The sequence below is a fragment of the Plesiocystis pacifica SIR-1 genome (assembly GCF_000170895.1).
In the GTDB taxonomy this organism is placed as follows: Bacteria; Myxococcota_A; Polyangia; order Nannocystales; family Nannocystaceae; genus Plesiocystis; species Plesiocystis pacifica.
The window spans coordinates 55,707-113,377 of record NZ_ABCS01000021.1; the positions used below are offsets into that span (position 1 = coordinate 55,707).

Consider the following 57,671-nt stretch of genomic DNA (forward strand, 5'->3'; position numbering starts at 1 on the left):
CGTCGCTGGCAGCGGGCGGCGGACCGCGGCATCGCGGAGACCCTCGCGCTGTTCTCGGCCGCGGGCGAGGGCCTGGCCGCGGCCCACGACGCGGGCCTGGTCCACCGCGACTTCAAGCCCGACAACGTGCTCGTGGGCGAGGACGGGCGGGTGCGGGTGGCCGACTTTGGCCTGGCCCACGCGCGGCTGCGCGGGGAGGAGTCCGGGCTGACGCCGGTGAGCCGATCGCAGCGGATCGAGGCCCTGGAGGAGCTCGGCAGCGGGTCGGGGCCTGACTCGGGGTCAGCTTCAAGATCGGGCGAAGAGAGCGAAGGCTACGCGGGCACGCAGGCGAGCCTGTCGGCCTCCCTCGACGCCACGCAGACCAGCGAGCTCGCGGTCAAGGGCCTCGCCCAGGCGCCGGAGCTCGAGCACTTCCTCCGGCCCTCGGTGCTCGAGGCCACGCTGACCCGCGACGGCGCGCTCTTGGGCTCGCCGGCCTACATGTCGCCCGAGCAGTTCGCCGGGCGCACCGGCGACGCGCGCAGCGATCAGTTCAGCTTCTGCGTGGCGCTGTGGGAGGGCCTGTACGGGAGCCGACCCTTCTCGGGGACCAACGTGTTCAAGCTCGCCCGGGCCATCGCCTGCGACCCGCCCAAGCGACCGCGCCGCGAGGGCCCCGCGCTCGTGCCGGAGTGGCTCGAGGCCGTGCTGGTGCGCGGCATGGCCAAGGAGCCCGAGGCGCGCTGGCCCGACATGCACGCCCTGCTCGAGGCGCTCGCCGACGATCCTCGGGTCCGCCGGCGTCGCTGGCTGCAGCGCGGAGCCGCGGCCGTGGCGATCGCCGGGACGCTCGCGGGCGGGAGCGTGTGGGGGGCGCGGCAGCTGCGGACCAACGCCGAGCAGCGCTACTGGAACGAGCTGACGGGGGAGCTGCTCGCCCTCGAGCGCGAGCGCAGCCTGCGACAGGCCAACGACGACGCCGAGCGGGCCCGCGACGCGACCAAGATGAGCGTGCATCAGCGCTACGGGGCCGAGCCGACCGCCAAGGCCGCGACGCCGCGGGACCCGGCGATGGCGGCCGTGTTGCTGCGCGAGGTCGGGGCGCGCGGGCGCAGCTCGAGCGCGTGGCTGTCGGCCGCGAACGCGACCTTGGGCCTGTCGATGAGCCACGCGCGGCTCCAGGGGCACGCCGCTCCGGTGCTCGGTCTGGTGTTCGCGGGCCAGGGCCAGGGCCTCTACTCCCTGGCCAAAGACGGCGAGCTGCGGGCCTGGGACTGGGCTCGGGGCGCGGGGGAGCTGCTGCGGGCGCCGCCGACCGAGGGGGCCGGCGGGGTCGCCCTGGCGCGGAGCCCCGACGGGCGCAGCCTGGCCGTGGCCTACTCCGACGGCAGCGTGTGGTTGGTCGCGGTCGAGGACGGGGAGGCGCGCCTGGTGTCCGAGGACGCCATGGTCGCCACGGCCCTGGGCTTCGACGCGTCGGGCCGGACCCTCGCCGTGGGTCGTCGCCGTGGAGCGCTGCGCTTGTTCGACACGGCGACGGGGCTGGAGCCTGGCGCCGAGGTGTTCGACCACCAAAACGAGAGCCCGCGGGCCATCGACTTCGACGGGGCCGGGCGGATGCTCGTCGCCTCGGGCGCGGCCGCGTGGCTGTGGGAGGTCGACAACCACGCCCTGATTGCCCGCCTCGACGGCCACGAGGACGAGGTCTTCCACGCCCGCTTCCTCGACGGGGACTGGGCGCTGACGGGGGCCGACGATCGCTCCTTGCGGCTGTGGTCGGTGCGTCCGGGGGCCGAGGACGCGAGCGCGCCGCGCTGGAGCGCCGCGCTGTCGCAGCCGATCTCGGCGATGGCCGTGCGCGGGACCAGCTTCGCGGGCGCGGACGCCTCGGGTCAGCTGCTCGGCGGGCGCCTGGATCTGGCGACGGGGGCGGTCTCCTCCGTGAGCCTCGAGGGTCACGCGCAGGGCGTGTGGAGCCTGGGCCTCGGCGTCGACGGGCGCACGGTGGTCTCGGCGGGCTTCGACGGGGTGGCGAAGGTCCAGACCCTCGACGAAGGCGGGAGCGCGCGGGTGCTCCGGGGGCACCGCGAGGGCATCGTGACCGCGAGCCTCGACGCCTCGGGGCGCTGGCTGGCGACGGGCTCGTGGGACACGGACGTGCGCGTGTGGGACTTGGCGCGCGAGCCCCTGTCGCGCGAGCTGTCGGGCACCGGCGCGCCGGTGCAGGCCGTCGCGGCCGAGGGGGAAGCCCTCGCTTCGCCGCGGGTGTTGACCGCCGCGCGCGACGGCCGGGTCCGGCTGTGGGACGCGGGGAGCGGAGCGGCGCTCGGGAGCAGCGCGGGGGGAGAGGCCTTGAACGTGGCGGCGTTCAGCCCCGACGGGCGACGGGTAGCGATGGGCGATCGCTCCGGGCAGGTGCGCGCGTGGACCCCCGGCGAGGACGAAGGCGTGGTCATCGGACGGCACCGTCGAGCGGTCTGGGACCTCGCCTTCAGCCCCGACGGGTCGCGCCTGGCGACGGTCTCGGGCGACGGCTCGGGGCGGATTTGGGCGCTGGACTCCGGCGAGTCCGTGACGCCAAGCGTGGTCCTCGAAGGTCACGAGGGCCGGGTGGAGCAGGTGGCGTTCGGGGCCCAGCGCGTCTACACGGCGGGCAGCGACAACAGCGTGCGCGCATGGGAGGCGCGCACGGGGGCGCAGGCGCAGGTCTTTGAAGGCCATCGAGCGGCGGTCCGCGCCCTCGCCCTCAGCCCGGACCGTCGAAGGTTGGCGACGGCCTCGGACGATCGCGAGGCCAGGCTCTGGTCCCTCGACAAGGCCGGCGCCAGCGTGATCCTCGAGGGGCACTCCCAGGGCCTGACCGCGCTCGCCTTCGATCCTTCGGGCGCCCGGCTGGCGACGGCCTCGGCGGACCACGACGCGCGGGTGTGGTCGACGCGGACGGGCGAACTCCTGCACCTGCTGCGCGGCCATGAAGGGTCGGTGCTGGGCGTCGTGTTCGTCGATGAGCAACGGCTCCTCAGCCACGGCGACGACGCCCAGGTGCGTCTGTGGCTGCTCGGAGAGCCCGGCGAGGAGCCTGCCGTGATCGTTCTCGACGGCCACGGCGGAGCGGTGCTCGAGGTGGCGGTCACGGCTGAGGGGCGTTGGGCCGTATCGGGCGCTCTGGACGGTACGGCGCGCGTGTGGGATCTGGAGCGCCTGAGCTTCGAACCGCCCGAGTTGCTCGAGGCCCTCCACGCCGCGACCACGAGCTGTCTGTCCGTGGACTGGCGCATGCGCGAGCTCGGCGAGAACGCGGCCGAGGCCGAGGCCACCTGGGCCTACTGCGAGGCGGCCCAGGGGCGTTGAGCTGCAGACCCGTCAGCGGATCGTCACGGGTCCGCTCTGGGTGCTCGCGCCAGCGAGGTCCTCGATGGTGAAGTCGAGGACTGCCGAGTCCCAACCGGTGGCGTCGACGAGCACCTGAGTGCTCTCGATGGCGAGGTCGTTGAGGCTAGCGAGGATCGTCGCGTCAAAGCGATGGGTCGTGGGCGTGCCGACCTCGTCGAAGCTCGTCAGGCTCGCGGCGGTGATCGTGCCGGCGTAGCTCGGGTCGATGGCCATGTGCAGCGTGGCCATGGAGGTGCCGGGGCCGGTGTCGATGTTGCAGTGCGGGCAGATCGGCAGCTCGGGCTGGGGCGAGGCGAGGAAGGGGCTCGCGCTCGCGTTCTCCTCGCACACCGGATCCCCCTCGGCGCTCAGCCCTTCGGTGAAGGACTCCGAGGTGCCCGCGCCGATCACCGCGTCGAACTCCTCGAAGAAGTCCCCGAGGTTGGCGTCGGCCGCCGGGGCGACGGCCGTGCAGTCGAGCTGCGGGCACTCGGCCGGATCCTGGTCCGCGCACGCGCTGCTCAGCGCCGCGCATACGCAGATGCGCCGGACCTCGGCGTGGCCGTCGACGCCGACCGCGTCGACGCTCGCGCCCGTGGGCCAGGCGCTCGCGTAGATCAGATCGGCGACCTCGTCGGGGCGCAGCTCGGGGCGGTAAGACCAGACCAATGCGGCGGTGCCCGAGGCCACGGCCGTCGACACGGAGGTCCCGGTCAACGCGAGGCTGGTGACGCCGGGGACCTTGCCAGAGGCCGAGTTGGCGCCGAGGGCCGCGAGCGCGACCTGGGCGTCAGCGCGGGCGTTGGGCAGGGGCGCGTCGCGGCTGTCGAGGCCGCCGACGGCGTAGACCAGGGGCCGCGTGGCGGCGTCGGCGAAGATCGGCAGCTCGGGGTCGTCGGGGGCCTCGAAGCCCAGGGCCGCGCACTCGCTGGCCGTCGGCGCGGCTTCGCCCTGGAAGGTCGCGGGGATCAGCACGCCCTCGTGACCGTCGCAGCCGGGCTCGGGGTTGTTGCCCGCGGCCGCGAACACCAGCGCGCCTTCGCAGGCTGCGTAGCGCAGGGCGTCGTAGACCGCCCGCGAGGGCCCGCGCTCGAAGTCGGCCGCGTCGGCGAGCAGGCTGTCCGCGTCGCCGGCGATGGGCTCCCAGCCCAGGCTCAGGTTGATGACCAGGCGCACCGGCGGCTGGGGGGCCATCTGCTGGCGCCGCTTCCAGTTGGCGAGGGCGTCGTAGATGCCCATGGCGATGTCCGCCTGGCTGCCGAAGTGCCCGCCGTTGTCCCAGTTGGGCGCCGAGTCCCAGCTCTCGCGGGTCATGGCGAGGTGAAACTGCAGCGGCGTGATCACGCACTCGGGCGCCGAGCCGGGGCAGCGGATGCCCTCGATGAGCTCGCCCATCTGGATGCCGTGGGAGTTCACGGGGGTCAGCGCGGGGTTGCCGTTGAAGGAGTGGGAGACCGTGTCGACGAGGCCGACGTCGACGGGCTGGATCGCGGCCAGGGTCGCGCCGAGCTCGTCGGAGCCGACGCTGTCGATGTTCAGGCGAAAGGCGTCGCGCAGGGCCAGGTGGACCGCCTCGCTCTCGGTGGTGTTGGCCTGGGCCAGGCGCGCGACGCAGTCGATGGCCGCGGTGTCCTCGGTGACGCTCGCGGACGCGTCGAGGGCCGCGAGCAGCTCCTCGTAGTCGGCGTCCTCGGACGCGCCGTCGAACGCGTAGCTGCAGTAGCGGCCGAGCTCACCGGGGGCGTCACCGGGGATGGTCATCAGCCCGGGGGAGCCCTCCTCGAACAGGCGCAGGGCGGTCCAGTTGGCCGGCAGCCCGTCGATCTCGCAGTCGTCGGCGGGGTCGTCGAGGAGCGCGACGACCCGCGCGTTGGGGCAGGTCAGGGCCTCGGAGTCGGTGTCGCCGACGTCGTCGCCGGCCTCGTCATCCGTGTCGTCCGCAGGGCAGCCCGCGAGGGACAGGACACCGGCGACGGTGAGCACGGGGAGGGCGAAAGGAAAGCGCGCGTAGACGTTCATGGGACGTCGAGACGATGACACGAACTCGGGGCGGCGGCCGCCGGGTAAGCGACTTACTCACGCCCGCGAAGACGCTGCGTCGGCGTGCGTATCGAGCTGTGATTCGCGCCTGCGGATCGCCGGTTCGGAGGTTGGCTCCGATCCGAGGTCGGGATCAGAACATCCAGCCCAGGCCGACGCCCGCGTCGTAGATGCCCGTGCCGCCGAAGCTGCCCTGACCCGCGGAGTAGGCCACGGTCGCGTCGAAGGTCAGCAGCAGGTGCTGGGTCAGCGCCACCGCGACGCCGGGGCCGATGCCAAACACGGCGGCCGGTTGCCAGGTCTCGGGGCTGAGCGTGGTGATGGTCTGCTCGCCAGTGAACGCGTCGACGTCGAGCTGCTGCTCGCTCTCGCGGTGCTGGAGGAGCAAGCCGGCGGACAGCCGCAGCCACCCCCACACGTTGCCCCGGGCCCCGCCCAGGCGCAGCTCGGGCACCACGCGGACGCGGCTGCGATCGATGCGGCTGCAAAAGGGCGCGCAGCTGTCGGGCTGAGGGAAGACGAAGCCGAGGTCGACGAGGTGGTCGATGCTCAGCCCCGCGGCCACGCGAAAGTCCGAGCCGAAGCCCCAGATGTAGCCCGCGCCGCCGCCGTAGCGCACTTGCTGGCGCAGGAACTCGGCCGAGCCGATGGCGTAGCCGACCTGGCCGAATACGAAGGGTCCGCGGAACTTCGGGGGGGGCGCGGGCGCGGGGCGGGGGTCGGGCTCGGGTTCGATGTCGGGGTCGGGGTCGGGCTCGGGCTGCGCGGCGAGGGGCTCGGGCTCGGCAGGGGCGGGGAGCCGGGCCCACTCGCACGCGAGGAAGGCCGCGTCGAAGCTGGGCTCGCACTGGCGCGGGTAGAAAAAGCGCAGCTCGACCCGGCGGTTGCGGGCCTTGGCGTCCTCGTCCGAGCTGGGCTCGGCGCGGTCGCTCGCGTCCCACTCGCCCCGGGCCTCGAGGTGCAGGCGCTCGCGGGCCTCGCTGGGCAAGCGGGCGGCGAGGCGCTCGCGGACGTGCTCGGCCCGGCGCTGGGACAGCGCGCGGTTGTACTCGTCGGTGTTGTCCTCGTCGGCGTGGCCGATGATCAGCAGGTGCAGCTCGGGGTCCTGGCGCAGGGCCTCGGCGCTGGCTTCGAGCTCGCGCTCGAGGCCGCGGGCCTCGGGCAACGCGTCCGCGTCGACGGCGAACTGCAGGGGCTCGGCGGCGGGTACCGCCACGCAGGCCACGAGCCCGCCGAGCACGAGCGCGAGGCAGGCGAGGCGAGGGCGGGCGAGCACGGCAGTCATCCGAGGGTCAACGGTAACGCAGATCGCAGCTGACACCCGCGCCGCGCGAGCGTGGAGGGCTCAGGGGCTGTAAACGAATCGATGCCCCCGCTTGCGGGGGCGACCCCATGCCCTCTCCAAGGCACGAACCCCATTGCCCCACGAACACAGCGGAGGAGCGGGCAGCGACGAAGCGTCCCCGGTTCGGAGACCTCTGCGGGGGCAAAGCCGACGCCCCCGCTTGCGGGGGCGACCCGATGCCCTCTCCCAGGCACGAACCCCATTGCCCCACGAACACAGCGGAGGAGCGGTCAGCGACGAAGCGTCCCCGGTTCGGAGACCTCTGCGGGGGCAAAGTCGACGCCCCCGCTTGCGGGGGCGACCCCATGCCCTCTCCAAGGCACGAACCCCATTGCCCCACGAACACAGCGGAGGAGCGGGCAGCGACGAAGCGTCCCCGGTTTCGAGACCTCTGCGGGGGCAAAGCCGATGCCCCCGCTTGCGGGGGCGACCCGATGCCCTCTCCCAGGCACGAACCCCATTGCCCCACGAACACAGCGGAGGAGCGGTCAGCGACGAAGCGTCCCCGGTTCGGAGACCTCTGCGGGGGCAAAGCCGACGCCCCCGCTTGCGGGGGCGACCCGATGCCCTCTCCCAGGCACGAAGCCCATTGCCCCACGAACACAGCGGAGGAGCGGGGAGCGACGAAGCGTCCCCGGTTTCGAGACCTCTGCGGGGGCAAAGCAGAGGCTCAGCGGGCTTCGGCGGCCTGCTGCCGGGCGGTCCGCAGCGCGTCCTCGTCGATGCTGCCGTCGGCGTGGAAGGCCTCGAGCTGGTCGCTGATCGCCCGCAGGTAGTTGCGCTTTTCGTGGAAGGGCAAGAAGGCGCTCTTGAACCCGTTGAGGATGCACTGCTTGATGTCCCCGAGGGTCAGCCCGACCTGGGTGTGCGCCAGCCACAGCTCCTTGGACACGGTCGTGTCGGTGATCAGCCGGTTGTCGGTGTTGACCGTGACCCGGGCGCCGAGGTTCAGGTACAGGCGCATGGGGTGGGTGTCGAGGGCCTCGATGGCGTTGGTCTGCACGTTGGACGAGGGGCAGCACTCGAGCGGGATGCGGTGATCGACGACGTAGTGCAGCAGGTCGCCGTCCTCGCGCAGGCGGCAGCCGTGGCCGATGCGGTGCGCCCCGCAGTCGTGCAGGGCCTGGGCGATGGACGCGGGCCCGTAGGCCTCGCCGGCGTGGATGGTCACGTTGATGTTGTTGCGCCGGACCAGCGAGAAGGCCTCGTGGTGGTCCTTGGCCGGGTAGTCGTACTCGGCCCCCGCCAGGTCAAAGCCGACGACGCCGCGGCCCTTGTAGGCGACGACGAGCTCGGCCATCTCCAGGCTGCTCTGCGGCGAGATGTTGCGGATGCCGCACAGGATCAGCTTGGACTCGATGCCGTGGTCGGTCTCGGCGTCGTGCAGCCCGCGGAGCACGGTCTCGACCACCTCGGTCAGGCGCAGGCCCTGCTCGGTGTGCAGCAGCGGCGCGTAGCGGACCTCCATGTAGCGCACGCCCTCGGCGGCCGCGTCCTCGGCGAGCTCGTAGGCGACGCGCTGGAGGGCCTCGCGGGTCTGCATGACCTTCAAGGTCACGGCGAAGGCCTCGAGGTACTTGACCAGGCTGCCGGTGTTCTCGCCGGCGTGGATGGCCTTGCGCAGCCCAGGCACGTCGGTGGCTGGCAGCTCGATGCCCTGGCTCTCGGCGAGCTCGAGGATGGTCTCGGTGCGCAGGGAGCCGTCGAGGTGGACGTGCAGATCGGTCTTGGGCAGACGCTCGAAAAAAGAAAGGGGAAGGTCAGACACCTTCCCCTCTTTCTACCAAGAGGCCAGCCCCCGCGCCACGTCGGGGCTCCCCAAAGCAGCAGCCATGGGACAGTTTGGGCGGGCTGCGGGGCCGGGATCACACGCGCACGCGGGCCTGGAAGCGACCCTCGCGGTGGGCGTGACGTTCGAGCAGGCCGTCGAGCTCGGCGAGGTAGTCGTCGACTTGAGCGGGGGAGCGGCCGACGTAGCGGCTGGCGTCGAGGGCTCCGGCGTCGACGTGGGGGCCCAGCTCGGGGTCCTCTTGCATCCGCGCCATCAGGTCGTTGCCGCGCCCGGCCTTGAGCTCGCCGGCGGCGGCGATGCTCAGCTGGCGGATGGTCTCGTGCAGGGCCTGGCGGTCGCCCCCGGCCTCGACGGCGCGCATCAGCACGTTCTCCGTGGCCATGAAGGGCAGCTCGTCGGCCATGTTCTTGGCCAGCATCGCCGGGTTGACGACGATGCCCGCGGTCACGTCGACGACCAGGTTCAAGATGGCGTCGGTGGCCAGGAAGGCCTCGGTGATGACCAGGCGCCGGTTGGCGCTGTCGTCGAGGGTCCGCTCGAGCCACTGGTTGCCGTGGGTCTCCCGGGGGCTGGTCGCGAGGGAGTGGACGAAGCGGGCGAGGGCGTTGATTCGCTCGCTCCGCATGGGGTTGCGCTTGTAGGCCATGGCCGAGGAGCCGATCTGCTTTTTGCCGAAGGGCTCCTCGAGCTCGCGCTCGTGGGCGAGCAGGCGCATGTCGCTGGCGAACTTGGCCGCCGAGCCGGCGACGTCGGCGAGGGCCGAGACCACCCAGGTGTCGATCTTGCGGGTGTAGGTCTGGCCCGAGACGGCGATCGAGCGGTCGAAGCCCATGGCCTCGCAGACCCGGCGGTCGAGCTCGCGGATGGCCGCGTTGGGGTCGTCGTGGCTGGTGAACAGCTGCAGGAAGGAGGCCTGGGTGCCCGTGGTGCCCTTGACCCCGCGCATCGGCAGTCGGGCGACGAGCTGCTCGAGGGTCTCGAGGTCGAAGGCGAGGTCCTGGGCCCACAGGCAGGCGCGCTTGCCCACGGTGGTCAGCTGCGCGGGCTGGAAGTGGGTGTAGGCCTGGATGGGCTCGGCCCGCCAGGTCTGGGCGAAGCTGCGCAGCTGGGTCAGGCAGGTGTAGAGCCGGTCCATGAGCAGCTCGAGGCCCTCGCGGATCATCACCAGCTCGGCGTTGTCGGTCACGAAGCAGCTGGTCGCGCCGAGGTGGATGATCTTCGCGGCCTCGGGCCCGGCGACGTCGCCGAAGTGGTGGACGTGGGCCATGACATCGTGGCGCAAGCTGGCCTCGATCTCGGCGACGCGCTCGAAGTCGATGGTCTCGCGGGCGGCGACGAGGGCCTCGATCTGGGCCTGGCTCACGGGCAGGCCCAGGGCGGACTCGGCCCGGGCCAGGGCGATCCACAGGTCGCGCCACAGCAGGGCCCGGCGGCGGTCCGAGAAGTTGGCCAGCATGGCCTTGGTCGCGTAGCGGCTCGACAGCGGGCTCTCGTACTTGGGCGTGGCGCTCATGAGCGCGGAGGATATCGACGCCTGCATCGACCACAAGTCCGTGCGGATCGCGGGCCGCGAGAGCACGTATGCTGGGCGCGATGAGCCAACCCTTCGCTCCGGCGCCCCGCTCCCTCGGCCGCGACGCCCTCGTCGACGAGCTCAGTCGCTACCTGCGCCCGCCGGGCCAGGGCATCCACGCCGTGTCCACGGGCCGGGCCGAGCTCGCGCGCCAGACGGCGGCCTACCTCGGGCCGTCCTGGAACCCCGAGGAGCCCTGGCGAGCGCACCTGGCCCGCGCCCTCGACAGCCTGGGGGCGGAGTCGACCCCCGTGGCGATGTGGGCGATCCCCAGCGACACCGGGGCGGGGATCGTGCGCGGGGCGGCGCGCGGCCCCGAGGCGATCCGGGCTGGCCTGGGCCAGGCGCCCGTCGTCGATCTCGGCGACGTCTTCTCCATCCCCCAGCTCCTCGACGAGGCCATGCTCGCCGAGTCCCAGCGTCACCGCTGCCAGGACGCCCTGTGGCCCGACTTGCCCGAGGCGAGGCGGCGCCAGCTCATGGTCTCGCCCATGGGCATGGCCGCGCGGGCGCGGGCGCTGCTGCTCGAGGCCGTCCCGGGTCTGCGCTTGATGACCCTGGGCGGCGATCACACCGTCAGCGGCCCGGTGCTCGCGCCGCTGTTGGAAGCCGAGAGCGCCGAGAGCCGCCTCGATCTCGGCATCGTCCACTTCGACGCGCACACCGACCTGCTGCCCAGCCGCCTGGGCATCGATCTGTGTTTCGCCACCTGGGCCTACCACGCCAACGTCGCGCTGGGTGGGGGCGAGCGGATGATCCAGCTCGGGATCCGCGCATCGGGCCGGGGCCGCTCGCACTGGGAGGCCGATCTCGACGTCCGCCAGCTGTGGGGCGACGAGTGCGAGGGCGTCCCGGGGGGGGAGCTCGCCGCGCGCGTCGTCGAGCACCTGCGCGCGCGCGGTGTCACGCGAGTCTACCTGTCCAATGACATCGACGGGACCGACGCGCACTGGGCCGCGGCCTGTGGCACCCCAGAGCCCGGCGGGCTCCGCCCCGAGCAGGTCGAAGCGGTGATTCGCGGGGTAGGCGCGAGCTTTGACGTGATCGGCGCGGATCTGGTCGAGCTCGCTCCGGGGCTGTCTCTGGATGTCGAGGCGTCCCGGCGGAGCGTCGAGACAGCAGTGCGCTATACACGCGAGAGCCTCGCCGCCCTGGCGGGGGAATCTTCTCCAAAATCTTCGGAATGAGCCGCGGGGATCCCCGGTAATGAACCACCACATGGAAACCACCGCCCGGAGGGAGTTCGAGCAAACCGCTCTTCCCTTGCTCGACAGTCTGTACGGCGCCGCGATGCGCCTCACCCGTGACCCCGCCGAGGCCGAGGACCTCGTTCAAGACTCGATGGTCCGGGCCTACCGCTTCTGGGACACCTTCAAACAGGGCACGAACATCAAAGCGTGGATGTTCACCATCCTGCGCAACACCTTCATCAACGGCTACCACCGCCGAGGCCGCAAGCGGAGCTTCCAAAACGATGTCTCCGCCCAGGTGCGGAGCCTCGGCCCGGGGGTCGCCGTGGCCCACTCGACCAGCCAGCCTCCCGGGCCGGAAGAGGCCGTGGCGAGCCGGGTGACCTCCGCGAGAATCCGCGAGGCGCTCGACTCCCTGCCTCCGGACTACCGCCTCGCGGTGACCCTCGCCGACCTCGAGGGCCTCTCCTACAAGGAGATCGCCGAGGTCATGGACTGCCCCATCGGCACGGTCATGAGCCGCATCTACCGCGGCCGAAAGCTCTTGCACAAGCTGCTCTACGACCACGCGGTCGAGATCGGCATGGTCGAAGCACCAAAAGACGACACCAAGTCGCCCAAATCCAAGGGGGGCGCCGTCGAGCTCGCGAGTTGGCGCGAGCGGAGGAAACAAGCATGAATGGATTGAAGACCGTCGAAGGCACGGCCACGGACGTGGCTACAGGCACGGGAAGGTGTGAGCGATGACCCTCGAGCCAGGCGCCCCCGAGCGCGCAGAGTTCATCCCCTCGCTGCAGCCCTTCGTCGACGGTGAGCTCGACGAGCGGGAGCACGAGCGGGTCGCGGCCGAGATCGCGGCCAACCCCGAGTACCAGGCCTTCGTGAAGGAGCAGCAGGAGGTCCGCGCGCTCTTGCGCAGCCTCGACCGCGAGCCCGTGCCCGAGGGGCTCGCGGCCCGGGTTCAGGCCGGCCTCGACACGGTCGACGCCGAGCGCAGCCGCGAAGGTGGCGCGCTCGCGCCGATCGTGGGTCGCATCAAGGCCTTCGGTCGTGGCACCATGTTGATGGTCCCGGCCGCGGCGGCTGCCGTCGCCCTGTTCTTCGGCGTCCGCTCGGGCGCCCTCGACGAGCTCATGGTTGTGGGCGGGGACGAAGCCCACGTCGACGGCGGCATGGCCAACTCGCTGCGCGTCCCGACGCACCGCGCCAAGTCGGACGACGAGCCGGCGCCGACGAAGGCGGGCGAGGCCCAGCCGGCTCCCTCACCCGAAGCGGCCGAGCCCGAGAAAGAAGCGCCAGAGCCCGACGAGCGCGGACTGGCCGAGGTCGAGGAGCAGGGCTTCGCCATTCAGGTCGCGCGCTCGTCCTCGCTGCCGCCCGGGACCGCCCTGGTCAGCGACGACCCCTCGGGGACCACGGCCTTGGTTCGGTACCGGGCCGGTGAGCGGATCGTCGCCGACAGCCAGAGCCTCGCGCGCTCCGTTCAAGCTCGGGGCACGCGACAGGTGTTTAGGGGCGAGGCCTACTACCTCGGCCGCGACGCCGAGGGTCGTGCGCGCGTCGAGTTCGTGCACGGTGCCGTCCTCCACAGCCTGACCTTCGAGGCTGGGGAGCTGCGCCCTGGGGCGCCAGTGAGCGCGGACGACCCAGACGCGGAGAGCCTGCTGAGCCTCGGCGTTGCGCTGCGCGAGGGTCTGGGAGGCTGAGCCTTCCAGGCCCCGCTCGGGGGCCTGAACTTTCGAGCCTGGTGGACGCAGGCACAGCCCCGTCACGATCGGTCCATGATCGGCCCACGATCAGTCGGGGACGCGAGATCCTACTGGAGAACTGCACGGCGAGCGGATAATCTCGGCTCCCGTGTTCGCAGCGCTGATTATTGACGCCGACGCCGACGCCCGAAGTGTGATCGAGGGTTCGCTGACTCCCTTTGGTGTGGAGTTCACGAACTCGCAAGAGCCCAGCGAGGCCATGAACATGGCCCGCGCCGCCACGCCGGACATCATCTTCCTGCGGGTCGAGCTGCCCGGCGCCTCGGGCTTTTCGGTGTGCAACAAGCTGCGTCGCAACGCCGAGACCAAGGACATCCCGCTGATCATGTACGCCTCGGAGGTCACCGAGGACGTGTTCGCGCAGCACGGGAAGCTCAAGACTCGCGCGGACGAGTACATGCGCCTGCCGGTCAACGCGAGCGCGCTGCTCGAGACCGTGCGCACCCTCTTGCCCCTGCCGTCCGAGCCCATCAACGGGGGCGGGGCTGGGGCTGCGTCCGAGGGCGCCGTCGACTGGGCGGCCGAGGCAGCCGAAGAGGCGGCCGAGGAGGCCGACTTCGACGGGGACTTTGGCGAGATCGAGATGGCGGAAGAAGAGCCGGAGCCGGGCGCCGAGCCCCTCGCGGACATCGACGCGGCCTTCGACGCGTTGACCTTCGAGGACGACGACGACGACGACTTCCAGATCGAGCCGGAGGACGAGGTGGTGCCGGCGGAGGCCGAGGCAGAGGCCGCAGCCGAGGACGACGCCGCCGTCGCGGCGGAGGCCGCCGAGGCTGCTCCCGCCCCCGCTGAAGATCACGCCGAGGAGCTCGTGTCGGAGTTCGACCTCGACGACGAGTTCGACATCGACGAGGACGAGCCCGAGGTCGCCATGGAGGTCGAGGAGCCGGAGCCCGAGGCCGCCATGGAGGTCGAGGAGCCGGAGCCGGAGCCCGAGCTGGAGGTCGAGGAGCCGGAGCCCGAGCTCGCGCTGGAGGTCGAGGAGCCGGAGCCGGAGCTGGAACCCGAGCCGGAGCTGGGACCCGAGCCCGAGCTGGAACCCGAGCCCGAGCCAGAACCCGAGATTTCCGTCGATCTCGAGCCCGTGGCGGAGGTGTCCGTGTCCGAGGTCGCCGACGCGCCGGAGCCCGTCGAGCGCGAGAGCTCGGGGGCCAAGCGCTCGGCCCGACGCGAGGTCCTGCGTCTCAAGTCGGAGCTGAACAAGAAAGAGCGCGAGCTGCTGGCGCTGCGCGACGAGCTGGAGTCCAAGGAGCGGGCCATCCTCGACGCCAAGCACCGCGCGCGCGCGCTCCAGGCCGAGGTCGGCGAGGCCGAGGCCAAGACCCTCGAGCTCGAAGAGCAAGTCATCGTCGCCCAGGAGGAGGCCGAGGCCGCCTCGCGCAACGCCGAGAGCGCGCGCAAGCGGGAAGAGGGCCTCAAAGGTCGCCTCGACGCCGCGCTCAAAAAGTCCAAGGAGCTCGAGGCCAAGCTCGACGAGGCCGACGAGAAGTTGGCCAGCAGCGGCGAGCAGGCGACCCAGATCGAGGGCCTCGAGGCCCGGATTGGCGAGCTCGAGGGCGAGCTGAGCGCGGCCAAGGGCGCGGCCGAGAGCGCCGAAGGAGCGCGCGAAGCCCTGGCTGCCGAGCTGGCCGAGGCCAACAGCGGCGGCGCCGAGCTTGGCGAGAAGCTCGAGGCGGCGGAGGCCAAGGCTGCAGAGCTCGAGGCCAAGGCCGCAGAGCTCGAGGCCAAGGCCGCAGAGCTCGAGGCCAAGATCGCCGAGTCCGAGGAGGCCAAGACCAAGGCCGAGGGCGAGCTCGGGGAGAAGCTCGAGGCGGCGGAGGCCAAGGTGGCGGAGCTCGAGACCAAGCTCAGCGAGCAGGCCGAAGAGCACACCGACGAGATTGCCTTTTACGAGCAGCGCGCCGACGGGATGCGCTCGCAGCTCGAGGCCGCCAAGACCGAGGCCGACAAGACCGGCGAGGAGGCCAAGGCCGAGCGCGAGAAGCTCGAGGGCGAGATCGCGGCGAAGGGCGAGGCCATCGAGACGCTCGAGGGCGAGGTCGCGGCGAAGGGCGAGACGATCGAAGCGCTCGAGGGCGAGATCGCGGCGAAGGGCGAGACGATCGAAGCGCTCGAGGGCGCGGTCGCGTCGAAGGGCGAGACCATCGAGACGCTCGAGGGTGAGGTCGCGGCGAAGGGCGAGAAGATCCAAGCGCTCGAGGGCGAGCTGGCCGAGGTCACGGGCAAGGCGGACGCCTTCCGCACCGAGACCGAGGAGCGCCTCGCCGAGCTCGAGACCAAGCAGGGCGAGCTCGAGTCGCAGCTGTCGGCTCGGGCGGACGCGGCGCGGCGGGCCCAGCAGGCCCTCGCGGTCGCGCTCAAGGTCCTCGATTAGTCGGATGTGCTGCTCCTGGCCGCTCCCCGCGGCCAGCGAGGGCCGGCTCACGCTGCGCTCGAGAGGCCCCTGAACCGCGCACAGCGGGCTTGGGGGCCTTTTGGCGCGCTGAGCTTGCGCCTCGCCCCAAGTGATCGCACAACTCCGGCCGCTGACCGGAGCTCGTGGCTGGACGCGAGGTGTAGGGGTCAGTTTCGCGTGTCCCATGAGCGACGTCGTTTTCGGCGAAACCTCCAACCTCAAGCCGAGCCAGGCCCGCACCCTCGCGCGCCTGGGTGAGCGGCGGGTGTCTGCCGACGCGGTCGTCAGCGCGCCGCTGGCCCGCGACCTGCTCGCCCTGTCCCACGAGCTCAACCGGCGCATCGGTCTGTTCCTCGATCGCCGAGGCCGGGTCAACCGGGTGATCCTCGGCGACGCGCACAGCCTCGAGCTCCCCGAGTTCGAGCGTGTGCGCGGCGCGGACGGCCGCCTTCGGGGCATCCGCCTGGTGCTCACCCACCTCGTCCCCGACCCCCTCGATCGCGAGGAGCTCGCCGACCTCGCCAAGCTGCGCCTCGACATGGTCGCGGCGCTGCACGACAGCCCGGGCGGGATGCACGTCGACATCGCTTGCCTCGAGCCCGCGCGCGAAAAGGGCAAGGGCTTTGCGATCCGCCGCATCGACCGGGCCCCGGTCGCGCTCTTGTCCCCGGACGCAGGCGGCCGCAACCGCGAGGCGCACCCGCGCCCGGACCTGCCCTCGGACTTCACCGCCTTCATCCGCGAGCTCGAGGGCCTGCTGGTCGCGGCGACGGCCCAGACCAAGGCCGCGGGCACCGGGACCCGGGCCATGGTCCTCCAGGTGCACACCGATCAGATGAACCGCGAGGGCGGCATCGAGGCCCGCCAGGCCGAGCTGCGCGAGCTGTGTCGGACCGCCGGGGTCGACCTGGTCGAGCTGGTCTGCCAGCGCCGCCGCTACCCCGACCCGCGCACCTTCCTGGGCTCGGGCAAGCTGCGCGAGGTGTTGATCAGCGCCCTCGAGCAGGACGTCGAGCTGTTGATCTGCGACCCGGAGCTGAGCGCCTCGCAGGCCCGGGTGATCGCCGACTCGACGGACCTGGGCGTCATCGATCGGACCATGCTGATCCTCGATATCTTCGCCCAGCACGCGCGCAGCAGCGACGGCAAGCTGCAGGTCGAGCTCGCGCAGCTTCGCTACCGCCTGCCGCGGATGATCGGCAAGGGCACGATGATGTCGCGCCTCGGCGGCGGCATCGGCGGGCGCGGCCCGGGTGAGAGCAAGCTCGAGGTCGATCGCCGCCGGGCTCAAAAGCGCATCAACGAGCTCGAGAAGCGGCTCCAGAAGCTCCAGCGCCAACGCGACCAGCGACGCGCCAGGCGGCGGCGCAGCGACGTGCCCGTGGTCGCGATCGTCGGCTACACCAACGCCGGGAAGAGCACGCTGCTCAACACCGTGACCGAGTCCGAGGTCATCGCCGAGAACAAGCTGTTCGCAACGCTGGACCCCACCGTCCGCCGGGTCCGCTTCCCCGACGAGCGCGAGGTCGTCATGCTCGACACCGTGGGCTTCATCCGCGAGCTGCCGCCCGCGCTGATGCAGGCCTTCTCGGCCACCCTCGAGGAGGTCGCCGAGGCCGACCTGCTGCTGCACGTCGTCGACGCCACGGACCCGGACAACACCCAGCAGATCCGCACCGTGGAGAAGATCCTCGGGGACCTCGGGGCCGGCGGGGTCGAGCGCTTCATGGTCTACAACAAGTGCGACCTGCTGCCGCCGGAGCTGATCTTGCCGCCGGAGGAGCAAAAGCAGGGCAGCTTCCAGATCAGCGCCCAGGACCGCCGGAGCACCCGCGGCTTGATGCTCGCCATCGAAGAGCGGCTGTGGCAGCGCGGCAAGGTCGACTCGCCCCGGCCCGACTACGCGGTGGACGGGTCCGAGCCGGTCGAGGACTAAAGGCTAGCAGGACATCGGAGAAGTCCTCACGACACCTCGCTTGGTCTTTTCGCCGAGCTCTTTGTCGCCAAAACTTGCGGTGGGATCCACCACAGCGGCGCTTTGGCTCCGCGATCTCGACGAAAATCCACGGCGCGAGGAGCCGCGATGACTTCTCCGATGCCCTACCGAGAAAGGCAGCCGCCCACGGGTTCAACGCCAGCTGAGTCCGTGGACGACGCTTTCGTGGATCATGGGTCCCGGCGCGGCCGGGGTGGGCGACTGCTAGAGTCGGTCGAGGGCCGCGGCGGCGAGGGCTTCGATGACCCGCGGGTCGTCGCCCAGGGCCCCCGGCGCGAGCTCGATGCGCAGCGCGGGGAAGCGGGCCTGGGCGGCCTCGACGGTCGCCGGGATGTCGCGCTTGACGTGCTTGCCTCCGGGCGAGAGCAGGGCCGCGATCACCCGCACCCGGGTCGAGCCGGCCTCGGCCAGGGTGGCGATGGCGTCGTCGAGGTGCGGCTCGTGGGCGAGATAGGCCAGGGCCACGCGCTCGCAGCCCAGGCGCTCGGCGAGCTGCGTGGCCAGGGCCTCGAGGGGGCGGCGCCAGTCTGGGTCTGGAGAGCCGTGGGCGACGAGGGCCAGTCCGGCGGGGGCGTCGGCGGGGTCGGTCACCGAGACGCTCTAGCAGATTGGCAGAGAGACGGCAGAAATCAGCGTTGGGAGGCCACACAGCGCCCCGTGTCGAGGGGGCGGGGCGTGCCTCGAGCTCCGTTCGCACCTTCGAATGCCGCGAGAATGGAAACCCGACTACCCTGGCCCGCGTGAACGAGCCGCTCGATGTCGCGGTCGTGGGCGCTGGCTTTTGCGGCCTCGCCACCGCCGCGGCCCTGAAGACCTACGCCACCCCAAGCTTCGCCGTGTTCGAGGCCGGCGGAGGCCCAGGCCACTTTTGGACCGGCAACTACGACCGGATTCACCTGCACTCTCCCTGGCACGACCTGCCCGCAGACGGAGGTTTGGGCGCCAGCTTTCCGATGTTCAAGGCGCGCGCGGAGGTCCTGCGCTACCTCGGGGCCTACGCCGAGCACCACGCGCTGACGCCCCACATCTGGACCCAGACCCCCGTCACGCAGCTGAGTCGAGACGGAAGCGAGCGCCACCCCTGGCGGATCGTCAGCGCCAAGGGCGAGCACCTCGCGCGCCACCTCGTCGTCGCCACGGGTGCGCTGCGCGTGCCCTGGGAGCCCGAGCTCGCCGGTCGCAAAGACTTCACCGGCGTCGTGACCCACAGCCGGGCCTACCGCAACGCCAAGCCCTACGCGGGCAAGCGGGCGGTGGTCGTGGGCAGCGGGAACTCGGCGGCCGAGATCGCCCTGGACCTCGCCCAAGGAGGCGCGAGCTCGGTGACCTTGCTGGTCAAGGGCCCGCGTCACTTCATGAAGCTCGGCGCGATGACGCGGATGATCCAGTTCGCCAAGCTGTTCGGCATGGCGGGCCCCAAGCAGGTCCGCCGCGCCCACCCGATCACCTGGGGCTCGGACGCGTACTGGGACAAGTTGCGCGCCTTCGACAAGATGACGCGCCTGTTCAGTCAGGATCTGCGCGCCTTCGGGATCCACCCGCCCGAGCGCGGGCCGAGCGAAGAGGGGATGGTCGCGGGGCGCATCGGGGTCATGGACGTCGGGGCGATCGCGGCGATCCGCAGCGGCGCGATCGAGGTCCGGCGCGGCCACGTCGCGGGCTTCACCGCAGACGGCGTCGGCCTGGACAGCGGCGGCGAGCTCCCGGCGGACCTCGCCGTGCTCGCCACGGGCTTTCGCCACGGGCTCGGAGCCTTCCTCCCCGAGGTCGACGCCCTCCTCGAGCCCCGGCTGGAGTGGCCCGAGCCCATGCCCGCCACCGACCACCGCTGCCGCTCGACGATCCACTCGGATCTGTGGTTCGCGGGCTGGGAGCTCGGGCTGCTGGGCGGCCTGCACTGGGGCCTGTGGGGCTGGGAGGTCGGCGAGAAGATCGCCACGGAGCTCGGGACCTTCCGCGCGTCGATGCGGCCACCAGACATCGGCGCCGAGCCCTGGCGTTGAGCGGTCAGAGGGTCGGCCAAAACGAATTTGGCCAACCCTCTGTCTGTTTTAGCCGTGGGGGCAGAGCAGGGCTCAGCGAGCGGTCCGCAGGTCCACGCCGAGCACGTCCGCGTGGGCCCGGATGTCGTCGAGCAGGTCGGCGCTGGGCTCGTTCTCGACGGCGATGGTCGCCGACGCGGCGCCCTCGGCCCCCTTGAACACCACGTTGTGCATGTCCTGGACGTTGAGCTGGTGCTTGCGCAGGGCGTCGAGGATGCTGGCCAGCACGCCCACGCGGTCGTGGTGGCGGACGACGAGGGTGTGGCGGGCGGGGCCGTGGTCGTCGAGGTTGACGGTGTTGGGCACGACGCCGCGATCGGCGAAGCTAGTCACGATGCGGATGGCCTCGGCGGCGATGGCCTCGGCGGCTTGCTGGGTCGAGGCGCCGATGTGCGGGGTGCCGTAGACGCCCTCGAGCTTGCGCAGCTCGAGGTTGAACTCGGCCTTGCCGCCGCTGGGCTCGTCCTCGTAGACGTCGAGGCCGGCGCGGATGCGGCCAGCGGCCACGGCTTCGCTGAGGGCCCGGTCGTCGACGACGCCCCCGCGCGCGGTGTGGACGAGCACGGCGCCCTCGGGCATGAGCGCGAGCTGAGGCGCGCCGATGAGGTGGCGGGTGCTCTCGCGGTAGGGCACGTGCACGCTGACCACGTCGCTGTCGCCGAGCAGGGCGTCGAGGCTGGGCGCGACCTCGACGTCGTAGGCGTCGGCGCGCTCGGCCGTGAGCGTGGGCGAGTAGGCCCGGACCTGCATGCCGAAGGCGAGGGCCCGGGTGGCGACCTCGCGGGCGATGGACCCGAAGCCGACCAGGCCCAGGCGGCGACCGTAGAGGCCGCGGCCGGTGCCGTACTTCTTTTTGTTCCACACGCCCGCGCGCAGGTCGGCGTTGGCGTCGGGGATGCGCCGGTCGAGGGCGAGCATCAGGCCCATGGTCAGCTCGGCGACGGCGATGGCGTTCTTGCCCGGGCAGTTGGCCACGAAGATGCCCAGGCGGCTGGCGGCCTCGAGGTCGATGGTGTTGACGCCCGCGCCCGCGCGGATGACGAGGGCCAGGCCCTCGGCGGCCTCGAAGGAGGTGGCCGTGACCTTGGTCGAGCGCACGATCAGGATCTCGGGGCGCTTGGCGGCCAGGGTCTCGGGGAGATCGCCGGCGCTGAGGCTGGGCTCGGACAGGACCTCGTGGCCGAGCTCGCTGAGCCGCTCGATGCCGCGGGGGTGGAACTTGTCGGCGATCAAAATACGCATCGCCCGAGGGGTAACACGGGCAGGGGGCCCGTGGCGGCGGCGATGGCTCTCGGCTCGGGCGGGAATGAGTGCGCGGGCTCTCGCGTCGCGCAGGTGGTGCTCGACTTGCGTCGCGGAGGTTACGGACTCACTGGGCTCACCGGGCTCACCGAGCTCGGCAGGGCGACCCCTTGGCAAGGCGGGGTCAGGCCCGGTATGCCTCATGGGATGGGCGGGCGGACCTCGGCGCGGTTGGGATTGGTGTTGGGCTTGGCCGTGTTGGCGAGCGGGTGCTCGTCGACCCGCGAAGCGCCGGCCGCGTCGACCCTCGACGAGAACGGCTCGGCGCGCGCTCCCGAAGCGGCCGCCGCCGGAGCAGGGGAGGGTGCTGCACTGGAGGACGCGGGCCCAGGCCTGGCCGCGTTCATGGCGAGCTTCGAGCGCGAGGCCGAGCCTCCCCCCGCGCCGCCGACGGCCGAGGACGCCGGCACCTGCCCCGCGCGCGGCAAGCTCGACCGCGACGTGGGCATCTTGATGTCTCCGCGTCGGCCCGCGGTCGGCCGGCCCTCCGAGGTGTTGACGGCGACCCTCGACGGCGGCTCGGCCCTGGCCGTGCGCGTCGAGGTGGACGGCCAGCCCGTCGAGCTCGAGACCGAGGCCGTGCACCGCCTCGGCATGCCCGTGTCGACGCGGGTGCGCTTCGTCCCGCCGAGCACGGGCCGGGTGCAGGTCATCGTCGGTCGGGACGGCGAGGGCCTGCGCTGCCTGAGCTACAACGTGCGCAGCTCGCCCTACGAGGACAAGGAAGACTTCGATTTTTCCCAGGTGTGGGGCAACGATCGGGCGTGGACGGCCTCGGAGGAGGCGCTCTACAGCGCCTGGGTGCGCGAGCTCTTTCACGGCGATCCGGACCAGGACCTGGCCTGGAAGGCGCTGAGCGAGGTCACCTCCGATCCCCAGCGCAACGTGCTCCACGACTTCTTTGGCCGGGGCGAGGACGACCCCAAGGTGGGCATGGAGCTGGTCCCGGACTGCGCCGACACGCCCTATTTTCTGCGGGCCTACTACGCCTACAAGCGCGGGCTGCCCTTCGGCTTTCGCAAGTGCTCGCGCGGCCGGGGCAAGCCGCCGGTCTGCTTTGACCTGCGCACCAACCTCGACCCCGCCGATCGCCGGGTCTACTGGTACACGGAGGACGAGCTCAGCGCCCACGCCGAGGCCGAGGCCGCGGGCGAGGTCGTCGATCCCCTCCACGACAAGGCGACGGTCCCGGAGACCAACGAGATCGTCGAGTACTTCTTCCGGCGCAGCATCGGCTGGGGGGTGCACACCGGCAACGGCCGCTGCGCCTACGGCGACTCGAGCTCGGATCTGTACCCGGTGAAGCTCGACGCCCGGGGGCTGCGGCCGGGCACGGTCTACGCCGATCCTTATGGCCACATCCTGGTGCTCGCCGAGCTCGTCGCGCCCCGGGGTAGCCGCCCGGGCATCCTGTTCGCCGTCGACGGCCAGCCCGACGGCTCGATCACCCGCAAGCGCTTTTGGGAGGGCAACTTCCTGTGGAACCAGGACGACGAGAGCCTGGGCGGGAGCGGCTTCAAGGCCTTCCGTCCGCTGACCGTGGTCGGCGAGCCGGGCAGCGAGACCCTGGTCCAGATCACCGACGAGACCATCGCGCAGATGCGCAGCTACGGCGACGTCTCGGACATGCAGCGCGAGCTCAGCCCGCTCGAGTTTTACGACCTCATGGAGCGGCTGATCACCCCGGGCGAGCGCAGCCCCTTCGAGGCCCAGGCCGAGCTGGTCGCGGCCCTGGCCGAGGCCGTGCGGGTCCGGGTGACCTCGGTCGCCAACGGCGTGGCCTGGCACGAGGACAACCCCGAGGACCTGGTCGAGATGCCCTGGGGCCACGCGGTGTTCGAGACCTCGGGGCCGTGGGAAAACTACTCGACCCCGGCCCGGGACCTGCGCTTGCTCATCGCCATGGACGTGGTGCTCGGCTTCAAGGACAAGGTCGAGCGCAACCCGGCCGCGTTCGGGCTCGACCCCGAGGGCGACCCCGAGCGCTTCGCGCAGGCTCTGCGCTACCTCGAGGAGCAGCGCGCGGATCTCCTCGCCGATCCAAAGTACGACATCACCTACGTCCGCTCCGACGGCAGCGAGTGGACCCTCGGCCTCGACGAGGTCGTGGCCCGGGCGGGAGCCTTCGAGCAGGCCTACAACCCCAACGACTGTCCCGAGGTGCGCTGGGGTGCGCCGGCGGACAGCGAGGAGGCCCAGACCTGCGACCGCCGGGCGCCGGACGGCCAGGCGATCAAGATGCGCTACTACCGGACCTGGTTCACCGATCGGCGACGTCCGGCCCGGGGCGACGAGGGGCCGGACATCCCCGAGCTCGCCGAGGAGCAGGCGGCCTGGCGCGAGGCCAAAAAGTGAGCGCGCGGCCCCAAAACGCGTCGTAGACCGATCGGACTCGATCGCGCTCGGGCCCACCTGGGCGACACCCGGATGCTTGGGGGAGGCAGGGCGAGGCCGGCCCGCGGTCCCACGGACCCTCCGCCGATGCGCTCGTTGTCCCCGCTGCCATGGATTCGTCCTGGTCGTTCGTCCACGGACTCTCGTGCGCGTCCGCGCATGTCCGCGGCCCTGCGGGATCGCGCGCCCTCGCTTCGCTTTGGGTCGCGATGCCGGGGCGCATCTGGGGCTTTGTAGTGTAGACTGCAGTCATGTCGATCCAGGGCGCCGGCGATCCGAGCGAACGCCGTGACAACCAGCGCTTCGACCTCGAGGTCGTGGTGCAAGTCGATCGTGACGGGACCGTCTCGGTCTGGCCGAGCGAAGACGTCAGCGCCGGGGGGATGCGCCTGCGCATCGATGATGACAGCGCCCTCCCGAAGATCGGTGAGCGCTTTCCGCTGAGCTTCAAGCTTCCGCTGCTGGCCGAGCCGGTCAAGGCCGAGGGCGAGGTCCGCTGGGTGGATCGAGGCTCGCCGAACGTGTGCGGGATTCAGTTCACGACGGGCCTGCGCGCCCGCGAGGTCTGGGCGATCAACCGCCTGCACACTCGTCGGTGAGCTCCCCGGTGCTCAGCGCGGCGCTCGCCTTTGGGCTTTGCGTCGGCCCCTCGCCGACGGCTTGGGTCCACTTTGAAGCCAACCCCGAAGTCGGGCCGACCCCGGCCGGGCAGCACTGGCGGGAGGGGCAATTCGTCGACGTGCAGGCCCCCGATGCGCCGCCGTCTCCCGAAGCCGAAGCCGAGCCCGTAGCAGAAGCAGAAGCAGTCCCCTCGCCGGAAGCCGCGACGAGCCCCGAAGCGGTCCCCGAGCCGCCGGCTCCCTCCCTCGCGACCGCGCAGCTGTCCGCGTCTTCGGCCGAGACCGTCTACGTGTCCGTGGGGCTGGCCCCCGAGCTCTACGGGACCCAGGAAGACCTCGCGCTCCTCGACACCCTCGAGGCCGGCGTCCGGGCCTCGCCCGCGCCGCGGGCCGACCTCCGCCGGCTTCGGGTGGGCTCGTCCCCGGCCAAGGTCGTGTGCGGCGAGGGCCGGGACGACCTGGTGATCACCATCGGCAGCTTGCCCAACCGGGCCGAGCCCGTGCTGTTCACCCGTGATTGCCTGCTCGACCGCGAGCTAGGCGTGCGGGCGATGGCGGCCGCGAGCGACCCGGACCTCCTCGGCGTGCTGTGGGCCGAGCACCTCGACGCGATCGCGGCGGGGGCCAAGCCGCGGCGGCGCGTGCCGATGTCGCCGAAGGTGCGGACCGGGCTGATCGCCGGCGCGGCCGTGGTCGTGGTCGGGGCGGCCGTGGGCCTGCTGATCGCGGGCGTGGCCAGCTCGGACTCGGTGCTGATCCGCGTCTCGCCCGAGTGAGGGGCGAGGGCCCCGGCGCTCCCTTCAGCCCGGCGGCGGCTGCCGAGGCACGGGCATCGCGCCGGGCATCTGGCGGATGTAGACGTCGTGCTTGGGGAAGGGAATCTCGATGCGCGCGGCGTTGAGGGCCTTGTAGACCCGCGTGGTCAGGTCGTCGATGACCTGCTCGCGCATCGCCGGCTCGTTGATCCACACCCACAGCTCGAAGTGCAGGCCCGAGTCGCCCATGGCCATGAAGCGGGCGGCGGGGGCCGGGTGGGCGAGGATGTGGGGGGCGTCCTCGGTCACGCTGAGGAGGACCTCGCGGGCCTTGTCGACGTCGCTGCCGTAGGCGACGGAGGCGAGGATGCGGACGCGCTGGCGCGGGTAGGGGCCGCCGCTCTCGTTGATGAGCTGGGCGTTGCCGATGACCGCGTTGGGCACGTTGATCTCGACGTCGTCGGGGGTCAGGATCCGCGTGCTGCGGATGCCGATGCGCGTGACCTCGCCGCGCAGCTCGTTGTCGAGGACGATCCAGTCCTTCACCTTGTAGCTGCCGTCGGCGATGATGAAGATGCCGGAGAAGAGGTTGGCGAGGGTGTCCTTGGCCGCGAAGCCGACCGCGACGCCGATGATGCCGGCCGAGGCTAGCCACGCGGTCAGATCGATCTTCCAGGCCAGGAACACGAAGTAGAGCGCCGCCCCGGTGACCATCGTCTTGAGGAAGATGTCGAAGACGGGGAGGGTCGTCGGCTGGAGCACCGAGCGCGGCCGGGACCGGGCGCTGAGGCTCTGGAGTAGGACGTTGCCCACGCGGACCACGGCCATGGACCAGATGATGATCACGATGGTCTCGAGGGCCGCGTCGATGGGGTGGGCGAAGTTCTCGGCCAGCGGGAGCTTCTTGGCCGCTTGATCCAGGCCGAAGAAGACGATGCTCAAGAACACCGGGCGGCGCAGGATTTCGACGATCGCGTCGTCGACGTCGGTCTTGGTCCGAGCGGCGGCGGCGACGAGGGTCCGCGCGATGACGAGCTCGACCAACCACGCCGCGAGGATGGAGCCTGCGAGCAGGCCGACCGCGAGGAGGTAGGGGTTCTCAAACAGCTGTTTGAGTGTCTCGACGAACTCCGCCACCACCCGCATGACACCGATTACGGCGCCGAGATGCAATTCGCGGCGAGTGAGCGGCGCCGGTGTGCCGCGGATCCAGCGCAGTTGGGCCTCCGAGGGAGTACGAGGTGGGCGCCAGACGCGATCGAGCGGGGAAGGTTACGGCATCGGCTGCCTGATCGGGGAGCGGCTCCGGTGCTAGGATCCGGGGGTCTGGCGCCTTGCCATGGGGGGCGCCGTGGCCAAGCTGCGCCGTCATGAGCCCTCTTTCGACGACCCCCGCGAGTTCGACTGCGCTGCGCCCCGAGGCGCGCGGTGGACCTCGCCGCGGGTCCTCGCGGTCGTGGCTCTCGGTGCGACTGCTGGGCTTCGTCGCCGCGCTCGCCGTGAGCCTCGCGGTCTTGCTGGGGGCGCCGGGTCAGGCCCGGGCCGAGCAGGGCACGATGCAGGGCTGGGCGCTCCAGGACGCGACCTCGCAGATCGTCGTGGGTCGCGCGGTGATCCGCTTCGAGCCGTGGGCCGCCGAGGAGGCCCACGAGCTCGCGGACGAGCTGCCGGGCTGGTGGGCGGAGATCGAGCGCGAGCTCGGCCGCGACCTCGACGACGGCATGACCATCCACCTCGTCAGCCACGCGGGCCAGGTCGCCCGGGCCACGGGCATGCCCAACTGGGTCTCGGGCGTCGCCCATCCTCCGCGCGGCGAGATCGCCATCGCCCTCCACAACCCCGACGGCTCGCCGAGCGATCTGGGCACCCTGCTGCGCCACGAGCTCGTCCACGTCGCGCTCTACCGGGCGACGGGCGGCGCCGAGCTGCCGCGCTGGTTCCACGAGGGCGTGGCCGAGAGCGTCGCCAACGAGGTCAGCCTGATGCGCGCCGAGGCCCTCGCGGGCGCGGTGTTTGGCCCCGGCGTGCCGCCGCTGTCGCGCATGGAGGCCGCCTTCCACGGCGACCACGCCCAGGCCGCGGTGGCCTACGCGGCGGCCCGCGACTTCACGACCTGGCTGCGCTACCACGACGTCGAGGGCGCGCAGTTCCGCCAGCTGCTGAGCCAGCTGCGCAACGGCCGGAGCTTCGAGCAGTCCTTCATGGACGCCTACGAGGTGCCCCTCGAGGAGCTCGACGCGCAGTGGCGCTCGGGGCTGTTCGGTCGCTTCGTGTGGTTCCCGCTGCTGGGCTCGGGGAGCCTGCCCTTCCTGCTCGTCGGCCCCGTCGTCGGCTTCGCCTGGGTCCGCCGCAAGCGTCAGCTGGCCGCGGCCTGGGCCCGCATGGAGGCCGAGGAAGAGGCCGAGCGCGCCGCTCGGATCGAGCGCGCCGAGTACATGCTCGGCAGCTGGACCTGAGCTGGACCTGGGCCCCGCCATCGCCGACACTGCGTGGCCATGGCCCCGACCCTCGAGCGGCTCGAAGCCCGCGAGCGCAACGAGCAGGCCGAGCTCGGCCGGGTGGTCCGGGTGCGCTGGGAGCTGCTCGGGCTCGAGATCGACGGTGCGAGCCAGGCCGCGAGGCAGGCCGCCAAGCTGGCCGTGCAGCGGGTGATCGCGGCGTCCATGGCCGAGCAGCCCCTGGGCTCTCCGGCCTTCCGCGGGACCGTCGTGCTGATCCACGGCCTGGCCCAAAACCACCGCACCTGGCACAGCTCGGCGCGCTCGCTCCCAGCGCATCTGGCGGACCACGGCTACGAGGTGCTCAACCTCGACATGCGCGGCCACGGCCTGTCGCGGCGCCTGGGCGCCCCGCCGGCCCGGCGCGTCGACGACTACGTCGACGATCTGTGCCGCCTGGTCGGGGCCCTGCCGCGCCCGCCCTTCGTCGCCGGCCACTCCCTCGGGGCCGTGGTCGGCCTGCGCTCGGCCCCCCGAGTCGAGCTCGCCGGCTTCGTCCACTGGGCCGGGCTCTACACCTTCGCCCGGGACAACCCGACGCTGCGCGCCGCGGCGCGGGTCGGCCTGGTCCTCGATCGCGGCGTCCCGGACAGCGTGGCCGTGAACTGGCGCCACGCGGGCAAGCTCATCGCGCGCCTGGGCCCGGTGTCCGACGCCGTCAACGCCGTGGCGCCCATCCAGGGCTGGGGCCGCCGCTCCTTCGAGGTGCCGCTGCTGCGCGAGCGGGTCAGCCGGGGCTTCGACGTCACGGGCTGGCCGGTGATGAGCGAGATGAGCCGCTGGGCCCTGGGCGAGCCCATCGACGACGGCTCCTTCGCGGCCCTCGAGGCCCTCCCGCTGCTGGTCTTCTCCGGCGAGTCCGACCGCCTCGCCACGCCCGAGGACGGCCTCGCCTGCTACCGAGCTTCGCGCAGCCAAGATCGCCGCTACGTGCTGTTCTCCGCCGAATCTCACGGCTTTTCCGCAGGTCACCTGGACATCGTGCTCGGCGAGCGGGCGCCGCGGGTGGTGTGGTCCGAGCTGCTCGCGTGGCTCGACGCCCGGAGTACGCAGTAGAGTGCAGCCGGTGCGAGGCGTCGTCGCAGCGGGGAACATCCACACGGCCCAGGCGGGCGCCTCCATCCTGGCCGAAGGGGGCAACGCCGTCGACGCGGCCCTGGCTGGCGCCATCGCGTGCTTCGCCACGGAGCCGCTGCTCGCTTCGGCCGGCGGCGCGGGCATCATGGTGGTGCGCCCGGCCGGAGGCGAGCCCGTGGCCATCGACTTCTTCTCGGCTGTACCGGGTCTGGGTCTGGGCGAGCAGCAGCCCGCGCTCGACTTCCAGGGCATCGAGGTCGACTTCGGCGCGGCGGTGCAGAGCTTCCACGTCGGGCGTGGGGCGGCCACGGTCCCGCGCATGTTCGAGGGCGTGGCCCTGGCGGCCGAGCGCTTCGGCTCGCTGAGCCTCGCGCAGATCGTCGCGCCCGCCGTCGGCTTCGCGGCCGAGGGCATCGTCCTCGACCCCCTCACGGCCCGGACCTTCTCGCTGCTGTGGCCGATCCTGTCCCGCGATCCCGGGTGCCTGCGCGAGATCGCCGAGGGCCTGCCCACCGATCGGCCGCCGCGTCCGGGAGAGCGCGTGTTCAACCGGGCCCTGGCCCGGACCCTCGAGGACTTCGGGGTCAGCGGTCGGGTACCCGAGCGGCTGCGCCAGGGTCTGCTCGACGAGTTTGGTCCCGAGCGCGGCGGGCTGATCACCCCGGCCGACCTCGACGGCGAGGGCGCCGCGATCACGGCGGCCCACGAGTTTTCCCTGGGCCCGTGGCGGGTGTGGACCTCCCCTCGCTTTGGCGGCCGGCGCCTCGAGGTCATCGCCAGCGGACTGCTCGCCGAAGACCGCCAGCTCGACGAGCCGGGCCGGGTCTTGCTCCAGGCCCTCGCGTCGCAGGCCGGCCACCTGGCCGTCGGTCCCCTGGACGCGCCGGGCAGCACCACCCACGTGTCCGTCGTCGATGCCCACGGCTCCGCGGCCTCGATCACCCTGACCTCCGGCGAGGGCTGCGGCCACGTCGTCACCGGCACGGGGGTCCACCTCAACAACTTCCTCGGCGAGGAAGACCTCAACCCGGGCGGCTTCCATCGCCACGCGCCGGGGGACGCCCTGCCCACGATGATCGCCCCGACCCTGGCCATCGACCCCAGCGGCCGGGTGCTGGCCCTCGGCAGCGGCGGATCCAACCGCATCCGCAGCGCCGTCGGCCTGGTCCTGCACCGCGTGGCGACCGAGGGCATGGCCATCGACGCGGCCGTGAACGCGCCGCGGGTCCACGCCGAGGCCCACGACGTGTGGGTCGAGCTCGAGTCCCGCCGCGACGGCGCGAGGGTGCGTCGCCAGCTCGAGGGTCGCTTCGAGCGGGTCCACGCCTTCGACGTGCGCGACTTCTTCTTTGGTGGGGTCCACGTGGCGGAGCTTCGAGCCGACGGCAGTTTCCACGGCGCCGGCGACTCCCGGCGTGGTGGTGTGGCGATTTGCGTGTAGTGGATTCGCTAGCCTTCGGGCGTCCGTTGTCTTGACGAGCCGGTCGACACCCGGCGGCGACGGCACAAAATCAAAAAAGTTCTGATCGTTCGCCTGCCTTCGGGACACTAGAGAATTGGTGATTCATGCGAGTTGCCAGCTCGGTCCTGGGTCGACCTCGCGCGCCCGCTCTTCGTCTCTGACCATCGGCAGGGCGAGGGAGCGGCGCGTGTACGGGTCGCTGGAGCTTCGGGGGGAGGAAAGCGATCGTGTCGACCCAGGTCCGGGCTTCGTTTGTCGACGAGTCAAAAAAGAATCCGCAGGTGCCCACGGAATCCGGGCGTCGCGGACATTCATGGATTGTTGGGGGGTTCGGGCTCCCTGCATGCGCGAAGCGGCGGGCTGGGGGGCTCGCCGGCCCTGAAGCCTCGAGGAGAATCATCGTGAACCGCAAGTGGATGCGTAGTGGAGTGAGTCTGGGCCTGTGTGCCCTCGTGCCGACCTTGATGTCGGGTTGTGTCATCGTCGTTGGCGGCGAGCCGGGGCCGGACGACGAGTTCGGCGACGAGTTCGGTGACTTTGGCTCGGAGTCGGCCACGGCGACCTCCGACAGCGGCACGGAGGGTCCCTGGGAGACCGACGACGGTACCGAGGTGACGACCTTCGGAGACGTGGACACCTGGGGCGACGTCGACACCGTCGGGGACGTCGACACCTTTGGCGACACTTGGGGCGAGACCTTCGGCGAGACGGAGGACGCGGGAACCTGGGGCGAGACCTTCGGGGACACCTTTGGCGAGACCTTCGGAGAGACCTACGGGGACACCTTCGGAGAGACCTTCGGAGACACCTTCGGAGAGACGACCTTCGGGGACACGTTCGGGGAGACCTTCGGTGATACCTGGGGCGAGACCTTCGGGGACACCTTTGGTGAGACCTTCGGGGACACCTTCGGCGAGACGACCTTCGGGGACACGTTCGGGGAGACCTTCGGAGACACCTACGGGGACACCTTTGGCGAGACCTTCGGCGAGACGGACACGGACACCGACACGGGCGGCCAGTGCGATCCCGACTTCATCGTCGACACGCGCCGCAGCCTGATCGAGACCTCGCCGGAAGCCATGGAGGGCGTGTCCATGGGCATGCTGCTCAGCTTCGCCGCGTCGACGGTGGACCTGGTCGCCGATCCTGGTTTCACCCACGCCCGGCTGATGGACAGCTTCAACACCCAAGAGGGCGCCTTCCTCGAGGGCGGCTCGCACTGCGACGACGAGCTCGTCGACGGGCAGCCGGGGCTCAACGGCTACCCCATGCAGTGCCCGCGCATCGAGGGCGCCCACGCGCCGGACTTCAGCGGCTGGTTCCCCATCGCCTTCGTCAACCGCTTCGACCTCGCGGCGGCCGACGGCAGCGACTGCGGCGAGCAGCGGGTGATCATGGCCAACAACAACCTGGGCCGGGCCTTCGTCATCTTCGAGGCGAGGATCCCCAACCCGGACCCGGAGTGCGGCATCGCGGCCTGCGCCCCGGTGGCTGAGTTCTGGGCCAACCAGAGCACCATCGACGACCCCGTCGAGCGCGGTGAGCAGCTGCGCCAGGCCTTCGCCTCGGGCCACCCCGAGCTGACCGCCGCGGGCTTCGAGCCCTTCATCTCCGGCGCCAACATGACCTTCGGCTCGGGTCAGATCCGGACCAACAGCTTCGACGATCTCCCCTGGACCCTGCGCCAGTTCGAGTTCGTGACCGAGGGCGATCGCCTCGGCGTGGTCCAGGTGCCGGTCTCGGACAACTCCTTCGCGCCGGTGTGGAACGACCAGTCGGGGCACCCCGCGGGCCTGGCCTGCCGGGCGAGCATCCTCGCCAACCTCGACGGCCTGGTGACCGACAACACCGCGCGCATGGGCCTGAGCCTGGCGCCGATCTGCGGGACGGCGGAGAGCGCCGACGACGGCGGGGCCAGCTACGCGAGCGCGCTGCTGTCGGGCAGCGGCGCCTTCGAGGCCGACATCGCCGACAAGCTCGCCGAGCTCGGCAGCGACCTGAGCCCCGTCGACATCGCCAACCGGGCGGCCTTCGCCAGCAACTGCATGGGCTGCCACGAGTCCGCGACCGGCCTCGACCTCGGCCACGGCGTCCAGGCGCCGTTCAGCATGGGCTTCGTCCACGTCGAGGAGAGCTTCCTCGAGGAGTGCGACGGCGGGCCTTGCTTCGCCATCTCCCAGGCCCTGCGCGACGACTTCCTGCCCGACCGCCAGGAGGTGTTCCAGGACTTCATGGCCCAGTTCGCGTGCGAGGCGGTCTGCGAGCAGTCCAACCCCGAGGCCATTGACGCGCTGTTCGAGGGCCCCGCGACCCAGGGCCTACCCGACGCGTTCACGCCCATGGCCGAGCTGCTCGAGTGGGAGCAGGCCTTCGAGGCCGGGCTGGCGCAGAAGACCATCGCGGGCCGGCCCCGCTCGGTGCACTGATCGCGGCCATCCACCAACGGAAAATCGCCCCCATCGCGGGGGCGATTTTTTTCGTTTGGCGGCGGTCGTCGAGGGGCTCAGGCGGCCGCGCTGACGGGCTGGGTCGCGCTGGTGGAGGCCTCGCTGGCCTCGGTGCGCGCGGGCAAGAGCAGGTAGGAGGCCGCGGCCAGTCCCAGGGCTGCGACCGCGGGGACGGCCGTGCCGATGGGCTCACCGGCGAGCACGTGGGACGCGAAGGCGCCGGTGAACGCGAAGGTGATCCCGGCGTAGGCCCACTCCTTGACCTTGGCGAACCCTGGCGCGAGCAGCGCGATCGCGCCTGCGAGGTACCAGCTGCCGAGGATGGTCAGCAGGTAGGTCGGGTAGCCGAGGGCTTTCATGCTCTCGACGAGGGGCTCGGCGCCGCTGAGCTTCATGGCGGCGTTGGCGAGGAGGAAGAACGCGAGGAGGCCCGTGGAGGCCCAGTATCCGAGTTTTTTCCAGTTCATGACTCTCTGCTCCTGGTGGTCCCTGGTGGTTCGAAGACAGCATGGGCGCGAAACCACCTGTCGTAAATGCGGGAAAATGAGATACACCTGCCAATAAATGGATCAGATGGGCGCCCCCGAAACCAGCGAGCTCCAGGCCTTCGTCGCGGTCGTCGAGGGCGGCTCGATCTCGGGGGCCTCGCGGGAGCTGAGCGTGCCTCGGGCGACGGTGAGTCGTCGCCTCGCCCTGCTCGAGGAGCGCCTGGGCGTTCGCTTGCTTCACCGAACGACCCGCAAGATGCGACTGACCGACGCGGGCGTGGAGTTCTACCGGCACGCCCGCGAGATCGTGCTGGCCGTCGACGCCGCCCGAGCGGCCGTGCGCCAGGGAGACGGGGAGCCCCGAGGCCTGCTGCGCGTGTCCGTGCCGCCGACGGACGTACGCTTTCGAGAGGTGCTGTGCGCCTTCGCCGAGCGCTACCCCGAGGTCGAGATCGAGCTGATCGTCTCCACGCGCCACGAAGACCTGATCGCCCGGGGCATCGACGTGGCCTGGCGGGCCGCGGCGGACCTCGACCCGGGTCTCATCGCCCGCGGCATGCGGACCCTCGAGCTGATCGCGGTGGCCTCCCCGGCTTACCTCGAAGCCCACGGCTGCCCGCGCACCGTCGACGAGCTCGACGCGCACGCGTGCTTGCTCGGCTTCGAGGGCGGCGAGCGCCCCGAGACCCACTGGCCGCTGCGCGATGGCGGCCGGGTCCGGGTGCGCGGGCGCCTGGTGACCAACGAGCTCATGCTGGTCCGCGACGCCGTCCTCCGAGGCCTGGGCATCGCGATGCTCCCCGCGCTGACGATTCAACAGGCCCTCGACGACGGCCGCCTCGTGCCCGTGCTCCCCGAGCTCGTCGGCGGACAGGCCAAGATCGCGCTGGTCTTCCCGGACCGCAAGCTACTCGAGCCGGCGGTCCGGGCCTTCATCGAGTTCATGGCCGAGCGCTTTGACGAGCTGCTCGACGACAGCGCGCGCCCGGGCACGTGACGGAGCCGACACGGGGCGCGGGGCACCGTCGGCTCGATTGGGGAGTTTGGGTAGGGCTTAGCGGCCGCGGCCGGGCAGGGGGGGGAGCTTACCGATCAGGCCCTGGAACTTGTCTTTGAGGGCCGCGCCGCCGAGGTAGAACACCATCTCGCGCAGGGTCTCGTTGGTGCGCATCGCCTCGTGGAACTGGGGGTCGCGGATCAGCTCCTCGGGGTTCGCGTTGGCGCCGGCGATGCCGGTGAGTCCGAACTCCTTCATGACCTCGAGGGTGCGGTCGGTCTCGAAGCTCATGCCGAGCTCCTCCGTCGCGCCGCCGAGCATCGCCATCAGGCCGTCGGAGCGGCTGTCGACGAAGGTCTCGAAGCCGTCCTGGGTCGAGGTCTCGATGTAGTGGACGGTCTTGTCGGTGAGGTTCCAAAAGCCGTGGCTGCTGCTCCGGGGCTTGAGCACGTTGTCGCCCGCGCCGGCGGTAAAGCGCAGGCCCCCGGCGCCGCCGACTTCGAAGTGCAGCTCGCCGTCGATGATGTACATGTGCTGATCCTCGTTTTGGTGGCTGTGGAAGCCGAGGATCTCGCCCGGGCGAACCTCGCCGAGCATCACCGAGAAGTGGCCGGAGAGCCTGGCCGTGCGCGCGATGATCTTCATGTCGGCGGAGGTCTCCTCGTGGTCGGCGGGGCGGATGAGAAGGTCTTGAACGCTGTAGTCGATGCTGCTCATGATGGTTGGTCCTCGTTGGAAAAGAGTCTGATCCGCGAGGGCCACGGGGACACGGACAGGTCGCGCCGCAGAGCGGACACTTCACGCCGGCCCATAAAAGGCTTCTCGCCCCGCTCGGGACCGCGCGTGCAGTCCCAAGGGGGCGAGCCCTTTGGAAGCTTGGGAGCGCTCAGCCGGGGCAGGGGCCCTCGGCGACGCACTCGCCGGTGCCCGCGTCGACCATGCAGTCGAGCTGGGCCTCGGGCGTGGGCTCGTCGAGGCAGCCTTGGAAGTAGTCGGCGTCGCGCAGGACCTCCCAGCGCTCGCTCTCGTCGGCGCACTTGTCATCGAAGATGACGGTGCTGCGGATGACCGTGCCGTTGCTCAGGACCTCGAGGTTGTGGCGGCGGCTGTACTGCTGGCCGGGCTCGATGCGGACGGTGTAGAAGCCGACCTCGGCGTCGCGCAGGGCCTCCATGATGCAGGTCGCGGCGTCGGGGTTGACGAAGCTGATCTCCTCCACGCCCTCCTCGCCAAAGTCGTTGAGCGAGGGGTCGTCGACCTCGAGGCCGTCGCAGGGCGTGGGCGAGTCGCAGGTGAAGGGCTCGAAGGGGTTGTCGTAGCACCAGCTCACGAACTCGTGGCACTCGGCCCCGGAGGTGGTCTCGGTCTCGGTCTCGGTCTCGGTCTCGGCCGCGGTGGTGCTGGTGCCGGTGTCGGTCTCGGTGGTGTCGGTGCCGGTGTCCGTGGTCGTGTCCTCGGTGCCGGTGTCGGTGCCAGTGTCCGTGCCAGTGTCCGTGGTGGTGTCCTCGGTGCCGGTGTCTTCGGTGCCGGCGGCCTCCTCCGCCCCGCCGTCGTCGGTGCACGCGGCGCTCGCCAGCAGGATGGAGGTGCTCAGGATCAGCGTCAGGGGAAGTCGCATGCCCAAGGGGTGCCACGCGCGGGCGTTTCGATCACGGCCAAAGTCGCGCCTGCGTGCCTGGGGTAGCATCCTCGCCATGTCCTCCGAAGCCGCGCCGACCGAGGGTCGGATCACCACCGAGGTCCACGACCGGATCCTCCGCATCACCATCGACCGCCCCGCGAAATACAACGGCTTCACACCCAAGATGCTCTCGGAGTTGACCGAGGCCTACACCCGCCTCGAGCGCGAGCCCGAGCTGTGGTGCGGGCTCTTGGTCGCCGCGGGCAAGCACTTCACGGCCGGGCTGCAGCTCTCGGCCTTCGACATCACCGAGCCCCTCGCGGGCCCGGGCAGCGAGCAGGCCGGGCTCATCGACCCCCTCGATCTCAACGTGCCCCGGCGGACCAAGCCGGTGGTCGCGGCCGTCCACGGCATCTGCTTCACCATCGGCATCGAGCTGATGCTCGCCGCCGACGTGGTCGTGGCCGAGCGCGGCGTTCGCTTTGGCCAGCTCGAGGTCCAGCGCGGGCTGATGGCCTTCGGCGGCGCGACGATCCGCATGGTCGAGCGCGCGGGCTGGGGCAACGCCATGCGCTACCTGCTCACCGGCGACGAGTTCGACGGCGACACGGCGCTGCGCCTTGGCTTCGTGCAAGAGCTCGTCGACCCCCAGCCGGACGCCGAGCTCGGGGCAGCGGCCCGAGCCCGGGGCCTGGCCCTCGCCGAGCGCATCTGCGCCCAGGCGCCACTGGCCGTTCGGGCGTCGCGACGCTCGGCACAGATCGCCGCCGAGCAGGGCCACGAGGCGGCCGTCGCTGCTTTCCCCGAGCAGCTCGCGCGCCTGGCCGCGAGCGAGGACTTCGCCGAGGGCGTGCGCTCCTTCGAGGAGCGCCGCGCGGGCAAGTACTCGGGTCGCTGAAAACGAGCGCCGCGGGCTTCCGAGGCGCAGCTCGGGCGCCGATCAGGGAGGTTCACCGGGGGCTGAGCCTTGCTATGGTGGGGGAGCCATGAAGGTTCAGATTCTCTACTGCGTGCGCTGAAACTACTTGCCCCAAGCCACCGGTCTGGTGGCCGAGCTGCAAGCAAAGTACGGCGCCGAGGTCCAAGCCGAGCTGGTCGAGGGAGACCGCGGCGCCTTCGAAGTCACCTTCAACGGGGAGCTCGTGTACAGCAAGCTCCGCGAGGGGCGCTTCCCGCTCTACGCCGAGGTCCCGAAGCTGATCAACCAGCGTCGATGACCGCGACGGTCTTCACGTAGCGACGGGGCAGGTCCTCGCGGTAGTCCCCGATGGGCTTGGGCCACCGCTGCGCTCGGGCGTGGAGGGTCACCTGGACCTTCGCGCCGTCGTAGAGCTGCGCGCGGTTGGGCACGTCCGCGGGGCAGGACACGAACAGCACCAGGTGCGGCGCGGGGCTGCTCGGGTCGAAGTGGTCGAGGAGCTCGACCTCCACGGCCCCGACGGAGTGGATCACCCCGCACGCGGCCCAGCCCGCGCGGTCGTGGAGGTCGACGATGCGCGCGTCGAAGCGCTCGAGGGTCGAGGCGTCGAAGGGCGCCGGCGGGGGAGGCTCCGGGGTGGGGGAGGGCGCCTCCTCGGGCGCGGGTGCGTCCTCGACGAGAGGCTCGGGCTCTCGGGGCTCGGCCGGCTTGGCTCGAGCCTCGACCGGCTCTGGGCCGGGCTCAGCGGCGCACGAGAGGGAGACCGCGAGGGCGACGGCAGCGTGTCCGAGCTTCATCGAGACCGCTGACATCGCTCTTGGCGAGGGGTTCCTAGCCCGCGAGGACTTCGCCGAGCAGGCGGGTGCCCTCGCGGATGTCCTCGAGGCTGCACGCGAAGCTCAGGCGCAGGTGCCCGGGCGCCCCGAAGGCCGTGCCCGGAACGGTGGCCAGGCCCTTGTCGTCGAGCAGCACCCGGGCCAGCTCGAAGTCGTCGGCGAAGCGCTCGCCCTCGCCGATGAACTTGGAGAAGTCGGGGAACACGTAGAAGGCGCCCTCGGGCTCGACGAGCTCGGCCCCGGCGGCGCGCAGACCCTCGATCATCGCGGCCCGGCGCTCGCGGAAGATCTCGCGCATGTCGGCCACGGCGGCGACGGAGCTGGGCTCGGTCAGGGCCGTGAGCGCGGCCCACTGCGCCGGCGTGCTCGCGCCCGAGGTGCTCTGACCCTGGACGGCGGTCACGGCCTTGGCGACGGGCAGCGGGGCGATCAAAAAGCCGATCCGCCAGCCGGTCATGGCGTGGCTCTTGGACACGCCGTCGACGAGCACGATCTGGTCCTCGATGTTGGGGATGCCCTTGCAGGCCCGGACCACCGAGGCGTGGCCGCTGTCGACGTAGACGAGCTTGCGGTAGATGTCGTCGGCGAGGATCCACGCTTGCGGGGCGCGCTCGGCCAGGACCTGACCCAGGGCGCGCAGCTCGGCCTCGGAGTACATCACGCCCGCGGGGTTGCTGGGGCTGTTGAGGACCAGGAACTTGGTCTTGGGCCCGACGGCCTCGGCGAGCTGCTCGGGGAGCAGCTTGAAGCCCTGGCTGCGCGGGCACGAGACGATCTTGGGGGTGCCGCCGCCGAGGCCGACCATCTCCGGGTAGGAGACCCAGTAGGGCGTGGGGATCACGACCTCGTCCCCGGCCTCGAGGGTGACGAGGAAGAGGTTGGCGAGGCTGTGCTTGGCCCCGCACGAGACGATGACCTGGGCCTTGTCGTAGGAGGTCCCGTGGTACTCGCTGAGCTCCCTGGCCACGGCCTCGCGCAGGCCGGGGATGCCGGGGACGGGGGCGTAGCCCACGGGGGCGTCGGCGAAGCGCTCGGTCACGGCCTTGGCGATGGCCGCCGGCGGGGCGAAGTCGGGCTGCCCGGCGCTGAAGTTGAACACCTTGCGGCCCTCGGCTCGGAGCTCACCGGCGCGGGCAGAGATGGACAGGGTGGCGGACGGCTTGATGGCGCGGGCGCGGGCGTTGACGGTGAGGGGGTGAGTCATGATGGCTCTCGCAATGAGAAGAATTCGAGGGCGGTCTGCCCGTGGTCGCGGACGGCCTCGCTGACGAGGCGGCGCGGGATGGCCAGCTCGGGTCGCTGGCCGCGGCGCTTTTGATACTCGATGACCACGGTGGCCGAGGGGGCGAGCCAGGCGCCCGCGAGCAGGCGGTCGAGGACCTCGCCGTAGAGGTTGAGCTCGGCGTAGGGCGGGTCGACCAATACCAGATCGAAGGGCGTCGCGGACGGGCCTTGGCGGTCGAGGAAGCGGCGGGCGTCGTCACGCACGACCCGGGTGGCGGACTTTAGATCGAGGGCTTCGAGTTGGCGGTCGAGGAAGCGCGCGAGGCCGCTTTGCTGCTCGACCAAGGTGGCGTGGCTGGCCCCCCGGCTGAGGGCCTCGATGGCCAGGGCCCCGGAGCCGGCGAACAGGTCGAGGACGTGGGCGCCGACGACCTCATGCTGGAGACGGTCGAAGATCGCTCCGCGGACGCGCCCCGAGCTCGGCCGTACCCCGGTCACGGACCGGGGTAAGGGCAGGAGCTTGCGGCCGCCGAGGCGTCCCGAGACGACGCGCTGCATCGCCGATGTGTACCCGAACTGAGTCGTGGATGTGGGGCAGGGAGCGCTAGCGAGAGGCCGAACCTCGCCGCGAGACGGGCCTTTGCGGGAGGGCAGTCGGGGGATCTTTGGCGCGAGAAACTAACATTGCGATTGTGAAAGGATGTTCATGGAGTGACGCCAGCTCCGCCAGAGCCCGAAAAAGCTCTGAGATGCCAACTAAATCACGTTTGAGAAGATTTTATAGCGTGAGCAGGCGTCGCCAGTCTTGGGGTCTGGACTCTGGTTTAGTGAGATATGCGTGATTTGAAATACAAAAAGGGCCGATGTATATCGGCGCCATGACTGCTTCGCGCCCCCCGAAAGCGATCGCCCCGCGCCGCGCTCGAGTCGCAGCCACGAGCCTCGCGGCCCTGCTGCTCGTCGGTGGCTGCGCCTACTTCCAAGACACGCAGAGTCAGATGGAGGAGGCCGAGACGGCGCTGGCTGAGGGTGACGAGTCCCGGGCCGAGCAGCTCTACCGCGAGGTCATGCGCAACAAAAAGAGCCGCGACAGCGAGGACGCTCGCCGGGCGCTGGTCTCGTTGTTGCTCCAGCGCGCGGCTCGGATGATGGAGACCGACTCCGACTCGGCCATGCCGATCTACCGCGACGTCATCTCGCTCAAGCCCGACTCCGACGAGGCGCGCATCGCCTACGCCCGCGCCCTGATGAAGGTCGAGCGCTACACCGAGGCCGTCGACGTGCTCATGGAGGACAAGGGCTGCCGCGGCTGCAAGAGCCTGATCTCGGTCATCTACATCGAGAGCGGCAACACCAACGTCCGCGACGGCAACTACTCCGAGGCCCTCGAGGATTACGATCTGGCGCTCTCGGTCAACCGCGATCCGCTGACCGTGCTCGCCAAGGTCGACACCTACACCGTCGGCGAGTACGGCACGGCGACCGACGCCTACAACTTCCTCGACCAGGCCCTGCGCCTGATGCCGGCGGACCAGATCGGCGTCCAGCAGGTGTGGTGGGACAAGCGGCAGCAGGTCATCTACGCGGCGGCGCTGCGCGGCGAGCACGACAAGCTCACCGGCATCCTCGAGCTCCCCGACCCGCGCGCGCGCGTCGAGGACGGTCAAAAGAAGATCGACATCCTCAACCTGCGCATGTACGCGGCCTCGCTGCAGATCTACGTCAAGGCCTACGACCTGGGCACGGCGCGGGGCATGCAGACCTTCAAGGACGCCGAGGGGCAGCTGTCCGGCGAGCCCCTCGAGGCCCTGCGCAAGACCCTGTTGGGCCTGTACATGCAGCGCATCGCGGCGCACGTCGCCGACGGCGACACCAAGCAGGCCATCGCCATGAGCGAGCAGGCCCTCGAGCTCGACCCCACCGATCGCACCCTCAACCTCCAGCACGTCATCGCCACGGCCATGCGCAACAGCGGCAGCGGCCGCAAGCTGCTCGCCGACTGGGAGGCCGACCCCGAGTACAACCGCATGCGCGCCCTGGTCGAGACGGCCTACGCCCTCAAGATGATGGGCATCGGCCAGTTCGCCTCGGCCCGCGCCGCGACCGAGAAGGCCGAGCGCTACGCCCCCGAGCTGCTCGAGACCCACCTCGCCCGCGCCGAGCTCCAGGCCGAGACCCGCTTCGAGGGCCTGCGCAAGAGCTGGGCCGAGACCTTCCGGGAGATGGACCAGTTCAACTACCCCAAGGCGCGCATCAACCACTACGGCCACGCCCTGGCCGAGCTGCGGGTGGTGCAGTCGCTGTACACCCAAGAGGCCGCGCGGGACTACCTGCGCGGGCCCCAGGTCGCCAGCCGGATCCAGGCCCTCGACGAGCGCATCAAGGCCTTCTACCCCTTCGAGGCCCAGCTCGGCACGCCGGGCGAGGCGGTCATCGTGCTGACCCGCGTCGACTCGCCGGCGACCAAGGTCTCGGTCAAGGGTCCGCGCCAGGTCCACGAGGTCGAGGTGCCCGAGAACGGCCAGGTCGAGCTGAAGCTCAAGATGCCCGGGCTGGCGCTGGTGGGCACGGCGGCGGGCGGTGAGAAGGCCGTGTTCGCCGAGCCTGGGGTGAAGATCTTCATCCCGATCTGAACGGGGCCGCTCCGAGCGACCCCCGCTGATGGATGTGACCGCGTCGCCACGGGCGGGCTCGTCGAGGAGATCCTGTCCGTCAGGCGAGCCGAGTCATTTCGCTACAACTGTACGCACTTACCGCGCCAGCGTGGACTGACCCGCCGCCGTGGGTACGCTCTCTTTCCCGGCTATCTCCGTATGGGTGTCGCTGTGGAGCCGGTTGGACTTCTGCGGCCGTTGCGTGACCGAAGCACTGCGATGATTGGGCGAAGGGGCCGGCACGTGTACTAGACTTGCCGAGTGAGCTCGCGGAGAACGACGGTCAAGGGGACCCACGTCATGATGACCTCTGATTGGATCGAAGAGAAGCTCGGCGCGGGAAAGTTCAAGGCCTTGGCGGAGCAAGTCGAAGCCGGGTGGACGTTTCCGCTCTTGCCGAGCACCGCCTATGACATCTACCCCCTCAACGCCATCTTGGACCTTGCGACCAAAGAGGTTGGCGTGACGGTCACGTCCGCGGTCACCGTAATCGCCCGTCGCAACGCCGAGAAAGATCTGACCACGATCTACCGCGCCTTCATGCGGGCCGCGGGGCCTCGGGCGCTGCTCCAGGCGACGCCGCACTTGTGGCGCAACTACGTCGCCTTCGCTGAGGCCAAGAAGATCACGAACGTGCCCGGCCACCTCGTCGCCGAGTGCCGCATGATCCCCGCGGATGTCTTTGACTGGGCCATGGGCTGCTGGCATGGCTTCTTGCCTGCGGCCATCGAGCTCGCCGGGGGCACCAACGCGCGCTCCAAGATCATCGACCGCGGCGACGAAGACCAGGCGGGCTACCGCTGGCTCCGCGCCGAGTACCACTACGAGTGGAAGGCCTAGCAGTCGCCCACCCCGGCCGCTCCGGGACCCATGATCCACGAAAGCATCGTCCACGGACTCAGCTGGCGTTGAACCCGTGGGCGGCTGTCTTTCTCGGTAGGACATCGGAGAAGTCCTCACGACACCTCGCTTGGTCTTTTCGCCGAGCTCTTTGTCGTCAAAACTTGCGGTGGGATCCACCACAGCGGCGTTTTGGCTCCGCGATCTCGACGAAAATCCACGGCGCGAGGAGCCGCGATGACTTCTCCGATGCCCTGCTAGACCAACTCGCGGTCGCCCACCTCGGCGTCCTCGAGCGCGTGGCCCTGTGCGGGCCTCAGTTGACCATGCGCATCAACGACGCGCGGGCCCAGGTTCCGCTCGACTGAACCTTGGGCTGGGGTTGGACGGCGTCTAGGGGTCGATAGCGGCCGGTCTCTTGGGCCCAATCGAGGTGTCCGCGAATCCACGAGCGGAGCACGTCGACGAAGCGCTGGACGTCCTCGTCCCACTCGCCGAAGTCGGGCAGGTGCTCGGCGAGCTCGAGGAACACGTCGATCTCGTCGTCGTGCATCTGCGCCGCGCGACGAGCCGCGCCCTGGATCGAGAGGCATTCGTGTTCCATCAGCACGACCACGAGGTTGTGGCGCTCGCCGCTAGCGACCTCCTTCTCGTAGGTGCACAGGTCGTTGGCCCATCCGACGCAGTTGCTGGTCGCGGTCATCAGCCGGCGAATCGTGTCGTGCTTGTAGACCGACTCGGGCAGCTGGATGCCGTCGGTGAGCACGGCGAGGTGAAACTGCGGGTACAGCCCGATGGTCCGCTCGCGCATCTTCACGTAGGTGTGGAGATCCGGCGAGAGGTGCATGGCCTCGTTGGTGGTCTCCCAGCAGTAGCCAATGCACAGGGTCCGCAGGTGGTTGGCAAAGCGGGCGAGCCAGGCGGGTGAGCTCGCGTCGAGCATGCGGTTGCGCAAGTCGATGAGCCCGTGGGCGAGGGGCTCGCGCTCGAGGCCCTCGGGGAGATGGCCGCTCTCGAAGGCCTCGAGCAGGCCGTTCGTCAGCGCGCCGACCTCGACCGGGCACAGGATGTTGTCGGTGCGATCGTCGAGCAAGCAGAACAGATGGGTCCAGTCGGAGGCGATCTGGAGAGAGTGCTGATCGGCTTGGTGGAACGCGCGCGCCTCGAGGTAGCCGATCTTCGAGCGGGCGACGCCGGCCAGCTGCTTCGGCCCTTGGATCAACCCGAAACGGAGGCACCACTCGAGCGATGTGCGCTGGACCTCATCGACGTGGGGGTTGATCGCGCTCTCGAAGGGGCAAAAAAGGGCAATCGAGCCGGCCAGTTCATCGGCAGTCGGGCCCTCCCATGTGGTCTTGTCTCCTGCCATCTCCATCGGCTTCACACAGAGGCGTTTCAGCCTCACTGGAATCTTTGTGGCAGAATGGGACGAACAACGCAAGCGCGCTTCCAGTATCAGTGAAATTCAAGGACTGTTACAGATTGGTGTCAAGCTCTTCTGCACCTCGTTTTTTGGATGAGGGAGCCCGTATGTTTGGGATTTGAGCGTTGGTCCTCGAATATCTCGAAAATTAAACTGCTCGCCTGTCTAGTTCAGATGTCCTGCTTTTCTAGGGAGGGCTGAATTTCAGCGTACATCATCAGTTTCAGCCAGATCGAAATTCCCAGTGGCCGGAGAGTGTTGAGTACACCAACAATAGAAGGGGTAATTGGGCCCACCGGCTCAAGGGCTGGGGTGAACTGGGACAGGCTGTTCCAGAGCGCAACATCCGCGAGCTCCAGCTCTCCGAAAGCTCGGAAACGACCGTTTGGATCGAGTGTTAACTCACGCTGATGACGGCTTGCTTGGCCCTTTGACAGCGATTGTCGGGTGCTGCCTGGAAGACGCGGCCCTCGCTGCTGCGGTGGAACACCGACCGCGAGCTGGGCGTGGCCGTCGATCGCGTCGACGAGCTGCTCGCGGGTCACGAGCGGGAACTGGCACTCTGGGCTGTACCATTGCTGGCGAGGGCGCAGGTGTCCACGCCGACGACGACTGAACTCGAGCTACCGCTGACGACCCTGGACGATGCATCCAGGGGCCAGACGGTGCGCGCACGGGTGCCGCGGACGACGAGGCTGAAGGTCGGGATGCGCTCGGGCGCCTATGAGCTGTGCGAGCGCATCGGCGAGGGTGGCATGGGGGAGGTGTTCGGGGCGCGGCATCTGAAGACCGGGGCGAGGGTCGCGCTCAAGACCCTGTCGGTCGTAGCGGCCCCTCGGCTGGTCCGTTTCAAGCGCGAGTATCGGGCCCTCGAGGCGCTCTCGCACCCGAACCTGGTCGAGCTCGGGGAGCTGGTCATCGGTCAGGACGGGCATCACTACTTCACGATGGAGCTCGTCGACGGGGAGCCCTTCGTCGCTTGGGTTCGACGGGGCGCTCGGCTCCATAGACCGAGCGAGCGGGCTCGCCTCGAGCGGGCGCTCGGCCAGCTCCTGGAGGGGGTGGCCTACCTCCACGCCAACGCGGTGGTGCACCGCGACCTCAAGCCGGCGAACGTGCTGGTGACGGAGGCAGCGCGCGTGGTGATCCTCGACTTTGGCCTCGTCGCCGAGCAGGTCGAAGACGGAGGCGGGCTGACCCGAGAGGGGCAGCCCATCGGTACGCCGCGCTACATGTCGCCCGAGCAGGCCAAGGGCCTGAGCGTGGGGCCAGCCGCGGATATCTACGCCGTGGGCGTCATGCTGTTTCAGTGCCTCACGGGGCGCCTGCCCTACGAGGGGACCGGGATGGCGGTGATGCTCGACAAGCAGTTCGAGCCCCCGCCGGAGCTCGAGGATTGCGCTCCCCTCGCGCCGCGGGCCCTCCGCGCGCTGTGTCAGCGAATGTTGGCGCGGGACCCCGCCGAACGACCGAGCGCGCGCGAGGCCCTGGATGGGCTGCGCGGGGGTTCGAGGAGCCACGCCGTACCCAAGAGCGTGTTTGTGGGCCGGGGGCAGGAGCTGTCGCGCATCGGCGCGGTGGTTGCCGAGCGCCGGGCCGCCGAGCCGGGCGTTGCGATCGTGCGCGTGGCGGGCCCTAGCGGCGGGGGCAAGTCTCACCTGTGTCGGGAGTTTCGCAGGCGCCAGCGCGCGTCCGGGGTGCTCGTGTTTCACGGCAGGTGTCGCCAGCAAGAGACCGTCCCCTACAAGGGGCTCGACGCCATCGTCGACGCGCTCTCGGTCTACCTTCGCCGCCTCGACACCTTCGAGCGCGACCGCTTGTGCCCCCGTGAACACGTCGCGCTCGTCGGGCTGTTCCCCGTGCTCGACGAGCTGTGGGCGAGGGGCGAGGAGCCGTCGCGGCTCGAGCCGGTCGTGCGCAGACGTTTGGGCTTCGCGGGCTTGCGCGAGCTCTTGCTGGGGCTGAGCCGTCGGGCGCAGCTCGTGGTGCACATCGACGACTTCCAGTGGGCCGACCGCGACACGGTGGAGGTGCTCGAGGGGTTGTGTGTCGCAGACGCGCAGCCCAACTTGATGCTGTTGATCTCCCATCGCAGCGGAGCGGACGAGCTCGCGCGCTCGGAGGCGCTTCGCGGCCTGTTCGCCTCCGAGGGCCTGAGCCGGGCCCTCACGCTCGCCATCGATCTCTCGCCGCTATCCTTCGAGGAGACCCTCAGCATGGCCCGGAGTCTGCTCGGCGCGGGCCAGTCGAGCGCGGCGGACGGGCGCGCGCAGACCATCGCCGTGCGCTCGCAAGGCAACCCCTTCCTCGTCACCCAGCTCGTCGCGGAGGACTCCGACGAGGAGCTCTCGGGCGTCGATCCGGACGTCTTGGTCGCGCGTCGCCTGGCCCGCCTCGAGCCCGAGAGCCTCGAGCTGCTCACCCTGGTCGCGGTCTTTGGCGCGCCGTTGCCGTTGTCGCTGGCGCGGACGCTGGGAGCGGAGAGTTGGGGAGGGAGGCTGCGCGGGCTCATCGAGGCTCTGTCTGCCGCGCAGATGGTCGTGCGGGCGCGAGCCGGCGGTGAGTTGCTGTTGGAGACCGCGCATGATCGAGTGCGCGAGGTCGTGCTCGAGGGTCTGGACGATCGTGCGAGCTTGCACTGGCGCGTTGGCCAGACGATGCGCGCCGAGCGGAGAGCCGAGGCGTTGACCGGGACCGAGCTGTTCGCCGTGGCGGATCAGCTCGAGGCTGGCCTCGACTCCGTGCTCGATCGGATGACGGACGCGGAGCGCAGCGAGCTCGCCAGCCTCCAACATCGAGCAGGGGAGCAGAGCCTCGCGTCGGGGGCCTGGTCGTCTGCTCGACGCTTTTTGCGGTGCGCGCGTCGCTTGCTGAGCCCAAAGATCGCCGAGGCCGAGGCCGGGGCAGCGGCCGACGAGCGCAGCGTCGCCGTGTGTCTGGCGCTGGCGCGGGCGGAGTACGCCCAGGACGCCGAGGCCGGGATCGCCATCGCCGACGCCATGTTGGGCTGGGAGCTCGCGCCCGGGGATCTGGCGCGGGTGATCAAGTGGGCCGCCGCGGCGACGGTGTTCGATCTGTCGGGAGAGCGGGGACTCCCGCGGGTGTTCCGCGGAGCCCGGCGAGTGGGCCTACGGGTGCCTGCCGAGCCCTCGTTCGTGCGGGCCATGGCCAGCCTCGCCCTCGGCGGGGTGGCGGTGCTCCGGAGCCGCATGTGGGAGGTCGAGGTCTTGCCGCAGTCCGAGGACCCGCAGGCCCGGGCCCAGGCCGACGTGCTCGGGGCGCTCCTGGCCATCTCCGCGTTCGCGTCGGCGCCGGCGCTGCAGGCCTGGTCGCTGGGCCGCCTGGCCCGGGCGGCGGCCAAGCATTGCACCGCCGACAACCGTGCGCTGTTATGCGCGATGGGCATGTACATCACCGCCGCGAGCGATTCTCGGCGCACGCCGCTGTGGTCTGCGCGGCTCCTGCGGCTGACGGACGCGCTGCAGCCTTCGAGCCTCGTCGCGCAGCTGAGTCTGGTGTTTCGCTACAGCCACCGCTTGGGCCTCAGTCCCCTGTCCCGGGTTCTGCCCGAGGTGCTCGAGGAGCACGCGAAGCTGATTCGGGTCGCGCCGCAGCCCGTCGTCGAGGTCGGGACCTTGGGGGCGATCGCGGCGCCCCTCGAGCTGTTCATCACTCCAGCGCAGCTGCGCGCGATCATGGAGCGCGCGCGCCCGCCTACGGGGCAGTGGGTCGTCGAGCGCTCTCGCATCCTCGAGTCGATGTGGGAGGCGGGCGAGCGCGTGCTCGAGGACGGGGCGCCGATCCGTACGGGAGAGGAGCTGACCGGGCTGCCACAGATGGTCCGCATCGGCGTCACCGCGCGGGCGCTCGTCTTTCATGTGGCCTTCGCCCAGTACGCCGACGCGCGGCGGGTGCTGGACCGCCTCCCGCGTCGTTTTCATCGCGTCCTGATCATCAGCGCGATGACGCCGCTGTGTGCGTTGGCCGGCGTCATCGCGGAGATCGAAGCGTCGGGTGGGCGGCTGGGGGCGGGCGGGAGCGCCGTGCTGCGGCGCTATCGGAGAGCCTCGCGGGGCTACGGGAGGCTCTGCCCCACGGCCAACGGGGGCTTTTGTCACATGCTCGTCGAGGCCGAGATCGCCGCGGCCCGCGGGCGCCATCAGCAGGCCAATCAGCTCTACGAGCGCGCGCGTGAGGGCAGCGCCGCCGAGGAGATGCACTTTGTCGCCGGTCTGGCGGCGCATCGCCACGCCCGCAATGCGCTGCGTTGCGGACAATCGCTCACCGCACGGGCAGCCTTCGACGCCGCGGTGGCCAGCTACACCGCGCACGGGGCCGTGGCGGTCGTCCAGGTCATCGAGGCCGAGCGTGCAGCGGCGGGGTTCTAGCAGTCGCCCACCCCGGCCACGCCGGGACCCATGATCCAGGAAAGCGTCGTCCACGGACTCAGCTGGCGTTGAACCCGTGGGCGGCTGCCTTTCTCGGTAGGCCGAGCGAGCCCTGGGGGCCCGAGCTCAGGGCAGCCTCAGGGGGTCGGCCAAAACGAGTTTGGCCAACCCTCTGTCTACTTGAGCCGTCGTGGACGACGCCACGCCCTCCCTGCCCCACGTCCACGACTCAGGGCAAACAGTTGACGAGGATCGACTCCCCGCGCCCGGTCGCCAGGTTGATCGGCACGATCACCGTCGCCACCGGCAAGAAGCCGCTGCACGCCTCGGGGAAGGGCCCGAGGTGGACGTCCTGGCCGCCGAGCAGGCCGGGCTCGATCACGCTCATCGAGTAGTTGATGGTCGAGTCGATGGCGCCCTCGGCATCCTCGACGCAGCTCTCCATGGCGTCGACGTTCTCGAACACCGACTTGTCCTGGGACACGCCGCAGGAGTCGAGCACGTTGTCGACGACGCCCTGCCACTGGTCGCCGAAGATCAGGAACAGGTTGTAGGCCGGGTCGGAGTTGAAGCCGGAGCCGTAGGCCCAGGTGTCGTAGCCGGGCACGGCGAAGGAGACGCTCGAGCTGGCCTGGAACAGGTCGACGATGGGGCCGTTGGCGTTGGGCGGCCAAAAGTAGTCGATGGCCTCGGCGAGGATCAGGTTGTTGATGCTCTTGTCGAGGTCGGCGATGACGTCGCCGTACCACTTGTTGATCAGCTGGACGCGCAGGTTGCTCTGGCCGAACATGCCGATGCTCAGGCTGAGCAGGCCGAACTCGGGCTGGTCTTCGCCGGGCTGGCCGGGGGCCTGGAGCTGCTGGCCGCCCGGGAGGGGCGCGGCGGCGAAGATCTCGGCGCCCTCGACCTGGGTGCGGGCGACGACGTAGCCGTTGGCCGCGTCGACGGCGGGGACGAGGTGGTCGCGGATCAGCGCGGCGAAGCTCTGGCGCTGGGCCAGCCAGCCGTGGGCCGAGGGATCGAGGGCGGCCATGTCGTCGAGGGCGACGCTGAGGGCCTCGCCGGAGGCGGTGAGCTGGTCGAGGTCGGCCTGGGTGGGCTCTTGGTCGGGGTCGAAGCCGGCGTAGGTGGCCGCGAAGTCGTCGAGGGCGAGGTTGACGGCCGCGATCGCGTCGCCGAGGGCGTCGTCGTCGGCGACGGGGTCGATGCCCAGGCCCATGAGCGCGCCGGCCGTGGGGTAGCCGTTGGGCACGGGCTGGAGCAGGTCGGCGAAGTCGGGGGCGGCGGCGGGCTCGAGCTGCGGGCCGACGGCCTCGAGCTCGGCGATGGCGTCGACGAGCAGCTGGTCGTCCTGGTCGTTGGCCGCGAGCACGGCGGTCAGGGCCGCAGCGCTCGCGCCCAGGCCGCTGCCGGCGGCGGCGATGCGCGGGTCGAGGGCGTCGTTGAGCACGGCGATCTCCTGCTCGGCCGAGAGCAGCTCGCCGTCGACGGTGGCCGAGCAGCTCAGGGTCCAGGTCCCGAACTCGGCGAAGCTCCAGCCCTCGGCCTCGACGGTGGCGCCCTCCAAGGGCGTGATCTCGAGGCTGACATCGGGCTGGTCGAGGGCCGGGAGGCCGTCCTCGAAGAGCACGCAGTCGCTGGTCAGCAGGCCGCCGTTGTTGGCCTCGAGGACGACCGTGGAGCTCGGCAGGAGGGCGAGGCCGGTCGTCGCCGTGCTGCCGGTCTCGGAGCTGGTGCCCTCGGTGGTGTCGTCGGCGTCGTCGGTGCTCGAGTCAGCGTCGTCGGTGGAGCCGTCGGTGGTGTCGTCGGCGTCGTCGGTGCTCGAGTCGGCGTCGTCGGTGGAGCCGTCGGCGTCGTCGGTGGACCCGTCCGAGGATCCCTCGCCCGTCGAGCCCGAGCTGTCCCCGTCGGCGTCGTCTCCGGTGTCGCCGAGCTCGTCGTCGCCGGACGAGTCGTCACCGCAGCCGGTGGGGAGCGCCAGCGCGAGGGCCACGAGGGTGGGGGAGAGCCAAGTCAGTCGGGCGAGCCGAGTCATGTCGCGACAGTTGCACGCATTTGCCGCGGTGGATGTAGGCCAGCCAACGTCGCGGGCGACGCGGTGCGTGAGCCCTTCATGGGGGCCGACCAGCGGTTTGGGTCGGCGCGAAGCCCCACCCGAGCCCGTACGGGTGTACAGCATGGCGCTCATTTTTTCCGGATGGGGGGGCTCCTCGCCGGCCATTGAAGCCTTGGCCTGGGGGCGAGTCGACCTACACTCCTCCTAGCGCTCGGCCGGACGCCGCCATGAGTCTGATCTGTCCCTACTGCCAGGAGCGCGACCTCGAGACGGTCGCGACCATCCCCTACGTCCGCGGCCTCGTCGTCACCCACAGCGTCGGCGTCAAAAAGTTCATGGGTTGCCGCCGCTGCGTGCGGCGGAACATCTACCGCGAGGTCGGCCGCTCGACCGTGGCCGGGTGGTTCTCCCCGCGCGCGGCCCTGCTGAACCCGGTGATGATCACCTACAGCGCGGTCCGAGGCGCGCTCGTGCGCGCCAACCCCCAGGCCGTGCGTCGCTCCCTCGAGCAGGCCGGCATCCCCGACGAGGGCGTGCAGGTCGACCCCCTGCGCGTCGCCTACGGCCTGTGCGCGGCGATGATCACCGCCGACGGCAAGGTCGAGGATGAGGAGGTCTCCGTCGCCCTCGAGATCGGCCGGCAGCTGTTCACGGACTTCAAGGACGAGGAGTTCTTCAAGGTGCTCAAGTCCCACAAGGACCTCCCGGGCGTGGCCGAGCTCGCCTACTTGTTGGCGGAGATCCTCGAGCAAAACGAGAAGGCGCTGGTCTACCAGTACCTCGCCGAGATCGCCGCGTCCGACGGCGAGGTCGCGGACTCCGAGCAGGCGATGCTCGAGCAGGTCCGCGCGAACCTGGGCATCACCGACATGGCCGCGCTGTCGATGGCGCGGCGCAAGCTGTCCGTCTAGCGCGGCCGGCTAGCGCAGCCCGACGCGGCGGCGGAGGATCCACTCGCCGCCCAGGGCCGCGATGGCCAGCAGCAGCGCCGCCCAGCCGTCCCACAGCGGGATGTCGCGGCGGCCGTCGGCGGGGCGGTCGAGGGCGTCGAGGGCCGTGAGCGGGAGCCGGTCGGGGAGGGCGTCGCCGGCCACGAGCTCGATGAACTCGCCGCCGCTGCGATCGGCGAGGGCCTCGAGCAGCGCCGTGCCGCGGTCGGCGTCGACGTGGGCGAGCTCGGGCCCGCTGCCGCCGACGAGGAAGACCCGGCGCGCGGCCTGGCCGAGCTCGGGGGCGGCGTGTTCGGGGTCTTCCTCGGCGAGCTCGGCTGCTTCGGCTGCTTCGGCTGCTTCGCCTGCTTCGCCTGCTTCGGCTTCGGCTTCGGCTTCGGCCTGGAGGGACTCCGCGCGCCAGGCCTTGGCTTGGTAGGCGCCGGCGGGCAGGTCTTCGACGGGGACGTGGGCGCGGCCGATGCCGTCGGTGGTCACGCGCCCCTCGGCGACCGGAGCCGGCTTGGCGCCTGGCTCCGAGTCGGGGCCCGGCGCGCCGCCGTCGAGGCGGGTGACCCGGTACTCGACCTCGACCCCGGGCTCGGCGGCGTAGCTGGCCGAGAGGGTGCGCACCGACATGTCCACGGTCTCGCCGACGGCGTGCTCGACCCCGTCGAGCTCGAGGATCAGCCGCTCGGCCGAGGCGTCGCGCAGCAGCCAGCGCACGGCCCCGAGCCACAGCAGGTCGTAGGGGCGCGCGCCGTCGATGAGCGGGAGCTCGGGGGCGAAGCCCAGGCGCCAGGTCGCCCCGGTGGCGAGGGTCACCACGCGGCCGCGCTCGGGCTCGGACACGGCGAGCAGCGGGGTCGGCCGGCCGTCGGCGGTCTGGCGCTCGGGGTGGACGAGCAGGGCCGTGGCCCCGACCTCGGCGGCGTTGCGCGGGTAGTCGGCGGGGTTGAAGCTGTCGAGGGCCGGGAGCTCGCGCCAGTCGGTCCGGCCGCTCTCGGCCAGCCACGCGGTGATCGGGTGGCGGCGCCCGGCCTCGGTCAGCGCGGGCGAGAAGGGCTCGCGCTCGAGGCCGGTGGGGCGGCTGAGGTCGACGGGCAGCAGCTCGCGCAGCGCGGGCTCGGTGTAGTCGCCCGTGGCCATGCCCATGTCGCCGCCGATGATCACCAGCGAGCCGCCCTCGCGCACGTAGTCGGCGACGTTGCTCAGGTAGGTGTCGTGGGAGACGGCGTCGAAGTTGTGCAGGATGATGAGGTCGAAGCTGCCCAGCTGCTCGCGGAACAGCTCCTCGGTGGGGAAGGCGATCAGGCTCAGGGGCGCGGTCCCGTCGTCGCGCACGGTGTCCTCCCAGTCGCGGAGGATGTAGTAGCTGAGCAGCTCGACGTTGGGGTCGCGCTTGAGCAGGGTCCTCAGCGCGCGCACGTCCCAGTCGGGGCGGCCAGCGACGTGCAGCACCCGGACCTTGTCGCGCAGGATCTTGATCACGAAGCTGCGCTCGTTGTTGGCCAGGGTCGCCTCCTCGAGCTTGGACTCGAGCCGGGCTCGGATGGCGTAGACGAACTGCCCGGTGCGGTCGGGGGCGACCTCGAAGCGGATCGTCGCGGGGGCGCCGTCGGACTCGAGGCGCACGCGCTGGCTGTCGACGACCTCGCCGTCGCGGACCAGCTCGAACACGGCGACCTGGTCGACGAGGCCGTGGGCGACGTAGTCGGCGGCGAACTCGGTGACGTTCTCGACGAAGGCGAACTCGCCGACGTGGAGCTCGGCGATGGCCAGGTCGCGCAGGGTCGGGGCGCCCACGGCGACGGCGCTGACCGGGACCCCGAGGGCGTCGACGAGGGCGTCGAGGTGCTCGCGCTCGGCACGACCGGCGGGCATGGGCGGGATCACGAGGCCGTCGGAGATCACCAGCACGCCGGCCAGGGGCGCGCCCTCGCTCTGGCCTCCAGCCGTGGCCTCGGCGAGCTCGGCCAGGGCGGCGCCGAGGGCCGAGGCCGAGCCCGAGGGCGCGAGCGCGAGGGCGTCGGCGTCGGCGTGGGTCAGGGGCAGGGTGTCGCTGGCGAAGGCTCGGACCTCGACGTCGAGGCTCCCGCTGCGGGCCTCGCCGTCGGAGCCCTGGCGCCAGGCCGCCCGCGCGTCGGCGCCCTCGGACCACGCGCGCTCGAGCCGGGACCAGCGGCGCTCGCTGTCCTCGCCCGGGTCCGCGCGCGCGGGCGAGTCGGCCAGGTCGAGGCTCGCCGACTGATCGACGAGCACGACCAGGCGGCGGGCGTCCCCGGTCCAGGTCTCCACGCGCACGCCCAGCTCGAGCACGATGGCCACGAGGGCGAGGAGCCCGAGCAGGCGCAGGCCGACCAGGGCCGCGAGGGCGCCGAGGCCCGGCGAGGTCCCGGCGCGCAGGCGCTGGCGGAGGGTCCAGACCATCTCGACCACCGCCGCGCCCACGCAGGCGACGAGCAGGATCCACCCGAGCGTGCTGGGCTCGTGCCCGGCGATCAGCGACCAGCTGCGATCCATGCCTCGCTCACTTCCACCGACGGCTGCGCAGCAGCGTCTCGACGTGGGCGCGGTCGGCCTTGTAGTCCGTGCAGGTCGCGTAGAGCAGGATGTTGACGCCCAGGCGCATGGCCCACTCGCGCTGGACCTCGCCCCCGGGGGAGCACGGCCAGCGGTAGCGGGCGTTTTGGTCCCGGGCCAGGGCGCCGCCCAGATCGTTGGGGATGACCAGGATCTTGATGCGGCCCTCGTCGAGGACCCCGAGCAGGTGGTCCTTGGCGCGGGTCCGGCCCATGGGCGCGTCGATGATGTAGAAGCTGCGGTAGAGGACGTGGCCGGCGGGGATGGGGACGAGCTTGCTCCCGGGCAGGGTCCGTTCGACGAGGGCCTCGACGTCGCGGGCGAAGCCGCGGTCGGCCCCGCCGTCGGCGTCGTCGAACACGATCATCCCGCCCAGATCGACGAAGCGGCGCAGCACGGCCTCGGGCTCGGCCGTGTCTGCGTCCCCGCCCTCGCCCTCGCCGATGTTGGGCAGGGAGCCGCGGCCGGCGATGTAGAGGAAGGGCGTGGCGAACAGCTCGGGCGCCCCGAGGGCGACGCTGGTCGGCTCGCGCAGGGGGACCAGGCGGGTGCGCAGGCGCAGCTCCTGGCCGAGCTCGCGCAGGGCCCCGGGCCGGGGCTCCCAGTCGCCCGCGTAGCGCAGCTGGGGCAGGTCGATCTCGAGCTGTTGGCCCGGACCGCCCCCGCGACCCGGGCCGCGGCCGAAGATGTCGAAGGCCTCGGGGTCGACGAGGCCTTCGAGCTCCGGGGGCAGGGACTCGGGCGGCGCGGCGAGGGCCCGCCCCGAGCAGGTCAAGGCCCCACCCAGTGCTCCGCCGAGCAGGCGCAGGGCCGCGCGGCGCGAGGGCGCAGAGCGAGGCGTGGACGCCTCGCCGTCGGGGCGGGCGTCGGGGTCTTGGACGGGTCCTCGCATCCTGGGCGACCTTCACTGTATCCTGCCTCGCGTCCCCGCCCCAGGCGTCCACCCAGATGGCGGGGCTGTGCCCCGCGCCGACCGCCCCCAGATGGCCTCCTCCGTCCTGACCATCGAGAACCTGCGCAAGGAGTTTGTCCGCGGACTGCTGCGCAAGCGCACGGTCGCCGTCGACGGCATCAGCTTCGAGGTCGAGGCCGGCGAGGTGTTCGGCTTCCTCGGCCCCAACGGCGCCGGCAAGACGACGACCATGAAGATGCTCATGGGCCTCATCCTGCCCACCAGCGGCGCGGTCAGCATCCTCGGGGCGCCCGTGGGCGACCTGGCCGCCAAGCGGCGCATCGGCTACCTGCCCGAGAACCCCTACTTCTACGACTACCTCACGGCCACGGAATTCCTGCACATGGTCGGGAGCCTCTACGGCCTCGATCGCAGCCTGCGCGCGCGTCGAGCGGGCGAGCTGCTCGAGCGCGTGGGCCTGTCCATGGCCAAGAACCGGTCGATGCGCAGCTACTCCAAGGGCATGCTCCAGCGCGTGGGCCTGGCCCAGGCGTTGATGGGCGATCCGGAGCTGGTGGTCCTCGACGAGCCGATGAGCGGCCTCGACCCCATCGGCCGCCGAGAGGTCCGCGAGCTCATGCTCGAGCTGCGCGAGCGCGGCAAGACCGTGTTCTTCTCGACCCACATCCTCGCCGACGCGAACATGCTCTGCGACCGGGTCGGGATCATCGTCAAGGGCACCCTGCGCGACGTGGGCCAGCTCGGGGAGCTGCTCAGCCCCAAGGTCCACCGCGTCGACGTGCTGTGGACGGGCCCCGAGTCCCTGCGCGAGCAGCTGCGCAAGGACTTCGCCGGGGGCCTCGACGAAGGCGCGGCCGAAGCGGCAGAAGACGCCGAGGCCGAGCGGCACCGCTCGCGCTCCGAGGGCGAGCACTTCGTCGCCCACAGCCAGGGCGAGGTCGATCGCTTCCTCGCGGCCGTGGTCGCCGGGGGCGGCGCGGTCGTGCAGGTCACGCCCCAGCGCGAGACCCTCGAGGAGCTGTTCGTCCGCGACGCGGGCGTCAAGGCCGAGGAGCAACGCAGCTGATGGAGGTCATCGTGGGCAGCGTCGAGCGCATGTGGGCCATCGCCCTGAACACCTTCCGGGAGGCGGTGCGCAACAAGGTCCTGGCCATCCTCGTGCTCTTCGCCGTGGCGCTGATGGCCTTCTCCCTGGTCCTCGGCCAGCTCTCCCTCCACGAGGAGATCCGCATCATCAAGGATCTGGGCCTCGCGGGGATCAGCATCTTCGGGGTGATCATCGCGCTGTTCTTGGGGGTGAACCTGCTGAGCAAGGAGCTCGACCGCAAGACGGTCTACGCGATCATCCCCAAGCCCCTGCACAGGTGGGAGTTCCTGCTCGGCAAGTACCTGGGCATGGTCGTGACCATGACCGCCCTGGTCGCGCTGATGAGCCTGGTGTTGATGGCCTTCCTGGCGGTTCAGGGGGGCCGCCACGGCGTGACCATGGTCCGCGCCGAGATCCTCATCTGGCTCGAGCTGCTCTTGCTCATGGCCGTGGCCATGCTGTTCTCGAGCTTCAGCTCGCCCTGGCTGTCGGCGATGATGGCCGCGGGCTTGTGGGTCATCGGCCGCAACAGCGCGGAGCTCGAGGCCTTCGCGGGCAGCCCGAAGCTGGAGGACAGCTTCGGGGGCGACCTGCTCGGCTTCATCCTCGAGGTCGTCCCAGACTTTCGGATGTTCTACGTGTCCGGCGCCAACTTCGACGAGGCGGTGGTCAGCGTCCACGAGAGCTTCGTGAGCTGGGGCTACGTGGCCAGCGCGGGGGCCTACTGCCTGGCCTACGCGGCTTTTGCCTGGCGGTGGCGATCTTCGCCTTCGCCGCGCGACTTCACCTGAGCCCGGCGTGACGGACGAGCTCGACGCAGGGACCGGCGCTTCGCCGAGCTGGACGCGCAAGATAGCGATCGTGGGCGTGGTCGTCGCGGCCCTGGCCGTGCCGGTGTGCGCGCGGGCGGCCATCGACGGTCGGGCCGCGCTCGAGGCCGCCGAGCTCGCGCGGGCCGAGGACGATCCCGAGCGCGAGATCGAGCTCTTGGGTCGAGCCGCCCGTTGGTCCGTGCCCGTCTCGCGCCACGACGAACGCGCCCGGGCGCGTTTGCGCGAGCTGGCCATCGAGGCCGCCGCGGCCAGCCCGGGCGAGCCCTCCGCGGAGGCCCTGGCGGCCTGGCGAGAGCTCCGGCGGGCCTCGCTGGCCACGCGGGGCTGGACGGGTGTCCAAGGTGTCCAAGATCCCGAGGGGCTCGCCGAGGCCAACGCGGGCATCCTCGCGCAGCTCGAGGCGCAGGCCGAGGCCGACCCCTACGCCCCAGACTTCGACCGCGCGCGCGCGCAGGCCGAGCTAGCGAGCGATCCGCTGGGTCCCGCGATCGGCTGGGTGCACCTGTCTGGCCTCGCCTTCGTCGGGTGGATGGTCGCCTGTGTCGGCTTGGTGACCCGGGCCTGGAGCCCCGACGGACGCATCGACCGGGGACCGGCGCTGCGCTGGGCTCTGTTCGCGATCTTTTGCGGCGCCAGCTGGTTATTGACGGCATGACGTAGAACCGTCTCCAGTGAACTTTCGTCATAGATGAGCGCCAGCGCGCGCGTGATTCGAACCTTCGTCCATGGAATGGAACGTCGGGTGGACTACGAGACTTGCGTACAGGGCGGCCTGCGCAGCCTCAAACGGCGTCTATTGGTGGTTGCAGCCAAGGTCGACCCGCTGACGGTCATTTCAGAGTGTCAAGTGGTCGAGGCCAGAATTGCTGCAATACATCTGTAAGCACTTGAGTTTTGTGGGCTCTAGTGCGATGTACGAGCAATGGCATTGGTCATGGCGCGTCGAAGCTTCTTCTCGAACCTGGGTTGTGTGAGTCTGGCGATCGCCGCGGCGGCGCTCGTGGCTGACACGGCGCACGCGGGCGGCCCCGAGGGCATGCGGCTCGCCCCCGTCGACGCGAACGCATGGACGGACGCCGGCGACATCGATCCCGGCGTCGAGCAGGACCCCGCGATCTACGGCGGCACCTCGGCCAACTACTGCGGCTGGCCCACGGCGGTCTACCTCGACATGGGCTTCACCGCCTGCACGGGCACGCTGGTCCACCCGGACATCGTGATCACCGCGGCCCACTGCCCGAGCTCGACCTCGGGCCTGGCGACGACGATCCGCTTCGGCGAGGGCCAGGCCGGCGGCGAGCGGGCCGTGCAGGCGACCTGCTACTCCAACCCCGCCTGGAACGGCGCGGTCGGGCCCGCGGACTACGGCTACTGCCGCCTCAACCAGCCCGTCACCGACATCCCCATCGTCCCGCCCGCCTACGGCTGCGACGTCACCGCGCTCACCCCCGGGCGCGAGGTGACCATCGTCGGCTTTGGCCAGTCCAACAACGGCGGCAGCGGGACCAAGCGCCAGGTCACCACGACGATCACGGCGATCGGCGACCAGGCGCAGATCGGCGGCAACGGCCTCGACTCGTGCCAGGGCGACTCCGGCGGCCCGGTCTACGTCAAGCTCGACAGCGCCTTCGGGGGCGACGACACCTGGCGCGTGTTCGGCATCACCTCGGGCGGCGGAGCCTGTGGCACCGGTGGCATCTACGCCCTGATGCACGAGGCCATCCCGTGGATCGAGCAGCACTCGGGCGTCGACATCACGCCTTGCCAGGACGTCCAGGGCAACTGGCTGCCCACGCCGGAGTGCGGGGGCATGCCCTACGATC

The 57,671-nt window shown here is 70.9% G+C and carries 43 protein-coding genes (2 of these 43 cut by a window edge); 25 read left to right on the forward strand and 18 right to left on the reverse strand.

Translation table 11 applies throughout. The annotated features are described in order from the left end of the window. Positions 1 to 3,333, forward strand: the 3' portion of a protein-coding gene (locus tag PPSIR1_RS50140) for a WD40 repeat domain-containing serine/threonine protein kinase (RefSeq protein ID WP_006971593.1). The gene continues 450 nt to the left of window position 1, outside the view; 3,333 of the gene's 3,783 nt are visible here — the last part of the coding sequence; its start codon lies off the left edge, out of view; the stop codon is at positions 3,331 to 3,333. A 12-nt stretch (positions 3,334 to 3,345) separates the two neighbouring features. On the opposite strand, the gene PPSIR1_RS13305 is transcribed toward PPSIR1_RS50140, so the two are convergent. The 4 genes from PPSIR1_RS13305 to purB form a co-directional block, all read right to left on the reverse strand. Further along, positions 3,346 to 5,373 (reverse strand): S8/S53 family peptidase, encoded by a 2,028-nt coding sequence (locus PPSIR1_RS13305; protein WP_006971594.1) that lies wholly within the window; start codon positions 5,371 to 5,373, stop codon positions 3,346 to 3,348. Positions 5,374 to 5,527: 154 nt separating this feature from the next. Then, complete coding sequence (locus PPSIR1_RS42610) at positions 5,528 to 6,679, reverse strand: OmpA family protein (protein WP_006971595.1); 1,152 nt, start codon at positions 6,677 to 6,679, stop codon at positions 5,528 to 5,530. Between the two features lie 730 nt (positions 6,680 to 7,409). Continuing rightward, entirely contained in the window at positions 7,410 to 8,507 is a 1,098-nt protein-coding gene (gene add, locus PPSIR1_RS13315; protein WP_006971596.1) for an adenosine deaminase, read from the reverse strand. A gap of 97 nt (positions 8,508 to 8,604) precedes the next feature. Beyond that, entirely contained in the window at positions 8,605 to 10,044 is a 1,440-nt protein-coding gene (purB, locus tag PPSIR1_RS13320) for an adenylosuccinate lyase (protein WP_006971597.1), read from the reverse strand. An 80-nt stretch (positions 10,045 to 10,124) separates the two neighbouring features. Between purB and PPSIR1_RS13325 the strand changes: the two genes are divergently transcribed. From PPSIR1_RS13325 to hflX, 5 genes are all read left to right on the forward strand, one after another. Then, on the forward strand, positions 10,125 to 11,291 hold the full coding sequence (locus tag PPSIR1_RS13325; RefSeq protein WP_045115949.1) for an arginase family protein: 1,167 nt from the start codon (positions 10,125 to 10,127) through the stop codon (positions 11,289 to 11,291). A 103-nt stretch (positions 11,292 to 11,394) separates the two neighbouring features. Continuing rightward, on the forward strand, positions 11,395 to 11,973 hold the full coding sequence (locus PPSIR1_RS13330; protein ID WP_232296475.1) for a sigma-70 family RNA polymerase sigma factor: 579 nt from the start codon (positions 11,395 to 11,397) through the stop codon (positions 11,971 to 11,973). Positions 11,974 to 12,037: 64 nt separating this feature from the next. Beyond that, positions 12,038 to 13,000 carry an anti-sigma factor family protein gene (locus PPSIR1_RS13335; protein ID WP_006971600.1) on the forward strand — a complete coding sequence of 321 codons (963 nt, stop codon included), beginning with the start codon at positions 12,038 to 12,040 and terminating at the stop codon, positions 12,998 to 13,000. Between the two features lie 151 nt (positions 13,001 to 13,151). Then, the gene (locus PPSIR1_RS49290) at positions 13,152 to 15,440 is read left to right on the forward strand and encodes a response regulator (protein WP_086001293.1); all 2,289 of its coding nucleotides are present in this window, start codon (positions 13,152 to 13,154) and stop codon (positions 15,438 to 15,440) included. Positions 15,441 to 15,645: 205 nt separating this feature from the next. Further along, entirely contained in the window at positions 15,646 to 17,397 is a 1,752-nt protein-coding gene (hflX, locus tag PPSIR1_RS13345; RefSeq protein ID WP_006971602.1) for a GTPase HflX, read from the forward strand. Between the two features lie 264 nt (positions 17,398 to 17,661). On the opposite strand, the gene PPSIR1_RS13350 is transcribed toward hflX, so the two are convergent. Continuing rightward, complete coding sequence (locus PPSIR1_RS13350) at positions 17,662 to 18,048, reverse strand: sirohydrochlorin chelatase (protein ID WP_006971603.1); 387 nt, start codon at positions 18,046 to 18,048, stop codon at positions 17,662 to 17,664. Positions 18,049 to 18,197: 149 nt separating this feature from the next. Between PPSIR1_RS13350 and PPSIR1_RS13355 the strand changes: the two genes are divergently transcribed. Continuing rightward, entirely contained in the window at positions 18,198 to 19,460 is a 1,263-nt protein-coding gene (locus PPSIR1_RS13355; protein WP_006971604.1) for a flavin-containing monooxygenase, read from the forward strand. 72 nt (positions 19,461 to 19,532) lie between these two features. Here the strand turns inward: PPSIR1_RS13355 and PPSIR1_RS13360 are convergent, their stop codons facing one another. After that, positions 19,533 to 20,741 carry a phosphoglycerate dehydrogenase gene (locus PPSIR1_RS13360; RefSeq protein ID WP_045115937.1) on the reverse strand — a complete coding sequence of 403 codons (1,209 nt, stop codon included), beginning with the start codon at positions 20,739 to 20,741 and terminating at the stop codon, positions 19,533 to 19,535. A gap of 255 nt (positions 20,742 to 20,996) precedes the next feature. Between PPSIR1_RS13360 and PPSIR1_RS13365 the strand changes: the two genes are divergently transcribed. The 3 genes from PPSIR1_RS13365 (at position 20,997) to PPSIR1_RS13375 (ending at position 24,591) form a co-directional block, all read left to right on the forward strand. Then, positions 20,997 to 23,156, forward strand: coding sequence for a hypothetical protein (locus PPSIR1_RS13365; RefSeq protein WP_476704292.1), 2,160 nt, complete (start codon positions 20,997 to 20,999; stop codon positions 23,154 to 23,156). Positions 23,157 to 23,446: 290 nt separating this feature from the next. After that, positions 23,447 to 23,794, forward strand: a complete 348-nt coding sequence (locus tag PPSIR1_RS13370) for a PilZ domain-containing protein (protein WP_006971607.1) — start codon at positions 23,447 to 23,449, stop codon at positions 23,792 to 23,794. After that, entirely contained in the window at positions 23,791 to 24,591 is an 801-nt protein-coding gene (locus PPSIR1_RS13375) for a hypothetical protein (RefSeq protein WP_006971608.1), read from the forward strand. Before PPSIR1_RS13370 ends, PPSIR1_RS13375 begins: the two co-directional genes overlap by 4 nt. 24 nt (positions 24,592 to 24,615) lie before the next feature. Here the strand turns inward: PPSIR1_RS13375 and PPSIR1_RS13380 are convergent, their stop codons facing one another. Then, positions 24,616 to 25,716: a mechanosensitive ion channel family protein gene (locus PPSIR1_RS13380; protein ID WP_006971609.1), complete on the reverse strand. Its 1,101-nt coding sequence runs from the start codon at positions 25,714 to 25,716 to the stop codon at positions 24,616 to 24,618. Positions 25,717 to 26,036: 320 nt separating this feature from the next. Between PPSIR1_RS13380 and PPSIR1_RS13385 the strand changes: the two genes are divergently transcribed. From PPSIR1_RS13385 to PPSIR1_RS42620, 4 genes are all read left to right on the forward strand, one after another. Next, the gene (locus tag PPSIR1_RS13385; RefSeq protein ID WP_006971610.1) at positions 26,037 to 27,026 is read left to right on the forward strand and encodes a peptidase MA family metallohydrolase; all 990 of its coding nucleotides are present in this window, start codon (positions 26,037 to 26,039) and stop codon (positions 27,024 to 27,026) included. 39 nt (positions 27,027 to 27,065) lie between these two features. Further along, positions 27,066 to 28,124: an alpha/beta fold hydrolase gene (locus PPSIR1_RS42615; protein ID WP_006971611.1), complete on the forward strand. Its 1,059-nt coding sequence runs from the start codon at positions 27,066 to 27,068 to the stop codon at positions 28,122 to 28,124. A gap of 10 nt (positions 28,125 to 28,134) precedes the next feature. Then, entirely contained in the window at positions 28,135 to 29,586 is a 1,452-nt protein-coding gene (locus PPSIR1_RS13395) for a gamma-glutamyltransferase (protein WP_157595508.1), read from the forward strand. A 422-nt stretch (positions 29,587 to 30,008) separates the two neighbouring features. After that, positions 30,009 to 32,036, forward strand: a complete 2,028-nt coding sequence (locus PPSIR1_RS42620; RefSeq protein WP_157595509.1) for a hypothetical protein — start codon at positions 30,009 to 30,011, stop codon at positions 32,034 to 32,036. A 77-nt stretch (positions 32,037 to 32,113) separates the two neighbouring features. Here the strand turns inward: PPSIR1_RS42620 and PPSIR1_RS13405 are convergent, their stop codons facing one another. Further along, positions 32,114 to 32,524: a DoxX family protein gene (locus PPSIR1_RS13405; protein ID WP_006971614.1), complete on the reverse strand. Its 411-nt coding sequence runs from the start codon at positions 32,522 to 32,524 to the stop codon at positions 32,114 to 32,116. A gap of 106 nt (positions 32,525 to 32,630) precedes the next feature. Here PPSIR1_RS13405 and PPSIR1_RS13410 point away from each other — a divergent pair, with 106 nt between their 5' ends. Beyond that, the gene (locus tag PPSIR1_RS13410) at positions 32,631 to 33,542 is read left to right on the forward strand and encodes a LysR family transcriptional regulator (RefSeq protein WP_045115953.1); all 912 of its coding nucleotides are present in this window, start codon (positions 32,631 to 32,633) and stop codon (positions 33,540 to 33,542) included. 57 nt (positions 33,543 to 33,599) lie between these two features. Here PPSIR1_RS13410 and PPSIR1_RS13415 read toward each other — a convergent pair whose 3' ends face one another. Both PPSIR1_RS13415 and PPSIR1_RS42625 read right to left on the reverse strand, forming a co-directional pair. Further along, entirely contained in the window at positions 33,600 to 34,259 is a 660-nt protein-coding gene (locus PPSIR1_RS13415) for a cupin domain-containing protein (RefSeq protein WP_006971616.1), read from the reverse strand. A gap of 169 nt (positions 34,260 to 34,428) precedes the next feature. Then, the gene (locus PPSIR1_RS42625) at positions 34,429 to 35,160 is read right to left on the reverse strand and encodes a hypothetical protein (RefSeq protein WP_006971617.1); all 732 of its coding nucleotides are present in this window, start codon (positions 35,158 to 35,160) and stop codon (positions 34,429 to 34,431) included. A 76-nt stretch (positions 35,161 to 35,236) separates the two neighbouring features. On the opposite strand from PPSIR1_RS42625, the gene PPSIR1_RS13425 reads away from it, so the two are divergent. Together PPSIR1_RS13425 and PPSIR1_RS46005 are read left to right on the forward strand one after the other, a co-directional pair. Beyond that, positions 35,237 to 36,061 carry a crotonase/enoyl-CoA hydratase family protein gene (locus tag PPSIR1_RS13425; RefSeq protein WP_006971618.1) on the forward strand — a complete coding sequence of 275 codons (825 nt, stop codon included), beginning with the start codon at positions 35,237 to 35,239 and terminating at the stop codon, positions 36,059 to 36,061. 148 nt (positions 36,062 to 36,209) lie between these two features. Further along, a complete protein-coding gene (locus PPSIR1_RS46005) occupies positions 36,210 to 36,380 on the forward strand; it encodes an Rdx family protein (RefSeq protein ID WP_006971619.1) in 171 nt (56 codons plus the stop codon). Here the strand turns inward: PPSIR1_RS46005 and PPSIR1_RS13435 are convergent. The 3 genes from PPSIR1_RS13435 to rsmD are packed head-to-tail and all read right to left on the reverse strand — an operon-like array spanning position 36,364 to position 38,700. After that, complete coding sequence (locus PPSIR1_RS13435) at positions 36,364 to 36,879, reverse strand: hypothetical protein (RefSeq protein ID WP_006971620.1); 516 nt, start codon at positions 36,877 to 36,879, stop codon at positions 36,364 to 36,366. The two genes, PPSIR1_RS46005 and PPSIR1_RS13435, sit on opposite strands and share 17 nt — an antisense overlap. A 34-nt stretch (positions 36,880 to 36,913) precedes the next feature. After that, positions 36,914 to 38,122 carry a pyridoxal phosphate-dependent aminotransferase gene (locus PPSIR1_RS13440; RefSeq protein ID WP_006971621.1) on the reverse strand — a complete coding sequence of 403 codons (1,209 nt, stop codon included), beginning with the start codon at positions 38,120 to 38,122 and terminating at the stop codon, positions 36,914 to 36,916. Beyond that, entirely contained in the window at positions 38,119 to 38,700 is a 582-nt protein-coding gene (rsmD, locus tag PPSIR1_RS13445) for a 16S rRNA (guanine(966)-N(2))-methyltransferase RsmD (protein ID WP_006971622.1), read from the reverse strand. Before rsmD ends, PPSIR1_RS13440 begins: the two co-directional genes overlap by 4 nt. A gap of 320 nt (positions 38,701 to 39,020) precedes the next feature. Here rsmD and PPSIR1_RS13450 point away from each other — a divergent pair, with 320 nt between their 5' ends. Next, positions 39,021 to 40,775: a tetratricopeptide repeat protein gene (locus tag PPSIR1_RS13450; protein WP_045115938.1), complete on the forward strand. Its 1,755-nt coding sequence runs from the start codon at positions 39,021 to 39,023 to the stop codon at positions 40,773 to 40,775. Between the two features lie 282 nt (positions 40,776 to 41,057). After that, on the forward strand, positions 41,058 to 41,636 hold the full coding sequence (locus PPSIR1_RS13455) for a hypothetical protein (RefSeq protein ID WP_157595510.1): 579 nt from the start codon (positions 41,058 to 41,060) through the stop codon (positions 41,634 to 41,636). Between the two features lie 316 nt (positions 41,637 to 41,952). Here the strand turns inward: PPSIR1_RS13455 and PPSIR1_RS13460 are convergent, their stop codons facing one another. Next, a complete protein-coding gene (locus tag PPSIR1_RS13460) occupies positions 41,953 to 42,858 on the reverse strand; it encodes a terpene synthase family protein (protein ID WP_045115939.1) in 906 nt (301 codons plus the stop codon). Between the two features lie 371 nt (positions 42,859 to 43,229). After that, positions 43,230 to 43,604: a hypothetical protein gene (locus tag PPSIR1_RS47785; protein ID WP_157595511.1), complete on the reverse strand. Its 375-nt coding sequence runs from the start codon at positions 43,602 to 43,604 to the stop codon at positions 43,230 to 43,232. A 162-nt stretch (positions 43,605 to 43,766) separates the two neighbouring features. Between PPSIR1_RS47785 and PPSIR1_RS13465 the strand changes: the two genes are divergently transcribed. Continuing rightward, positions 43,767 to 47,447, forward strand: coding sequence for a serine/threonine-protein kinase (locus tag PPSIR1_RS13465; protein ID WP_157595512.1), 3,681 nt, complete (start codon positions 43,767 to 43,769; stop codon positions 47,445 to 47,447). Between the two features lie 229 nt (positions 47,448 to 47,676). Here PPSIR1_RS13465 and PPSIR1_RS42630 read toward each other — a convergent pair whose 3' ends face one another. Further along, positions 47,677 to 49,440, reverse strand: a complete 1,764-nt coding sequence (locus PPSIR1_RS42630) for a hypothetical protein (RefSeq protein ID WP_006971628.1) — start codon at positions 49,438 to 49,440, stop codon at positions 47,677 to 47,679. A 290-nt stretch (positions 49,441 to 49,730) separates the two neighbouring features. Between PPSIR1_RS42630 and PPSIR1_RS13475 the strand changes: the two genes are divergently transcribed. Beyond that, entirely contained in the window at positions 49,731 to 50,414 is a 684-nt protein-coding gene (locus PPSIR1_RS13475) for a tellurite resistance TerB family protein (protein ID WP_006971629.1), read from the forward strand. 9 nt (positions 50,415 to 50,423) lie between these two features. Here PPSIR1_RS13475 and PPSIR1_RS13480 read toward each other — a convergent pair whose 3' ends face one another. Both PPSIR1_RS13480 and PPSIR1_RS13485 read right to left on the reverse strand, forming a co-directional pair. Next, entirely contained in the window at positions 50,424 to 52,955 is a 2,532-nt protein-coding gene (locus PPSIR1_RS13480; RefSeq protein ID WP_006971630.1) for a hypothetical protein, read from the reverse strand. Positions 52,956 to 52,962: 7 nt separating this feature from the next. Then, positions 52,963 to 53,907, reverse strand: coding sequence for a DUF4159 domain-containing protein (locus tag PPSIR1_RS13485; protein WP_006971631.1), 945 nt, complete (start codon positions 53,905 to 53,907; stop codon positions 52,963 to 52,965). A 91-nt stretch (positions 53,908 to 53,998) separates the two neighbouring features. Between PPSIR1_RS13485 and PPSIR1_RS13490 the strand changes: the two genes are divergently transcribed. From PPSIR1_RS13490 to PPSIR1_RS13505, 4 genes are all read left to right on the forward strand, one after another. Continuing rightward, on the forward strand, positions 53,999 to 54,994 hold the full coding sequence (locus PPSIR1_RS13490) for an ABC transporter ATP-binding protein (protein WP_045115958.1): 996 nt from the start codon (positions 53,999 to 54,001) through the stop codon (positions 54,992 to 54,994). Further along, on the forward strand, positions 54,994 to 55,806 hold the full coding sequence (locus PPSIR1_RS13495; RefSeq protein WP_006971633.1) for an ABC transporter permease: 813 nt from the start codon (positions 54,994 to 54,996) through the stop codon (positions 55,804 to 55,806). Before PPSIR1_RS13490 ends, PPSIR1_RS13495 begins: the two co-directional genes overlap by 1 nt. A 7-nt stretch (positions 55,807 to 55,813) precedes the next feature. Beyond that, positions 55,814 to 56,503 (forward strand): hypothetical protein, encoded by a 690-nt coding sequence (locus tag PPSIR1_RS13500; protein ID WP_006971634.1) that lies wholly within the window; start codon positions 55,814 to 55,816, stop codon positions 56,501 to 56,503. 279 nt (positions 56,504 to 56,782) lie between these two features. Then, a protein-coding gene (locus PPSIR1_RS13505) for a trypsin-like serine protease (protein WP_232296476.1) crosses the window boundary here: on the forward strand, positions 56,783 to 57,671 show its 5' portion. The gene runs 641 nt beyond the window's last position; 889 of the gene's 1,530 nt are visible here — the first part of the coding sequence; it begins with the start codon at positions 56,783 to 56,785; the stop codon falls past the right edge of the window.

Excerpts from the sequence above, each read along its gene's own strand:
- PPSIR1_RS13305 (WP_006971594.1), bottom strand. The coding sequence starts at position 5,373 with ATGAACGTCTACGCGCGCTTTCCTTTCGCCCTCCCCGTGCTCACCGTC.
- PPSIR1_RS42610 (WP_006971595.1), bottom strand. The coding sequence starts at position 6,679 with ATGACTGCCGTGCTCGCCCGCCCTCGCCTCGCCTGCCTCGCGCTCGTG.
- purB (WP_006971597.1), bottom strand. The coding sequence starts at position 10,044 with ATGAGCGCCACGCCCAAGTACGAGAGCCCGCTGTCGAGCCGCTACGCG.
- PPSIR1_RS13325 (WP_045115949.1), top strand. The coding sequence starts at position 10,125 with ATGAGCCAACCCTTCGCTCCGGCGCCCCGCTCCCTCGGCCGCGACGCC.
- PPSIR1_RS13330 (WP_232296475.1), top strand. The coding sequence starts at position 11,395 with ATGCGCCTCACCCGTGACCCCGCCGAGGCCGAGGACCTCGTTCAAGAC.
- PPSIR1_RS13335 (WP_006971600.1), top strand. The coding sequence starts at position 12,038 with ATGACCCTCGAGCCAGGCGCCCCCGAGCGCGCAGAGTTCATCCCCTCG.
- hflX (WP_006971602.1), top strand. The coding sequence starts at position 15,646 with ATGAGCGACGTCGTTTTCGGCGAAACCTCCAACCTCAAGCCGAGCCAG.
- PPSIR1_RS13360 (WP_045115937.1), bottom strand. The coding sequence starts at position 20,741 with ATGCGTATTTTGATCGCCGACAAGTTCCACCCCCGCGGCATCGAGCGG.
- PPSIR1_RS13370 (WP_006971607.1), top strand. The coding sequence starts at position 23,447 with ATGTCGATCCAGGGCGCCGGCGATCCGAGCGAACGCCGTGACAACCAG.
- PPSIR1_RS13380 (WP_006971609.1), bottom strand. The coding sequence starts at position 25,716 with ATGCGGGTGGTGGCGGAGTTCGTCGAGACACTCAAACAGCTGTTTGAG.
- PPSIR1_RS42615 (WP_006971611.1), top strand. The coding sequence starts at position 27,066 with ATGGCCCCGACCCTCGAGCGGCTCGAAGCCCGCGAGCGCAACGAGCAG.
- PPSIR1_RS13405 (WP_006971614.1), bottom strand. The coding sequence starts at position 32,524 with ATGAACTGGAAAAAACTCGGATACTGGGCCTCCACGGGCCTCCTCGCG.
- PPSIR1_RS13410 (WP_045115953.1), top strand. The coding sequence starts at position 32,631 with ATGGGCGCCCCCGAAACCAGCGAGCTCCAGGCCTTCGTCGCGGTCGTC.
- PPSIR1_RS13415 (WP_006971616.1), bottom strand. The coding sequence starts at position 34,259 with ATGAGCAGCATCGACTACAGCGTTCAAGACCTTCTCATCCGCCCCGCC.
- PPSIR1_RS42625 (WP_006971617.1), bottom strand. The coding sequence starts at position 35,160 with ATGCGACTTCCCCTGACGCTGATCCTGAGCACCTCCATCCTGCTGGCG.
- PPSIR1_RS13425 (WP_006971618.1), top strand. The coding sequence starts at position 35,237 with ATGTCCTCCGAAGCCGCGCCGACCGAGGGTCGGATCACCACCGAGGTC.
- PPSIR1_RS13435 (WP_006971620.1), bottom strand. The coding sequence starts at position 36,879 with ATGAAGCTCGGACACGCTGCCGTCGCCCTCGCGGTCTCCCTCTCGTGC.
- PPSIR1_RS13440 (WP_006971621.1), bottom strand. The coding sequence starts at position 38,122 with ATGACTCACCCCCTCACCGTCAACGCCCGCGCCCGCGCCATCAAGCCG.
- rsmD (WP_006971622.1), bottom strand. The coding sequence starts at position 38,700 with ATGCAGCGCGTCGTCTCGGGACGCCTCGGCGGCCGCAAGCTCCTGCCC.
- PPSIR1_RS13450 (WP_045115938.1), top strand. The coding sequence starts at position 39,021 with ATGACTGCTTCGCGCCCCCCGAAAGCGATCGCCCCGCGCCGCGCTCGA.
- PPSIR1_RS13465 (WP_157595512.1), top strand. The coding sequence starts at position 43,767 with ATGCGCTCGGGCGCCTATGAGCTGTGCGAGCGCATCGGCGAGGGTGGC.
- PPSIR1_RS13475 (WP_006971629.1), top strand. The coding sequence starts at position 49,731 with ATGAGTCTGATCTGTCCCTACTGCCAGGAGCGCGACCTCGAGACGGTC.
- PPSIR1_RS13480 (WP_006971630.1), bottom strand. The coding sequence starts at position 52,955 with ATGGATCGCAGCTGGTCGCTGATCGCCGGGCACGAGCCCAGCACGCTC.
- PPSIR1_RS13485 (WP_006971631.1), bottom strand. The coding sequence starts at position 53,907 with ATGCGAGGACCCGTCCAAGACCCCGACGCCCGCCCCGACGGCGAGGCG.
- PPSIR1_RS13490 (WP_045115958.1), top strand. The coding sequence starts at position 53,999 with ATGGCCTCCTCCGTCCTGACCATCGAGAACCTGCGCAAGGAGTTTGTC.
- PPSIR1_RS13495 (WP_006971633.1), top strand. The coding sequence starts at position 54,994 with ATGGAGGTCATCGTGGGCAGCGTCGAGCGCATGTGGGCCATCGCCCTG.